Source organism: Prevotella dentasini JCM 15908 (genome assembly GCF_000614065.1).
GTDB lineage: Bacteria > Bacteroidota > Bacteroidia > Bacteroidales > Bacteroidaceae > Prevotella > Prevotella dentasini.
In genome coordinates, this window is record NZ_BAKG01000011.1 from 1 (window position 1) to 57,671 (window position 57,671).

The 57,671-nt window shown below is 48.6% G+C and carries 52 protein-coding genes and 10 pseudogenes (1 of these 62 running past the window's edge); 39 read left to right on the forward strand and 23 right to left on the reverse strand.

What is annotated here, in order from left to right; genetic code table 11:
* Positions 1-189: 189 nt before the first annotated feature.
* Positions 190-882, reverse strand: a complete 693-nt coding sequence (gene cmk / locus JCM15908_RS06625) for a (d)CMP kinase (protein ID WP_025002746.1) — start codon at positions 880-882, stop codon at positions 190-192.
* 87 nt (positions 883-969) lie between these two features.
* Positions 970-1,913, reverse strand: a pseudogene (gene porQ, locus JCM15908_RS12845) (type IX secretion system protein PorQ).
* Positions 1,914-2,153: 240 nt separating this feature from the next.
* Between porQ and JCM15908_RS06635 the strand changes: the two are divergent.
* The 6 genes and pseudogenes from JCM15908_RS06635 (at position 2,154) to JCM15908_RS06660 (ending at position 7,974) form a co-directional block, all read left to right on the forward strand.
* Positions 2,154-2,951: an energy transducer TonB gene (locus JCM15908_RS06635; protein WP_025002747.1), complete on the forward strand. Its 798-nt coding sequence runs from the start codon at positions 2,154-2,156 to the stop codon at positions 2,949-2,951.
* A gap of 58 nt (positions 2,952-3,009) precedes the next feature.
* A complete protein-coding gene (locus tag JCM15908_RS06640; protein ID WP_025002748.1) occupies positions 3,010-3,981 on the forward strand; it encodes a polyprenyl synthetase family protein in 972 nt (323 codons plus the stop codon).
* 61 nt (positions 3,982-4,042) lie between these two features.
* Complete coding sequence (locus tag JCM15908_RS06645; protein ID WP_025002749.1) at positions 4,043-4,741, forward strand: hypothetical protein; 699 nt, start codon at positions 4,043-4,045, stop codon at positions 4,739-4,741.
* A 35-nt stretch (positions 4,742-4,776) separates the two neighbouring features.
* Complete coding sequence (locus tag JCM15908_RS06650) at positions 4,777-5,577, forward strand: TatD family hydrolase (RefSeq protein ID WP_025002750.1); 801 nt, start codon at positions 4,777-4,779, stop codon at positions 5,575-5,577.
* A gap of 783 nt (positions 5,578-6,360) precedes the next feature.
* A pseudogene (locus tag JCM15908_RS12850) lies at positions 6,361-7,597 on the forward strand (site-specific integrase).
* 14 nt (positions 7,598-7,611) lie between these two features.
* Entirely contained in the window at positions 7,612-7,974 is a 363-nt protein-coding gene (locus tag JCM15908_RS06660) for a virulence RhuM family protein (protein WP_019189292.1), read from the forward strand.
* 49 nt (positions 7,975-8,023) lie between these two features.
* On the opposite strand, the gene JCM15908_RS06665 is transcribed toward JCM15908_RS06660, so the two are convergent.
* Together JCM15908_RS06665 and JCM15908_RS12855 are read right to left on the reverse strand one after the other, a co-directional pair.
* Entirely contained in the window at positions 8,024-8,326 is a 303-nt protein-coding gene (locus JCM15908_RS06665) for a helix-turn-helix domain-containing protein (protein ID WP_004366620.1), read from the reverse strand.
* Between the two features lie 37 nt (positions 8,327-8,363).
* Positions 8,364-8,640, reverse strand: a pseudogene (locus tag JCM15908_RS12855) (helix-turn-helix domain-containing protein).
* 221 nt (positions 8,641-8,861) lie between these two features.
* On the opposite strand from JCM15908_RS12855, the gene JCM15908_RS06675 reads away from it, so the two are divergent.
* From JCM15908_RS06675 to JCM15908_RS15130, 5 genes are all read left to right on the forward strand, one after another.
* Positions 8,862-9,215, forward strand: coding sequence for a helix-turn-helix domain-containing protein (locus JCM15908_RS06675; protein WP_025002751.1), 354 nt, complete (start codon positions 8,862-8,864; stop codon positions 9,213-9,215).
* A complete protein-coding gene (locus tag JCM15908_RS06680; RefSeq protein ID WP_012457232.1) occupies positions 9,199-9,519 on the forward strand; it encodes a helix-turn-helix domain-containing protein in 321 nt (106 codons plus the stop codon). The genes JCM15908_RS06675 and JCM15908_RS06680 overlap by 17 nt, the downstream gene beginning before the upstream one ends.
* A 152-nt stretch (positions 9,520-9,671) precedes the next feature.
* A complete protein-coding gene (sinR, locus tag JCM15908_RS06685; RefSeq protein WP_009347177.1) occupies positions 9,672-9,881 on the forward strand; it encodes a polysaccharide synthesis transcriptional regulator SinR in 210 nt (69 codons plus the stop codon).
* A 62-nt stretch (positions 9,882-9,943) separates the two neighbouring features.
* Positions 9,944-10,933, forward strand: coding sequence for an ATP-binding protein (locus tag JCM15908_RS15125; RefSeq protein WP_234396400.1), 990 nt, complete (start codon positions 9,944-9,946; stop codon positions 10,931-10,933).
* A 116-nt stretch (positions 10,934-11,049) separates the two neighbouring features.
* Positions 11,050-11,790 carry a hypothetical protein gene (locus tag JCM15908_RS15130; protein WP_025002753.1) on the forward strand — a complete coding sequence of 247 codons (741 nt, stop codon included), beginning with the start codon at positions 11,050-11,052 and terminating at the stop codon, positions 11,788-11,790.
* 56 nt (positions 11,791-11,846) lie between these two features.
* On the opposite strand, the pseudogene JCM15908_RS12865 reads toward JCM15908_RS15130, so the two are convergent.
* The 4 genes and pseudogenes from JCM15908_RS12865 to JCM15908_RS06715 all read right to left on the reverse strand — a co-directional run bounded on the left by JCM15908_RS12865 (position 11,847) and on the right by JCM15908_RS06715 (position 21,662).
* Positions 11,847-17,337, reverse strand: a pseudogene (locus tag JCM15908_RS12865) (helicase-like domain-containing protein).
* The gene (locus JCM15908_RS06705) at positions 17,324-17,755 is read right to left on the reverse strand and encodes a DUF1896 family protein (RefSeq protein ID WP_025002754.1); all 432 of its coding nucleotides are present in this window, start codon (positions 17,753-17,755) and stop codon (positions 17,324-17,326) included. Before JCM15908_RS06705 ends, JCM15908_RS12865 begins: the two are co-directional and overlap by 14 nt.
* Positions 17,756-18,031: 276 nt before the next feature.
* Positions 18,032-20,233, reverse strand: a complete 2,202-nt coding sequence (locus tag JCM15908_RS06710) for a type IA DNA topoisomerase (RefSeq protein WP_025002755.1) — start codon at positions 20,231-20,233, stop codon at positions 18,032-18,034.
* Between the two features lie 34 nt (positions 20,234-20,267).
* Entirely contained in the window at positions 20,268-21,662 is a 1,395-nt protein-coding gene (locus JCM15908_RS06715) for a DUF3945 domain-containing protein (protein ID WP_025002756.1), read from the reverse strand.
* Between the two features lie 282 nt (positions 21,663-21,944).
* Between JCM15908_RS06715 and JCM15908_RS06720 the strand changes: the two genes are divergently transcribed.
* The 3 genes from JCM15908_RS06720 to JCM15908_RS06735 all read left to right on the forward strand — a co-directional run bounded on the left by JCM15908_RS06720 (position 21,945) and on the right by JCM15908_RS06735 (position 24,861).
* A complete protein-coding gene (locus tag JCM15908_RS06720) occupies positions 21,945-22,793 on the forward strand; it encodes an AraC family transcriptional regulator (protein ID WP_025002757.1) in 849 nt (282 codons plus the stop codon).
* Between the two features lie 96 nt (positions 22,794-22,889).
* The gene (locus JCM15908_RS06725; RefSeq protein WP_025002758.1) at positions 22,890-24,248 is read left to right on the forward strand and encodes an MATE family efflux transporter; all 1,359 of its coding nucleotides are present in this window, start codon (positions 22,890-22,892) and stop codon (positions 24,246-24,248) included.
* 286 nt (positions 24,249-24,534) lie between these two features.
* The gene (locus JCM15908_RS06735) at positions 24,535-24,861 is read left to right on the forward strand and encodes an RteC domain-containing protein (protein WP_012457224.1); all 327 of its coding nucleotides are present in this window, start codon (positions 24,535-24,537) and stop codon (positions 24,859-24,861) included.
* 42 nt (positions 24,862-24,903) lie between these two features.
* Here the strand turns inward: JCM15908_RS06735 and JCM15908_RS06740 are convergent, their stop codons facing one another.
* The 5 genes from JCM15908_RS06740 to mobA form a co-directional block, all read right to left on the reverse strand.
* A complete protein-coding gene (locus JCM15908_RS06740) occupies positions 24,904-25,941 on the reverse strand; it encodes a PDDEXK nuclease domain-containing protein (protein WP_025002760.1) in 1,038 nt (345 codons plus the stop codon).
* Positions 25,942-25,970: 29 nt separating this feature from the next.
* On the reverse strand, positions 25,971-26,174 hold the full coding sequence (locus JCM15908_RS15135) for a permease of the drug/metabolite transporter (RefSeq protein WP_306303718.1): 204 nt from the start codon (positions 26,172-26,174) through the stop codon (positions 25,971-25,973).
* 304 nt (positions 26,175-26,478) lie between these two features.
* The gene (gene mobC, locus JCM15908_RS06750) at positions 26,479-28,488 is read right to left on the reverse strand and encodes a conjugal transfer protein MobC (RefSeq protein WP_025002762.1); all 2,010 of its coding nucleotides are present in this window, start codon (positions 28,486-28,488) and stop codon (positions 26,479-26,481) included.
* Positions 28,489-28,672: 184 nt separating this feature from the next.
* Entirely contained in the window at positions 28,673-29,905 is a 1,233-nt protein-coding gene (gene mobB, locus JCM15908_RS06755) for a conjugal transfer protein MobB (RefSeq protein WP_025002763.1), read from the reverse strand.
* Positions 29,890-30,303 (reverse strand): conjugal transfer protein MobA, encoded by a 414-nt coding sequence (gene mobA / locus JCM15908_RS06760; RefSeq protein ID WP_025002764.1) that lies wholly within the window; start codon positions 30,301-30,303, stop codon positions 29,890-29,892. Before mobA ends, mobB begins: the two co-directional genes overlap by 16 nt.
* A 367-nt stretch (positions 30,304-30,670) precedes the next feature.
* Here mobA and JCM15908_RS14810 point away from each other — a divergent pair, with 367 nt between their 5' ends.
* From JCM15908_RS14810 to JCM15908_RS06880, 22 genes and pseudogenes are all read left to right on the forward strand, one after another.
* Entirely contained in the window at positions 30,671-30,841 is a 171-nt protein-coding gene (locus tag JCM15908_RS14810; protein WP_159101317.1) for a hypothetical protein, read from the forward strand.
* A gap of 229 nt (positions 30,842-31,070) precedes the next feature.
* A pseudogene (locus JCM15908_RS12870) lies at positions 31,071-31,852 on the forward strand (ParA family protein).
* Complete coding sequence (locus JCM15908_RS06785; RefSeq protein ID WP_025002766.1) at positions 31,836-32,264, forward strand: DUF3408 domain-containing protein; 429 nt, start codon at positions 31,836-31,838, stop codon at positions 32,262-32,264. The pseudogene JCM15908_RS12870 and the gene JCM15908_RS06785 overlap by 17 nt, the downstream one beginning before the upstream one ends.
* 1 nt (position 32,265) lies before the next feature.
* Positions 32,266-32,640, forward strand: a complete 375-nt coding sequence (locus JCM15908_RS06790; RefSeq protein WP_025002767.1) for a DUF3408 domain-containing protein — start codon at positions 32,266-32,268, stop codon at positions 32,638-32,640.
* Positions 32,637-33,226, forward strand: a pseudogene (locus JCM15908_RS15490) (hypothetical protein). Before JCM15908_RS06790 ends, JCM15908_RS15490 begins: the two are co-directional and overlap by 4 nt.
* Before the next feature lie 29 nt (positions 33,227-33,255).
* Positions 33,256-33,995 (forward strand): annotated as a pseudogene (locus JCM15908_RS14900) (ParA family protein).
* Positions 33,983-34,573: a conjugal transfer protein gene (locus JCM15908_RS06805; protein WP_025002768.1), complete on the forward strand. Its 591-nt coding sequence runs from the start codon at positions 33,983-33,985 to the stop codon at positions 34,571-34,573. The pseudogene JCM15908_RS14900 and the gene JCM15908_RS06805 overlap by 13 nt, the downstream one beginning before the upstream one ends.
* 174 nt (positions 34,574-34,747) lie before the next feature.
* Positions 34,748-35,047: a DUF4134 domain-containing protein gene (locus JCM15908_RS06810; protein ID WP_004332848.1), complete on the forward strand. Its 300-nt coding sequence runs from the start codon at positions 34,748-34,750 to the stop codon at positions 35,045-35,047.
* A gap of 4 nt (positions 35,048-35,051) precedes the next feature.
* A complete protein-coding gene (locus JCM15908_RS06815; protein WP_025002769.1) occupies positions 35,052-35,429 on the forward strand; it encodes a DUF4133 domain-containing protein in 378 nt (125 codons plus the stop codon).
* On the forward strand, positions 35,426-37,912 hold the full coding sequence (locus JCM15908_RS06820) for a TraG family conjugative transposon ATPase (protein ID WP_025002770.1): 2,487 nt from the start codon (positions 35,426-35,428) through the stop codon (positions 37,910-37,912). Before JCM15908_RS06815 ends, JCM15908_RS06820 begins: the two co-directional genes overlap by 4 nt.
* A 32-nt stretch (positions 37,913-37,944) precedes the next feature.
* Entirely contained in the window at positions 37,945-38,574 is a 630-nt protein-coding gene (locus JCM15908_RS06825) for a DUF4141 domain-containing protein (protein ID WP_025002771.1), read from the forward strand.
* Between the two features lie 2 nt (positions 38,575-38,576).
* Positions 38,577-39,667, forward strand: a pseudogene (gene traJ, locus JCM15908_RS12885) (conjugative transposon protein TraJ).
* A 6-nt stretch (positions 39,668-39,673) separates the two neighbouring features.
* Positions 39,674-40,297 (forward strand): conjugative transposon protein TraK, encoded by a 624-nt coding sequence (gene traK / locus JCM15908_RS06835; protein WP_025002772.1) that lies wholly within the window; start codon positions 39,674-39,676, stop codon positions 40,295-40,297.
* Complete coding sequence (locus JCM15908_RS06840; protein WP_025002773.1) at positions 40,294-40,626, forward strand: TraL conjugative transposon family protein; 333 nt, start codon at positions 40,294-40,296, stop codon at positions 40,624-40,626. Before traK ends, JCM15908_RS06840 begins: the two co-directional genes overlap by 4 nt.
* Positions 40,577-41,940: pseudogene (gene traM, locus JCM15908_RS12890) on the forward strand (conjugative transposon protein TraM). Before JCM15908_RS06840 ends, traM begins: the two are co-directional and overlap by 50 nt.
* A 38-nt stretch (positions 41,941-41,978) precedes the next feature.
* Complete coding sequence (traN, locus tag JCM15908_RS06850) at positions 41,979-42,899, forward strand: conjugative transposon protein TraN (RefSeq protein WP_025002774.1); 921 nt, start codon at positions 41,979-41,981, stop codon at positions 42,897-42,899.
* Between the two features lies 1 nt (position 42,900).
* The gene (locus JCM15908_RS06855) at positions 42,901-43,485 is read left to right on the forward strand and encodes a conjugal transfer protein TraO (protein WP_025002775.1); all 585 of its coding nucleotides are present in this window, start codon (positions 42,901-42,903) and stop codon (positions 43,483-43,485) included.
* Positions 43,485-44,339 (forward strand): toprim domain-containing protein, encoded by an 855-nt coding sequence (locus tag JCM15908_RS06860; protein ID WP_025002776.1) that lies wholly within the window; start codon positions 43,485-43,487, stop codon positions 44,337-44,339. The genes JCM15908_RS06855 and JCM15908_RS06860 overlap by 1 nt, the downstream gene beginning before the upstream one ends.
* A 20-nt stretch (positions 44,340-44,359) precedes the next feature.
* Complete coding sequence (locus JCM15908_RS06865) at positions 44,360-44,821, forward strand: DUF3872 domain-containing protein (protein WP_025002777.1); 462 nt, start codon at positions 44,360-44,362, stop codon at positions 44,819-44,821.
* Positions 44,805-45,314, forward strand: coding sequence for a lysozyme (locus JCM15908_RS06870; protein WP_025002778.1), 510 nt, complete (start codon positions 44,805-44,807; stop codon positions 45,312-45,314). The genes JCM15908_RS06865 and JCM15908_RS06870 overlap by 17 nt, the downstream gene beginning before the upstream one ends.
* 119 nt (positions 45,315-45,433) lie before the next feature.
* Positions 45,434-46,732, forward strand: coding sequence for a hypothetical protein (locus JCM15908_RS06875; RefSeq protein WP_025002779.1), 1,299 nt, complete (start codon positions 45,434-45,436; stop codon positions 46,730-46,732).
* A 10-nt stretch (positions 46,733-46,742) separates the two neighbouring features.
* A complete protein-coding gene (locus JCM15908_RS06880) occupies positions 46,743-47,537 on the forward strand; it encodes a TIGR02391 family protein (protein ID WP_025002780.1) in 795 nt (264 codons plus the stop codon).
* 143 nt (positions 47,538-47,680) lie between these two features.
* On the opposite strand, the gene JCM15908_RS06885 is transcribed toward JCM15908_RS06880, so the two are convergent.
* The 9 genes from JCM15908_RS06885 to JCM15908_RS15495 are packed head-to-tail and all read right to left on the reverse strand — an operon-like array spanning position 47,681 to position 51,812.
* Positions 47,681-47,911, reverse strand: a complete 231-nt coding sequence (locus tag JCM15908_RS06885) for a hypothetical protein (protein ID WP_025002781.1) — start codon at positions 47,909-47,911, stop codon at positions 47,681-47,683.
* A gap of 4 nt (positions 47,912-47,915) precedes the next feature.
* Positions 47,916-48,170: a DUF8466 domain-containing protein gene (locus JCM15908_RS06890; RefSeq protein ID WP_025002782.1), complete on the reverse strand. Its 255-nt coding sequence runs from the start codon at positions 48,168-48,170 to the stop codon at positions 47,916-47,918.
* A 27-nt stretch (positions 48,171-48,197) separates the two neighbouring features.
* Positions 48,198-49,472 (reverse strand): PcfJ domain-containing protein, encoded by a 1,275-nt coding sequence (locus JCM15908_RS06895; RefSeq protein ID WP_025002783.1) that lies wholly within the window; start codon positions 49,470-49,472, stop codon positions 48,198-48,200.
* Positions 49,473-49,488: 16 nt separating this feature from the next.
* Positions 49,489-50,019, reverse strand: coding sequence for an antirestriction protein ArdA (locus tag JCM15908_RS06900; protein ID WP_025002784.1), 531 nt, complete (start codon positions 50,017-50,019; stop codon positions 49,489-49,491).
* Positions 50,020-50,041: 22 nt separating this feature from the next.
* Positions 50,042-50,458 carry a PcfK-like family protein gene (locus JCM15908_RS06905; protein WP_025002785.1) on the reverse strand — a complete coding sequence of 139 codons (417 nt, stop codon included), beginning with the start codon at positions 50,456-50,458 and terminating at the stop codon, positions 50,042-50,044.
* A 17-nt stretch (positions 50,459-50,475) separates the two neighbouring features.
* Positions 50,476-51,066 carry a hypothetical protein gene (locus tag JCM15908_RS06910; RefSeq protein WP_025002786.1) on the reverse strand — a complete coding sequence of 197 codons (591 nt, stop codon included), beginning with the start codon at positions 51,064-51,066 and terminating at the stop codon, positions 50,476-50,478.
* Between the two features lie 12 nt (positions 51,067-51,078).
* Positions 51,079-51,360, reverse strand: coding sequence for a hypothetical protein (locus JCM15908_RS06915; protein WP_025002787.1), 282 nt, complete (start codon positions 51,358-51,360; stop codon positions 51,079-51,081).
* Positions 51,361-51,371: 11 nt separating this feature from the next.
* Positions 51,372-51,590, reverse strand: coding sequence for a hypothetical protein (locus JCM15908_RS06920; protein WP_025002788.1), 219 nt, complete (start codon positions 51,588-51,590; stop codon positions 51,372-51,374).
* 12 nt (positions 51,591-51,602) lie between these two features.
* On the reverse strand, positions 51,603-51,812 hold the full coding sequence (locus JCM15908_RS15495) for a hypothetical protein (protein ID WP_025002789.1): 210 nt from the start codon (positions 51,810-51,812) through the stop codon (positions 51,603-51,605).
* 1,205 nt (positions 51,813-53,017) lie between these two features.
* Between JCM15908_RS15495 and JCM15908_RS12895 the strand changes: the two genes are divergently transcribed.
* From JCM15908_RS12895 to JCM15908_RS06940, 3 genes are all read left to right on the forward strand, one after another.
* A complete protein-coding gene (locus JCM15908_RS12895; protein WP_036892918.1) occupies positions 53,018-54,358 on the forward strand; it encodes an MATE family efflux transporter in 1,341 nt (446 codons plus the stop codon).
* 48 nt (positions 54,359-54,406) lie between these two features.
* Complete coding sequence (locus tag JCM15908_RS06935) at positions 54,407-54,970, forward strand: helix-turn-helix domain-containing protein (protein ID WP_025002811.1); 564 nt, start codon at positions 54,407-54,409, stop codon at positions 54,968-54,970.
* A gap of 261 nt (positions 54,971-55,231) precedes the next feature.
* On the forward strand, positions 55,232-56,179 hold the full coding sequence (locus JCM15908_RS06940; protein WP_025002790.1) for an aldose epimerase family protein: 948 nt from the start codon (positions 55,232-55,234) through the stop codon (positions 56,177-56,179).
* A gap of 376 nt (positions 56,180-56,555) precedes the next feature.
* Here JCM15908_RS06940 and uvrA read toward each other — a convergent pair.
* A pseudogene (gene uvrA / locus JCM15908_RS12900) lies at positions 56,556-57,671 on the reverse strand (excinuclease ABC subunit UvrA); it runs 1,751 nt beyond the window's last position.

A 57,671-nucleotide genomic window follows, 5' to 3' on the forward strand; every position in this document is an offset into this window, starting at 1 on the left:
TATAAATTTTCCGCTAACCGTATATAAATTTTCTGCTGACCGTATATAAATTCAAGGCATGCCGCAAGCGGGTTTTTCTCCCGTTGTCAGCGGCCTTTTTTCGGTTGCAGGTGTGCCTTCGGCAATAGGGTCTGTGAGGTTTGGCATCCCGTTGCCTGTCTCGGTCTGGGCGGAGGTGTCGTATCGGAATCAGGCCGTAACGGCTTTTCTGAATTGTTCCATGAGCCACTCTTTCTGCTCGGGTATGCTCATGTGGCTGTTGTCCAGCTCTATGGCGTCGGCAGCCTTGCGCAGGGGAGACACCTCGCGGTGAGAGTCTATATAGTCGCGTTCCTGCACGTTCTTGAGAATATCGTCGAAATTGGCCTCCATCCCTTTTCCTTTCAGCTCATCGAAGCGGCGTTGTGCACGTATTTCCGCCGATGCCGTAACGAATATCTTGAGCTCTGCATCCGGGAAGACCGCAGTGCCTATATCGCGTCCGTCCATGACGATTCCCTTCTGCTTTCCCATGTCTTGCTGTTGGGCCACAAGGGCTTGGCGCACGGCGGCAATGGCGGCAATGGGGCTGACGCGTGAAGAGACCTCCATGTTTCGGATAGACGTCTCTACATTCTCTCCGTTCAGGCAGGTGTCCGGCCGCCCGGTCTTTGGATTCAGCCGGAATGTAATCTGAATGTTGGGTATTTGCGCTTCGAGTTCCTGCTGCCGTACCGTTCCGTCGGCGTTGAAGAGCTTTTTGCGCAGGGCGTAAAGGGTTACTGCACGGTACATGGCACCGGTGTCTACATAGACGTAGCCAATCTCCCTTGCCAAATCCTTGGCCATGGTACTCTTTCCGCAGGATGAGTATCCGTCGATTGCAATTGTTATTTTCTTCATAGTGTATTGCGATAGTTGGGAAGTTGCAGGAAGTTGTTGTTGTCCGGGAAATCCGGGCATTGTGAACATCTTCCTTTCATGTTGTTGTCAGAACGAATAGGCGAGATTTACCAAGAGCGAGCTGCTTGAGGCATGGTATTTCCCGTAGGCTATATTGAGCTTGAAACGCTCCAGATTGACGCCGCCTCCAATGCTGAACCCTGCGCCATGCGAGCTTTCCTCGTCGCCCGTCCCCATCTTCATCTCTTCCGCGCGGCGGAAGTTGTAGCCTACTCCTGCCCAGATGCTCTCTGAAAGGAGGATGTCGGCACCCACGCAAAGATGGTTGGCAAAGCGGTAATTGTAGTGTGTCAGGTCGACCAGCGTCGCCGATATCCGCACGGGAAGGGCCGCAAAGGTCTTGCTCACGCCAATCTGCAGGTCGAAAGGCATCTTGCCGAAATCTTCCTCGTATGCCTTTACCTGACCGCCAAGGTTCTTTGCCACTACCGACAGCGACCATTCGCGCTCCGGCATATACCAGTTCAGCCCAAGGTCCACGCCCACGGCCATGCTGTTGTAATCCCCGATATAGGCCGAAACCAGCTTCGCCGTGATGCCGCCGACGAGGTTGCGCGCCAGTTCGTAGGCAAATATTCCTTCAACGGCTATTTCGCTTGCATTGAATGTCCCAGTCTGGACATTGTTTTCGTCCGTCTGCTTCATCTTGCCGTAATTCATATACCGGATGCCTGCACCCAATGTGGCTTTCTCCTTTATGGGCTTGCTGAACGATGCTCCTGCGAGGTTGGCCCCGCTCATATAGTTCATGTAGTTGAGTCCGACGGTCATGCCGCTCACCGAGGCTGCCAAGGCCGGATTGGAGAACATCAGGAGGGGTCGTCCTCTATGATGGTAATGTTCTCTCCTCCCAGTGCGGCAGCATGTGCGCTGACAGGCAGCCGCAGGAAATTGTATTCTGTTTGGCTTTCCTGCCCTTGTATCATTGTAGCTGTCAACAGGAAGAGGAGAGCGAAAGTCAACTTTTTCATTTAATCTACTTTAATTTATTGGCAAAGATACTGCTTTTTCCGAATATCTTATTACTTTTGCGTTGCAATTTGTCTATTTATCCATAGACAGCCGGAGAGGATTTTCTCCCAAAGGGAAGTCCTGACAGAAGGGGCGGCTGTGATAGGCTGACAGCTCCACGGCCTGCTGCACATCATCCGTGAGTTCCTTTTAGAATCCACAAAGTATCAACGCAGAACGTTCACATTTAGTGTTTGGCATTGGAAATAAAGAAATCAGATAAGGCAAATCTTGAAAATAAGCGATGGGTTGGCTTCGTGCTGGGACTCATTGTGGCCTTCTCGTTGTTTTTCGTTGCGATGGAATATTCCAATGAAGGAAATGCCGGGGACGACAGTCAGCGTACGGTGTCGGCAAAGAACCTGACCATTCACGACACGGAGATGCTGCCTGCCATAGACCAAAAGGATTTGGCAGAAAAGAAGGACGAGGAGAAACCTACCCTTGACGACCTCCTGAACCTGAAGCGGAGCAGCAATCCCGTTAAGGTTACGCCCCGCAATGCCGGCAATATCAATTCCAACGACAAGCAGACGGCAGCACCGAATATAAACGACGAGCTGATTGTATCCGAACAGGCTGACAAGCTCCCCGACCCTCCAAAGGTAAAGGAAGTGGCGGAGAAGGAAACCAACAAGATGACGGACGACCCCTCTCTGGAAGAGATAGAACGATACGACGACAAGGTAAGCAAGCGTATTCTTTCCGAGACTCCGACGCCGCCGGGCGGATGGGTGGAGTTTATGAAATGGCTGACGAAAAGCCTTACCTATCCCGCTGCTGCCAAAAAAATCAAAAAGCAAGGCTCGGTAAGTGTTGCTTTCATTATAGAGCCTGACGGCATGGTTAGTGATGTCAGGATAAAACAAGGCGGCTATGCTGCCTTTGAGCAGGAGGCTCTCCGGGTTCTCAAGACTATGGGAAGGTGGAAGCCCGGCATAGCAAAGGGTCGTCCGTGCCGCTCGTTGGTAGAGATTCCCATTGTCTTCAGTCTATAATGCTGCCGAAGCGCAGTTACAAGCAAATTTCCGATAATCCTAAAACAAAAGAGCAATTATGTATACATCTGACGAACTCTTGGACATTGTCAACAACTATCTTGACGAACTTCCCTATACACGCCAACCGCAAAGTCTGTACGAACCTATCAGGTATGCGCTCTCGCTGGGCGGAAAGCGCATACGTCCTATATTGATGCTTTTGAGCTACAATCTATATAAGGAGAATCCGGCGGATATTCTGCCGACGGCATGCGCCTTGGAGACCTACCACAACTACACGCTCCTGCACGACGACCTGATGGACAATGCGCCCATCCGCCGCGGAAAGCCTACGGTACACATCAAGTGGAATCCCAATCTTGCCATCCTTTCGGGCGACTCCATGCTCGTGCTGGCCTACGAGCGTCTGGCGCAGTCGCCTTATCGTCTGCACGAAATACTGCATCTCTTCACGGAAACGGCCCTCGAGATAGGAGAGGGGCAGCAATACGACATGGAGTTCGAGAGCAGGGAAGACGTAACCGAGGCGGAATACATCGAAATGATTCGTCTCAAGACCAGCGTCCTTCTGGCCTGCGCAACGAAGATGGGGGCCATTCTGGCCGATGCCCCGGAGGAGGATGCAGAGAATCTATACAAGTTCGGCGAGCAGATAGGACTGGCATTTCAGCTGCAGGACGACTATCTCGACGTCTACGGCGACCCGAAGGTCTTCGGGAAGAAGATAGGCGGAGACATTATCTCCAACAAAAAGACCTATATGCTCATCAATGCCTTCAACCGGGCAAACGAGACCCAGCTCAGGGAGCTGAAGGACTGGATTGGCAGGACGGAGTTCGATGCCGGGGAAAAGGTTGCCGCCGTTACGGCTCTCTACAATGACATGGGGATAGACCGGCTGGCGCAGGAGAAGATTGACTTCTTCTTTGAGCAGAGCCGGAAATACCTTGACGCCGTCAATCTTCCATCCGGGAGAAAGGCCGAGCTGACTGCATATTCCGCACGCATAATGAAGCGTCGGAAGTAACCGGTACACCTGTCCCCCTGCTTCCGGCCAAGCAAACGAAATAGTTATTTACCGCTCCGATATGCCCTACCGCAGACTTCCCAAGACCGACGCCGCGCGCCTTAAGGCCCTCAAGACGCTGCTGAGCAATAATGACCTTCATGCAGTCAGAGACCGCTTTCTTGACTGGAAGCTCATCAATCAGGCGCAGCCGCTGTATAACCGCCTGCTGACGGCCGTAGAGCAATACAGGATTTCGAAAAGCTCGCAGGTGCGCAATGCCCGCAAGACGGACACGCTGCAGCACCGCGCGACGATGTATATAAGCCATTTCGTGCAGGTTCTCCTGATGGCGGTAGAGCGTGGGGAAATAAAGCGGACGGTACTGGAACTTTACGGACTGCCGGAGGATGCGACGACCATCCCTAACCTGAAGACGGCAGACGGACTTCTGAAATGGGGAACGAAGATAACGGAAGGCGAGAAGGCCCGTATAGGGAAAGGAGGACGCCCCGTCTGCAATCCGTCCATAGGCATGGTGGCTGCCCATTTCGACCTCTTCAGGGAGGCATACGACAATCAGCGTCTCCTGCAACAGCGGACAGAGAAATCGGCCCGGATTATCTCAAGTCTCCGCCCGGACATAGATGCCCTGCTGCTGGAGGCATGGAACTGCATAGAGAGCCACTATGCGGAGCTTCCTCCCGAACAACGCTTTGATGCCTGCCGGAGGTTCGGGGTAGTCTACTACTACCGGCGAAACGAGGAGCATCTCTATTAGAACAATACAGAATGGACATAAAGAACAAGAAAACAATGATAATAGACACCCACGCCCATCTGGACGGCGAGGAGTTCAGGGACGACCTGCACGAGGTCATCCGGCGGTCGAAGGAGGCCGGCGTGGGAAAGGTTTTCCTGCCTGCCATTGACCTGTTTTCGACGGACAACATACTGAAGGTCTGCAAGGACTACGCCGGCTATTGCCATCCGATGACAGGCCTGCACCCGGAAGAGGTGAAGCCCGGCTACGGGGAAGTGCTGACCGAAATGCACCGGCGGCTGCTCGACAATCTGAGCGGCAGAACCCCGGAGCCGCGCTTCATAGCCGTCGGCGAGGTGGGGCTCGACTTTTATTGGTCGCGCGAGTTTCAGGAAGAGCAGCTCAAGGCCTTCGAGGAGCAGGTTCGGTGGAGCATAGAGACCCGCCTGCCGCTGATGATTCACTGCCGGAAGGCGCAGAACGAGCTGCTGCACATACTCAGCCAATACAAGGACGAGCTTCCCGGAGGAGTGTTCCACTGCTTTACGGGAAATCAGAAGGAGGCTCTGGCCTACCTTGAGTTCGGGAACTTCGTGCTTGGAATAGGCGGCGTGTCAACCTTCAAAAGCAGCCATCTGCGCGAAGACCTGCCTGCCTGCGTGCCGCTCGACCGCATCGTCTTGGAGACGGACAGCCCCTACATGGCCCCCGTTCCGCACAGGGGAGTCAGAAACGAAAGTGCATTTGTCGTGAACGTGCAGCAGACGCTTGCCGACTGCTACGGGGTGAGTGCCGAAGAGGTTGCCGTGCGGACCAATGCCAATGTCCTCAGAGTTTTCGGAATCTCCGTTTAGCCCCCGTGCGGATGCCCGGGCGACAGCCGTCTCTTAGGATGCTCCCGCAGTTCTTCAGCGTGATTCCGCCGGATTCATAGCGACGAAAGCCGTGTGCCAGTGCCCTTCCCGGGTACTGGCACACGGCTTTTTTGTCTGCCGGAATCCGCCTGATTCTGCAAGGGAAACAATCCGTTTCCCGGGAGAAGTCTGATAGGCTGGCATATAGGCTGTGTGCATTTTCGTGAAAAGGCATTATCCTTCCGGCTAATGGATACTGTCGTTTCCCTAAAAACATAATTGCTTTTTTAGAAGCAGTATGGTCGTTTTTTAGAAAAGGTATATACTTTTTCCCAAAATTATAATTATAGATTTCAAAATTGTAATTATAGAATTAAAAAACATAATTATGTTTTCTATAAAAGGTATATATGTTTTTTTAGAAAATCTATCCTCAAGGTTCAAGAAAAGGCAAAATAGCGTAAATGAATTGTGAGTCAGTCAGTTCTGATTTTTAAGCCATTTGTCCGAAAACCGTCAAAAGACAGGCTTATGCCTACTTCGGACAGAGCAGCGTTACCAAAACATTACCACCTCCTTTGCAAGTGAGGATTGGGAAAAGCGGTAACGAACAGTGTAAAATCCGACCTGAACTTCGGGGATTACCTCCTGCAAAGGTACGTCGATGAAAAGAAATAGGCAAATAAATTGCGGATTGTTTCTTTACCATTGAACGACAATGTTTTGCATAGCAACAAATAACCTGACAATGAATAGTTTTGTAAACCGTAAAAAGTCAGAGTTATGCGTAGTACGTTTAAGGTTCTGTTCTACCTCAAAAAGAACGCCCCCAAGAAGAACGGTTCCGTTCCCGTGATGTGTCGTATCACCATTGACGGTACGATAGCCCAGTTCAGTTGCAAATGCGACATCCATCCCGACTTGTGGGATATCAAAAGCAACCGAGCTTCGGGAAAAAGTACCGTGGCGTTGGAAACCAACCGTTTCTTGGACAAGATACGTGTCGGCATCAATGCCAAATACAAGGAGATAGCCGAGCGGGATAACTATGTCACTGCCGAGAAAGTGAAGAATGCTTTCTTGGGCTTGGAGATGCGGCACGAAACCCTGCTGAAAGTCTTTGCCCAGCACAATGATGACTTTTCCAAACAGGTCGATGCAGGCTTGCGATGCCCATCCACCTACCACAAGTACTGCACGGTCTATAAACATTTGGAGGAGTTTATCAAGACCCGCTACCGTGTCAGCGACATTGCTTTGAAAGAACTCACTCCGGCTTTCATTACCGACTTTGACATCTTCTTGCGCACCGAAAAGCAATGCTGTAACAACACGGTATGGATTTACATGATGCCTCTGCGCCGTATGATTACCATTGCCCAGAACCACGGATGGATAGTCCGTGACCCGTTCGTGGATTACAGCATATCCGCCGAGAGTACAGACAGGGACTATCTGACCAAGGATGAAATCCGCCGACTGTTGGATTTGAAGTTCAGGCGTAAATCAATAGAGCTGGTTCGGGATTTGTATGTCTTCTGCTGTTTTACAGGTTTGTCCTTTACCGATATGAAGAACCTGACCAAGGACAACCTTCAAACCTCCTTTGACGGTAAACTCTGGATTATGACCAAGCGGCAAAAGACGGGAGGTGGAGTCCAACATCATGCTTTTGGATATTCCGAAGCAGACTATAGAAAAGTACGATGGTATGGCGAATGACAACCTGCTCCTGCCCGTTCCGCAGTATATTACCGCCTGCAAGAACATCAAGAAAATCATCGGACTCTGCGGTATCGAAAAAGAGATTACGTGGCATACCAGCCGCCACACTATGGCGACGGAAATCTGTCTGACCAACGGCGTTCCCATCGAAACCCTTTCCAAGATGCTCGGACACACAAATATCCGCACCACGCAGATTTACGCCAAAATCACCCACGAAAAGGAAAGTCGGGACATGGCGGCACTCTCCGACAAACTGAGTAAGATAGAGCAGTTCAATGGTATCACTATATAAAAGGAGGACGAACGATGAAAAGAGAAATCATAACCATTGGAGAGAACGGAAAAATACATATCCCGACAATTACCGTTTGGATGTCGGCTTGCGAAATAGCCTCCTTGTTCGGCGTATTCTCCGGCAAGGTAAACAGCCACATCAAGTCTATCTTCAAAGAGGGCTTGCTCAGGGAAGATGAGGTAATGCAAACGCTATTGTTTAGGGATGGTTCGGTGGATTTATACAACCTTGAAATGATTACGATGCTGTCATTTCGCTTTGCTTCTCCACAGGCAAAGAGTTTCCGTCAATGGATAATCGGAAGACTGACCGAAAAGAAGAGAACAAGTCCTCCATTACTTGTGTGTTATGGCAAAGGAGGATGGTACAACTGAATATGAGAACAGGCAGTAAGAAAAATATTTCTTACTGCCTGTTTCTCCGTCAAGGCTTCTCAAACCGAGGACGGTAATTCTCCTGCAACAGCTTTTCCACATCTTCTTCCCGGTAGAGTACTTTTCCGCCTAACTTGACAAAGGAGATTCTTCCCATGTTGCGATAATCCTGTAACGTGCGCCGGTTGATATGCAACAGGCGGGACAGTTCATCGTCCGTCAGATAGCGATGCCCGTTAAGCAGAGGTCTGTTTTTTTTCCGCAGGACATCTATTCCCTTTATCATGCGGTCGCTCGCGTTGAGAAAGTGCGCAATCTCTTCGTTGTTCTTGGTCTTTACATCGTTGTCCATATTTTACATCGGATTTAGTGGTGATACTATTCATTGGTCATAAAGCGGAGGATTGTTCGAGCAGTTTCCCGACATCCTCCGGCTTGTAGAACATCTTATACCCTATTTGCGTATAGGGCAGCATCCGGTTGCTGCGGTAAGTTTGCAGGGTACGCAAACTGATGTTCAGGATTCGGCAGACATCCTGATTGTCCAGCCACCTGCATATGCTTTTCGTCACACTCCCGACACAGGGCATCGACTTTGGCGGTCAAAATGCGAAAACGTTCCATCATGGCTTCATACGTTTTCTTCTCGATTGTTATTACTTCCATATTCTTGTCCGTTTTAATGTTACACTTTGTGCAAATGTACTTACGGAGGAAGCATTCTAAACCAGCATTTCCTTTACTGCGTACTTGTGGCTTCAATATGGATGCTTTTGTCGTATGGCTTTTGGAATCAGACAGAAAAATCTCTATTCAGTACATATTTAGCATACAATCCGGACGGTTTTAACTCCCGAACTTTGCACCATAATCAAATTCAAAGAATTATGGATGTCATAACAATCGAAAGCAAAGCCTACCACGATCTGATGGGCAAAATAGAGAAGATTCTCCGGTATATAGAGAAGGAAGAAAAGGCAAAGGCGGAGTATGAGAACCGCCTCGTCACCAATGATGAGTTAGCCGAAATGCTCGGTATCAGCAAACGTACCCTCCAGCGTATGCGCAGTGCGGACAGAATCAACTACAAGATGATTTATGGGCGTTGCTACTACGACCTGCACGACATTGAGGAGGCGATACGTAACAGAAGCCTCTATTGTAACCCGAAAAATATGGAAGAGCTACGACACAATTTCAAACTCAAAAGCAGGAGGATTAAGGATGGAACTATTGGATAGAGAGACCTTTCTTGAATGGATGGAACGCATTATGACGCGTTTCGATGACTTGAAACAAACGACTGCCGACATACCCCAACGTCCGATGATAGATGGAGAACCTCTGCTGGATAACCAAGAGGTCTGCCTGATGCTCCAAATCAGCAAGCGTACCCTGCAACGTTATCGGGCATCGGGTACGCTTCCTTTCCACATCGTTTACCACAAGACGTGGTATTTGGAATCGGAAATCCTCACCTTTATGAAAGCCCATTTTACGGAGAATCTCAAACGAAAAAGGAAAAGACCTCCCAAAGACACGTAATTTCGGATTATACGCAACAGCAAAGCCCCCGTTTTGTCGTAATGACAAGTCGTTTTTGTATTAAAGAAGATTTTACTTCCAAAAATTAGGCACATCAGAAATAATTCGCTATTTTTGTAGCAGAATATACGATACTCGTGCTTTTTACGAAGATGAAATTGAATAGAATAAAAGACGTTCTTGGAGAAAAGGGAATATCTCAAAAATGGCTGGCAGAGAAGCTCAATAAAAGTTTCAGCACAGTGAATGCATATGTCTGCAATCGACAGCAGCCTTCTCTTGAGATGCTATATCGGATTTCCGCAGTGTTGCAAGTAAAGGCAAGAGACCTTTTAGTTGATAATGACTATAAACAGATATAATGCAGAAGAATTCGGAACACATATACCGTTCTCTTTTCGAGGATGATTACCTTGTCAGAACGTTGAACAGTAGTATTACCAGTCAAGCTGACATTGCATTGACAGAACTTGTTGCAAATGCTTGGGATGCAGGAGCGACAAAAGTAAGTGTCTTTATTCCTGACGAATATGGAGACCTCCTCGTAATAGAAGATAATGGCAATGGTCTAACAGCAGAAGAATTTCAAGAACGTTGGATGACATTGGGATATAACAAATTATTACGTCAAGGAAAACAGGTTTTATTTCCGGATAATAAGAAAAGAAGCCCTCGTATAGCTTATGGTCGCAATGGTATCGGAAGACATAGCCTCTTATGCTTTAATGACGAATATCATGTTATTACTTCAAAAAATGGGAAAGAACTTTCTCTTACTGTATCGACTAAAGTACAAGGACAAGCTATCTCTGTCACTAACCAAAATATTTCTCCATCTTCAAAGCATGGCACAAGGCTAGAAGTTCAAGTTGATAGAAATCTTCCCAATGTTGATAAAATCAGAGAAATAATCTCTTCTCGTTTCCTGCATGATCCCGAATTCATAATAGAGGTAAATAAAAAGCAACTCTCTTTAGACCAATTAGATGGTTTATTGGATACAACAGAATTGAAAACATCTGATGGATACAGCATTACCGCGAATTTTATAGATTCAAAGAAATCTTCTCGCAAAAGCATCTATCAAGGAATTGCTTTTTGGGAAAGTGGTCGTTTAATAGGTATTCCGTCATGGGGATTAGGAACGATTTTCTATTTAGACGGTCGAACAGCCCTTGCAAAAAGGTATACTATCGTTATACAGAGTAATGAATTAGCAGAATTAGTTAAAGAGGATTGGAGTGGCTTCAAAAATACAAAAGAAACAGAGAATTTATATCAAACTGTTTCGGAGTATGTGAATATAATGTTTGAACAAACGGCAAAAGCTAATTTAGAAGAAACAAAGGCTATTGTAAAACAGGAATTGGCAGCCAAATTGAAAGATGCCTCTCCATTAGCCAGTATGAGGTAGATGAGATTATAGAGAATATCTCGATAAATTCTCCGACAGCAACTAAAGAAACAATATCTATTGCCGTTGAAGCTGTATTAAATTTAGAATCATCGAAAAATGGACAGGAGCTTTTAATGAAGCTCTCTCAACTTACGGAAGAAGATATTACCGGTCTTAATACGATACTCAATAAGTGGTCTGTAAAGGATGCCCTCACCGTATTGAGTGAAATTGATAGACGCCTATCCATTATTGAAGCAATAAGAAAACTTTCTAAAGAAAAGGACACGGATGAATTACATGTTTTGCATCCTCTTGTAACCGAATCCCGATGGCTCTTCGGTCCCGAATATGACACCCCAGAATATACCTCTAACAGGCAACTTCAGACTGTAATGAGAAGCCTGTTCAAAATGGATGTTCAGAATGAAGTCGGGATAAAAACAAATAGAAGACCAGACCTTGTCGTTTTAGCTGATAGTACTTCTCTTTCCATGACAGGTGTAGAAGAGTTTGGTGATAATGAGCTAGCTACAATAACCAAAGTTCTGATAGTTGAACTAAAACGAGGAGGCTTTGAAATAACAAGTAAAGAAAGAAATCAAGCTACTGACTATGTAGACAGTTTGATTGCATTGGGAATTAATACTGCAAAAATAACAGCTTTTGTCGTAGGAGATAAAGTGGCAAAAGGGTTACAACGTCAGTATCGTGCAGGTTCTAAAGATGAAGGAAGCATCTTCTTGACAGACTTTGATCAACTTGTTGACACTGCTGAGAAACGAATGTTTGGACTTAGGAATAAATTAGCTGCAATGTATGATGATATTCCCGGAATGACTTTATATCAACAATCCAAATTGAAGTTGTTTTGAAATGGTATAAATTCTAAAAGGACGAATTACAACAATATGTAGTTCGTCCTTTTGTTTTATATTTTCGGTTTGACAACGAACACCTTTTCTGCCAGAGACGGCGGCAGTCCGTCCATAGAGGGCTGTGTAGCGGAGATACTCTGCCCGCTGCTTTCCAACGGTCTGTCGGTTTGAGCCGCAGAGGTGCTGACGGAGGGGGCGGCGACAGTCGGCTCAATCGGACGTGACCGTTCCAATTCTTCCGCCTTTCTTTCGCCATCCTGCATCATTTCCACTTCCTCTTGCGTACTCTCCGACTGCTCAATCGGTTTTAGAGAGAGCTGTATCTTGCGGTCAAGGGCAGCAAGTTCCGTTTTGAGGTCTTTGAGCTGCTCTTCCTTCTTCCAAGATCCGTTCACGACCTCTTGCAAAACAGGAATATCCTTGGCTATCTTTTCCGTGTCCGCCTTAAACTTCTCAATCAATCCGGGTATCTTCTCCAAGGCGTTCAGGAAATTCATACTGGCGAGTTGCGGGTCTGCCGCAATCCTGCCGTTGTTGTAGCTGTACTTCATTCCGCTTTCTCCCATCACGAAGAACTTGTTCTGTGAAAGGTCGAAAAGGTCTTTGGAGGAGGATTCCGTCTTGACCACGAGGTTAAATCCGTAGAGTGTTCCGATATTGAAATACTCTCCCCGTGTGCAGGCTTTCTCGTTGATTTCCGCGAGCTTGGCGGCAATACGTTTCGGGTCGCTTCCTTCTACCCCTTTGAGTGTTATCGAATTGAGGATATTGCCCTCCTTATCCTTCTGTACACGGCTTTGGTATAAGTCCCAGTCGCTTTGGAAACGGGCTATCAATTCCTTGTTTCCGTCCACCGTTCTCATAACTTCGTCCAATCGGCCTCGGGAGGATGACTTACTGCGAATGAACGCCTGCCGTTCACTGTCCAAACCGGCAATCTTCTTTTCCAACTTTGCCTTTTCCAGCAGGTCGGTATTTCCGGAGAGGATGGCGACATACTCGGAAAAATTCATTCCCGACTTCTCATCCATACTTCCCTCATCAATGGTACGGCTGCCCATACGGTTGTTTTTCAGTTGTTCGATGAAGAGTTGCTTATTATGCAACAGGTTGAATTTATAACTGTCAAGAGACTTCTCCACAGCATAGATAATGACATCCACTTTATTGTCCGCATGGAATTTGGCAACTTCATTGCCCTTGCGTACGGCTCGTCCGTCCCTCTGCTCCAAGTCGGAAGGACGCCACGGCGTGTCCAAATGATGGATGGCGACGGCACGTTTTTGGGCGTTCACACCCGTGCCGAGCATACTCGTAGAACCGAAAAGCACTCGAATTGAACCTTCATTCATTCCCGCGATGAGTGTCTTTCGAGCCTTGTCGGTCTTAGCTTCCTGAATAAAGCGTATCTCCTGAGCAGGAATGCCGTGATCTTCCACCAACTTTCGTTTGATTTCGCTGTAAGGATTCCATTCACCGGGCTTATAAGTGCCGAGGTCGCTGAACACAAACTGCGTTCCTTTCTGCTCATTGAACTTCCGGTAGTACTCCGCTATCTTGGCGGCACAGTGGGAAGCCTTGTTGTCCACATGATCTCCGTACCTGTTCGGGTCGATGAGCCTCAAATCCAAGCTCATCTTCCTCGCCATATCGGTGGCTATAAGCATCTTGGCTTTCTCTTCCCTTTTTGAGAGTTTGGGACGTCCCAGCAATTCTGCATTACCTGTCTTGGCAAACTCCACCAATTTGGCGATGAATTCCTCCTGTTCGGGTGTAGGCGGTATGTTGTGCATAATCTCATTCTTCTCCGGTCGGTCGATGCCGATGTCCTTTGCCGTTCGATAGTCCGTTATCTGGGCATAGAACGCCGCCAACTCCGGAACTTTGATGAAATAGCGGAAACGCTCCTTCTGCACGATTTCATTGGTAACAGAGAACTCATAGTCCACCGACTTCTTGGCGAAGATGGCAGCCCACGCGTCAAAGGTCTTGATGTTCTGTGCTTCGAGGGCTTGGGGACGCAAATACTTAAACAGCAGGTACAACTCCGTGAGTGAATTCGATATGGTCGTACCCGAAAGGAAGGTTGCCCCTAAGTCTTTTCCCGTCCTTTCCTGAATGGTTCGGATGGCAAAGAGCATATTTAAGGCTCTTTGGCTGCCCTCGCTGTTGCCAAGCCCTGCTACCCTGTCATGGCGCGTGTTGAACATCAAATTCTTGAATGTATGCGACTCGTCCACGAAAAGATGGTCGATGCCCATTGTCTTGAAATCTACCGCGTCGTCCTTTCGGCTCTCTATCTTGAACTTGATTTCATCCAGCTTCGCCTGCAAGTTCATCTGTCGCTTGACAAGTCCTTTCTCCATTGCACGGGAAATATTATGCCCTTGTCGGCGCAGAACTTCCAAGTTCTCTTCCACGCTGTCCAGCTCGTCCTGAAGGATTTTCTGCTGTATCTCGTCCGACTGCGGTATCATGCCGAACTGGTCGTGCGTGAGGACAATACAGTCCCAGTTGTTGTTCTTGATGTCGTGGAAAATCCGCTGCCGCTTGTCGGGGGTGAAATCGTTCTTGCCCGGATAGAGCAGCTTGGCATTCGGGTAAGCCGTTTGGAAAGTCTGTGCTATCTCCTGCACGTTGGCTTTGAGAGCGAGTATCATCGGCTTGTTTGCCAAGCCGAGCCGCTTCATCTCATAAGCAGCGGTGCACATGATAAGCGTCTTTCCGGCTCCCACCTGATGATCGCAAATTCCGCCTCCGTTGAGCTTCAACATCCACACGGCGTCTTTCTGGCTGTCGTACAGGCTTTCTATGCCCAAGCCTTTCAGATTGAGGTCGGGGAATGTCTGGTGAGAACCATCATACTGAGGACGCACAAAACAATTGAAAGTGTCATTGTAGAGTTTCTCCAACCGCTGCTTGAACTCATCGCTCTGCTCGTTCAGCCAATCGGTGAAGCCGTTTCGGATTTCGTCGATTTTGGCATTCGCCATCTGTATGGCTTCGGTGTCCCGTACCTTGACTTCCTTGTCCCCGACCATGATTTTCTTGGTGATGTCGGGCGTCGTATTCAGCAGGGCGTGTTTCATCAGGGCAATACCGTCGTAGCGACGATGCTGTCCCCGTACACAGAACCTGTCCCAGATATTGGCATTGTGCAGCCGTGCCTCTACGGAATACTCGTCCGCACTTGAATTGTAGCGTATCGTCACCTCCGTGTCGAAGAGGTGTGAGGCATAGTCGGAGTAAAGGTTTACGGGAATCCACCGTTCCCCGAAATTGAAATCCAAATCCACGAAAGGAATCGGTTCGGGGATGGCATCTTTCAGTGCCTGCAAGGAGCTTGCGCCCTTGTGTCTTCCGGATGCTCCAAGAGATAGAGTTCGATACGTTCTGATGCGGCAACCACATTGCCCGATACGAACTTCTCGGCAATTTCATACTCTCCCTCCAAGGGATTGTAGTAAATCCTGCCGTGCAATTCGGAGAGCATCTCTTCCTCGGAGGTGTCGGGGAGCAAAGAGAGCATATACTCGGTGTCCACCGCTCCGAACTTATTGAGTGACGCCGAGAGAGCCTCTTGGGCATTGCTCACCTCTGTCACTTCGTGCAGGCTGAAAGAAACGGGCTGACGGAAAATATCGGCTTTGAGCGTTTCTTTATCCACCTTCCGTTCCAAGAAAAGGATCTCCCTGCCACCGGCATCCATCAGGATCTGCTCGTGGTTCTTGCGGTCGTTCAAATGTCCGTACTGCCGCACGAAACGGTCGTACAGTTCATTGAGGTTCTGTCGCAAGGAGTCATTCGCCACCTTGCATTCCACTTCATAGTCATAGAGAGCGTGGTAGGCGTCACGCAGGTCTATGTAGAGCAATATCTTCTGCCGCTCTTGGGACGGGAGGTCTATGGGCTGGAACATTCGGTTGTCCTCCATATCACGGACAAGCATTCCGACTTGAAAGTCCGAAGCCAGCAAAGAACCCTCTCTGAGGTGTTCATGCCATAAACCCTCGTAGGGACGTTGCTGCATCCCTTTCTCCTTGTCCTGCTGCCACCACAGCTCTCCCGTGTCTTTCAGCCCCAGTGCCGTATCATTGCTTTGTGAAGTCTCGGAAAAGATGGAGGGTGATACGACAGATTTCGGTTTTGCGGCAGCTTTACGTTTGGGCTTTTCCTCCAGGATAACATTGCCGAAAAGGTCGAGCAGTTGTACTTGCGGTGTGACACTGCTTCGGTTTTGCTCCGTCGGCTGTTCCTCTTTCGGTTGCACCACCTCTCGGTGTGATTGCTCCTCTGTCGAAGCGGCAGGCGTAAGCGTTGGCTCTCCCTGCTTGACCTCGGGAGAAACAGAAACGGTAACTTTGGGCTGCTCCTGAATGGAGGTATGCTTTTGGTAGAATGCCTCGTCCAAGCGTTTGGCTAAATCTGCCCGCAGGATTTTGCCCATATCGTTGGCGATGCCTTCCGCTCCGCCCTCGTGATGGAACAGGATGGCGGGCTTGCCGTAAGGGTCGGTATCCTGCTTCCATTCGGTATGCACGATTTGCGACATACTTCGCAGATAGGTATTGAACAGTACTCCGCTGGGGCGTTTCTCGCTCTTGATGAAACGCTGCTCTTCTTCGGTCAGTTCCTTTTTCCCACTCTGCTTTTGCAGGACGATAAGGTCACTGCCCACTTCCGTCCCTGCATTTTCCGAGAAGAGATTGTTGGGCAGACGGACTGCCGAAACAAGGCGGGTATGGTTCATCAGCCACTCCCGTACCGGTTCGTTCGTCGGGGCGTTCATAACGCCTTGCGAGGTGATGAATGCCAACACACCGCCTTCACGGAGCATATCCACCCCCTTGACGAAGAAGTAATTGTGCAGGGACATGCGGGCGATCTTTCGGGCAGGTTCTGCCGTCTTGCTGAAAACAGGGTCGAAGACGGCCACATCTCCGAAAGGAATGTTGCTGCTGACCACATCGAAGAAACCGTTGAGCTTGGATTCGATTTCCTCGAAGCCTCGGATGCGTATCTTGTCTTCGGGATGCAGAGCGGAGAGCATCTGTCCCGTGAGAATATCTTTCTCAAAACCGAAGGTCGTATGCCCTTCGGCTGCAATGCCGTCAAAAGAGCGGATGAACTCGCCCATTCCCGCCGAAGGTCGAGGATGCGTTGGGGGACGATGCCTGCCTCCTGTAAGGAAGCGGCAATCTCCCGTACTACGGGTGCAGGAGTATAGAAAGCGGTCATCACGGAGTTCTTCAAGCTCTGCATGTAACTCTTGTATTGCGACTCGGAAGCAGTGTTGTCCCGAATGATGCTGTGCAGTTCCATCACCAAGGGGAAAAGCTCCAACTCCGACTTGTTCCATCGGGCGATGTCCTCCATCGTGTTTGCAGGAGAAAGAATACACTTCAATGCGCCGAAGCCCGTATAAGCCCGCAACACCTCCATTTCCTCCTCCGTTGCCGTGCGTTGTTCCCGATGCAGGGCAAAGATGGTCTTTATGGCTTCTATGTTCGCCCTTAGATGCTCCTTCTTGTTATAGTATGCCATCTTCTTCCAGTTTTAGTTGGACAAAACCCGTAATCTCCGTATAGAGGGAGTTGTATTCGGGCATATAGGCGAACTCGTCCGAAATAGGATACTTGGCGAAGATGCTTTCTAAGAGCGGGCGCAGGCGGATGGCGGTCTCCCTGACAGCTTCAAGCGGCACTTCAGCAGAGAACTCGTTCCAAAGAACGGAAGAGATGGTATCGTGGCGGGAAAAGTGCAGACCCGCATAGAGCGTATTGTTAGCGATGCCAATACATTCGGCTATGGGAAGTCCGGCATTGAAGGCTTCGGCATAGGCTTCGGAAGCGGCTGCCGCACGTTCCTTGATAAAAGGAATGTCATCGGCTTTCTCGGGATGGCTTTCCCGAAGAAAAGAGAGCAGGGATAGCTCGTAATATGAAAATCGAATGGCTGTCATATCTGTGATTTTAGTGAATGTTTTGAGTTGCCCTGAAAAGCACCTAAGTAATCGGATAAAAGCTTAGGAGTAATCGAGAGAAAGCTTATAAGCTTTTTGCCTTTTAGTCGTCCGGTTTGGTAAGAGAGTCTCTCCGATGTCTTTTAGGGCATGACGTTTTATAATGCAAAGGCACTCGACGTCCCCGCCGAGTGCCACCACTAAAATCCGCAGTAAAAACAAGATGATTGTTTATGACCGCATCATTCAGTGGCAAAATTAGCAATTTACGGGGATTTACCTTCGGGATTTGCCCGGTTTCTTACGTTCGGGGAAGACAAAGACCGTCTTGAACTCTCCGTCCAAGGAGAGCGAAGCCTCAAAGCTCTTACCCGCTTTGGAGGTGAAGCCTTTGATGATACCTGTCTCCCCGTTTACCGCCAATTGCGTCAATTGTTCGTCCGTGAGGTTCTTGCCAGCCACGCTGCGGAAAAGGGTCAGACCGCAATCGGCATCGGAACATTTGGCACATCGGGGATAGAAGACCAGTGTTCCTTTGCCGCATTTGGGACAGTGGATGTCGCTCTGTTTCTTGGGGAAGAGGATTTTGGACGAGAGCAATTCGTCCGTAATCTGTGTGGCATAGCTTTCGATGCCCTTGCGAAACTCTTGCTCTTTCAATTCTCCCCGTTCGATTTTCGCCAAGTCCGCTTCCCACTGTCCGGTCATCTCGGCATTACCGATTTTCATCTCCCTAACAATGGAATAGACGGCAAGTCCTTTCTCAGTAGGGACGAGCGACTTCTTTTGGCGCACCATGTACTCGCGTGCAAAGAGGGTTTCGATGATGGCGGCACGGGTAGCGGGCGTGCCGATACCGCAATCCTTGAGCTGCGCACGCAATTCTTCGTCCTCCAACTCCTTGCCCGCCGTTTGCGTCCCGCGAAATCCGGCTGTACTCGGCATACCCGAACAAGTTCGCGTCTGCTCTCGTTGGCACGGATTTTCCATAGCAGCCAACAGCGAACTTTCCGTGTGCAGAGGCTTGGGCTTGGTCGTTCCCTGTGCTAAGGAACAGGCGCAGAGTGGAAGTTGCTTACCTTCCTCCCATTGAGGAATGATGATGCCTTCTCCGTTTTCCCTGCTTTCCCGTTCTTCGGCTTCCTGCTGCTCCTTGTCTTTCTTCCTGCTGTTTTTGAGGACGGCACGCCAACCCTCTTCTTTGATGATTTCACCTTTGAGGATGAACTTCACGCCTTCACAAATGGCAGTAACCGTACTGACATCCTTCACGCAATGGGCGGAGAAGGCTTCGAGCATACGTCCGGCTATCATATCGTAAATGACCGCCTCCTCTCCAAACACGTCTATCGGCTTCTTGCCTGTGATGAGAAGGGCATGGTGGTCGGTCACTTTCTTGCCGTCCACCGAATGCGCATTAAATTCGGTTAGTCGGCGGGCATGGAGACCCCAAACGGAATGGTCGTACAAAAAGGCTATCAAGGCAGGTATTTCGGCAAACACATCTTCAGGGATATGACGGCTGCCTGTTCGTGGATAGGTGATGTATGCCTTTTCGTAGAGTCTCTGTGCCAAGGAAAGGGTCTGTTCCGCCGAATAGCCGAACCGGCTATTCGCTTCTTTCTGCAAGGTGGTCAAATCATACAGAAGCGGTGGCTCTTGTCTGGCCTCCTTGCGTACAATCGTTTCCACGGTGGCATAAGGAGCCTGTTTGAGTTTATCATACAAGGCGGTGGCTTCTGTCTTATCAAACCAGCGGTCGGCGGAGGAGAAACGGAAACTCTCATCACCTTCCTTTACAGTAAGGCTGAGTTGCCAGAATGGCTGCGGCTCGAACTTCTTATGCTCCAAGAAACGGGAACAGACCATACAGAGAGTCGGAGTCTGTACCCTGCCCAAGGAGTAAGTGCCTCTTCCTGCCGCAATGGATATGGCTTGGGTGGCATTGATACCCACTAACCAGTCGGCTTCGCTGCGGGCACGGGCGGCATAATAGAGATTGTCATACGCCGCTCCGTTTTGCAGATGGGCAAGTCCCTCTTTGATGGCTTTGTCCGTCAAGGAACTGATCCATAGGCGGTCGAAGGGTTTGGCGATGCCGAGATACTCATAGATGAACCTGAAGATCAACTCACCTTCCCTTCCGGCATCGGTGGCTACAATAATGCCTTCGCACGCTCGGAAGAGTTTTTCGATGACTTTCAATTGGGCGACTGCCGCAGCATCGGCTTTATAACCTTTGCCCTCCTTAATCTGATGGGGAATAAGGGTAAAGACGGGAGGAAGAATAGGCAGGTTCTCTTTATGGAAACCTTTGATGCCGTAAACTTCGGGCATGGCTGCCGTTATCAGGTGCCCCAATGCCCACGTGACGGCATAGCCGCCTCCTTCGATATAACCATTCTTCTTGTTGGTTGCCCGAACGACACGGGCAATTTCACGAGCTACGCTCGGTTTTTCTGCTATGATGACTTTCATTTGTTCTTACTTTTTGGATATTAGTGGTGGCGGATTACATTTTCATTCCCTTGGAACGCTTTTTCTCTTCTTGCTTTTGTTCCTGCCCCGTGGTAGGCTCTGTCTGCCCCTGCTTGAGTGGCTCCTTCACATGCTTGGTAGCTTCGTTGGTCTTGCCTTCGGAATTGACGGCGACCTGCGTGCGGGAAGCGTTGTCGGGAATGACCTCTTTGGCTTGGGACTTGTCGGGATTCCATTTGAGGAAATCGAACTTGTTCTGCTCGAAATTCGGACGTACATAGGCATTGAAAGACTCTCCCTTCTTGTCGATAAGCCCGGTCATATAGACCGTCTGACCTGATTTGAGCTTTGCCTGCTCTTCGGGAGAGATGTCGCGTCCCAGCATCTTCTTGGGGACACGCAATTCTTTCTGCTCTGCCTGTTCCTGTCCTTCGGGGGCTTGTCTTTGGCGTTGTTCCTGCTTGGGAGAGCCGAAACGAAATTCAATCGACCGCTTGTCGGCATTGAATTGAAGGTTGGCATTGAAATGCTTTCCCGTTTTGGAGGTCATACCCTCCACGTAGATGCTTTTGCCTTCCGAAAGTTCCTTTTTCTGCTCGTCGCTCAGCTTCACGCCCTTGATTTCATCGGGGATGCGTACCCGGTCGGCACCCAAGGCGATGATGTCGTTCGTCAGGCGGTCGATGCTTACGAAGCTGCGGGTCGGCTCATCTTTGCCGGGGAAGGTCAACTCCACGGTACGACCGAGGTTGCCCGTTTCCCTGAGGGCTTTCTTGTCCTCGTCGGTGAAGGTATGCCCGAAGAACTCACGCTCCAATTGAGGTTCCTTGCGGATGGCATGGACAACGGGGATAAATGTACCGTCTCCGGAGGCTTTCAGAGAAAGACGGGCATCGGTGTAAAGGGAGACTTCTCCGATTTTGATTGCGATGGGAATAAGCGGAGTCTTGCGGTATTGAAGCAGGTCATCAAGATGCTTGCCCTTTTCGAGACTCTCACGGCTTACGCCCATCTGCTCGAACTGCTCCCACTTCACCTTGTCGGGATCAATACCTTGAAACGGCTGTTTCTGCTCCCCTGCATAGTCTGAAGGATTGACACGGGCGGAATCCAGCATCTCTTTATTGGAGGGGACTTCCGGAGCTTTGAGCATCTCGGAGAGAACCCGTGCGCTGGCAACGGCACTCTCAAAGGGGACTTTGAAGAAGTTCAGCGGTGTGGGATGCTTGAACTGACGCATGAAGTTGGAGAGGAAGTTTTCCAGCGTATTGCTGTGCTTGTCGAACTTCAGGAAGCTCTGTTCATGCTCGGCGGTGGGCGGAACGGTTTTCAGTCCGCCTTTCTCGTCCATACCTGTGACGACTTTGAGATTCTCGTCTTTCTGATCCTTGACCAAAAGGACTTCTTGGTCTTTGATTTTTTCGTCCATATTATAATGTATTTAATGGCACCAACAGCGGTGCACGGACAAAAGTAAACCAAAGAAACCGTGTGCGTTATAGGTTATAAATAACTGCGTACTTGTGGCGTCGATATGGATAGAAGTGGCAAAAAAGAGGTATGGTTCTTGAGCCATACCTCCATATTATCAGTTCTCTTTCATCGTATTGATGTGTAGTTCGAGTTAAAAGATACTTTATAATTCGTTATTCTGCATTATTATGATTAACTTTGTAGGTCTGATAATCAAAAAACAATACCCGAAAGATATATGTCTCGGTTACCCATCCATAGAAGTTCACAACTCTCAGATTTCGGAGTCTATCTGAAGACCGTCATCTCTCGGACATCGGCATCTTCAGACAGATACGCCTTTTCTCATACCGACGATTATTATTTCTTTGGCTTCATAGAGGGTGGGCAATGCTGTCTGAATATTGATTTCGAGGAATACACTTTCGGGAAAGGAAGTCTGGCTATCATTCTACCCGGGCAGGTGCATCGTATCATCGACGCTTCCAATCTTTCTGCAAAATTTCTGGTTATCGACTCGGTATTGGTGGATAAGGAAGAAAAACGAACGCTTGAGAGATACGGTCGCCCTCAAATACAACTATCCGACATATCGGAACAGAAACTATTATTATCACTTCTTGACTGCAAACTGAGTGGCATGGAAAATCCATCTGCCAAAGCAGTCGTTCAGCGACTGACCACCGTCATTGTAGGGTTAGTCGTGGAGAACATTGTAAATGCAACGATAGCTCAATCCAAATTGCAGGGGACAGTGACCAGACACAAGGAAATAGTATGGGAATTTCGGGATTTGTTGGAAAGCAATATCCGAAGCAAACGTTCGCCATCATTCTATGCCGGGCGGCTGAACATTACCGTTGCCTACCTGAATGAAGCTGTAAATTCTGTTCTGGGGACAAGTGTGAGCCACCATATCCAAAACGAGATTATTTTGTTGGCTAAACGTCAATTGGTCTATACTACAGATTCCATCAAAGAGATTGCACATAGTTTAGGCTTTAACGATTACTCCTACTTCACACGGCTGTTTACCAAGGTTGCAGGCGTTTCTCCCACGCTCTTCAGAAGGGCTTACCACGAATAGTGCTATCATTACCGTTGTCCGTCTATTGTGACAGCTTGTATCCCACCGTACCTTTGCAGCGAACTTTATTCACTTAAAAAGATACGGATTATAAGGATGAACAACGCTGTGAATATTTTGCGAGAAGGAAGTATGATGAAAGCCCTGACAAAATTGGGGATACCTATTGTCATCGCAATGCTGATTATGGCAATATACAATGTGGTAGATACTTTTTGGGTTGCACGTCTTGGAACTCTTCCTGTCGCCGCTGTATCGGTTGTTTTCCCTATATCGTTGTTATTTCTTGGGATAGGACTGATGTTCGGTGTCGGAGGCGGAGTGTATATATCCCGTCTGTTGGGAGCGAAACAGGTTGTCAAAGCAAGTCAGGTCGCTTCCGTCTCAGTGATAACCTCTGTGATGTTGGCAGCTCTCATTGCCCTTGTGTGCAATGCGTTCCTGCCGGACATCCTACTTTTCATGGGAGCAAACGAGGAGATGATAAGTTTGGCAGAATCCTACGGCAGGCTTTTTATCATCAGTTGTGTCATAGGGACATTGAATGTGTCCATGTCCAATATCATTGTTTCACAAGGTGCGTCGAAGACATCTGCGTCGGCAATGATCATCGGCTCTATCGTTAATGTTGCACTAGACCCCTTGTTTATATACACTTTCAATTGGGGTGTGGAAGGTGCTGCATGGGCAACTATTCTTTCAAGAATCATCACGACAGCTATTTACATCCGTTTCCTTACGAAAGCAGAGGTAAAAGTATCTCTTGCCTTGTTCGCTCCCACGATAAGAATATACGCAGACATCATTAAGATTGGTATCTCTATGCTCTTTTTGCAACTACTCCAGACCCTTTCCATCAGTTTGTTGCAGAAAGCCGCTGTGAAATATGGGGCAGAGGCTGTTGCGGCTGTGGGTATCGTCCTGAAAATCGTCACATTGGGAACAAACGTGGTCTTCGGATTTGTAAAAGGACTCCAACCTATGGCAGGCTATAACTACGGGGCAGGCAATTGTCAAAGATTAAGGGAAGCGGTGTGCTGTTCTCTGATACTCACAACCTCGTTTTGTGTGCTCTGGAGTATTCTTATAGTCATTTTTACCTCTCCTATCATCAGTTGTTTCGGTAAAGACGAAACAATGCAGGAAATAGCAAGAATTGCGCTTAGAGTCAATACGATTATGTTCTTCACTTTCGGATTCCAATTTGTGTATTCCACACTATATATGGCAATCGGAAGAGCAAGGCAAAGTCTTCTGCTAAACATCGGACGGCAAGGTTTGTTTTTTATCCCTATAATATTGCTGCTTCCATCGTATTGGGAACTAAATGGAGTGCTTTATGCACAGCCTATTGCCGACGTCTTTGCAACTTTAATGACACTGTTCTTTGCTGTCCGAATTCATAAGGAGATAGGTCATAAATCACATCTCACAACAGAGAATCTGCAATGTTGAACCATAAAAGATATGATTATGCTAAGACTTATTCAAACGGAAGAATTTAAGACGATAATTTCGTCTTGCTCTACAAATGAACAAGAACAAAAAGCATCGGAGAACTTTATGAAGAGGATCATTGATCTATGTGATGCAGAAGACGACGCCATCTCTTTGTTTCGTATTCTCCGCTATACTCGTTTTCGTTTACAAACTTTGCAAGCGGTGTATTTGATGGACGGAAAGGGGAAAAAATGTGTCGGAGCTACTATGTGTCATTGATACGGAGTTAAAGTTATTAAAGATGCGGATGCAGGGGCTTCTTTCTACTTTGCCCGTCAAACCAACCGAGAAACTTCGTTGGACAGGTAAAGCAACCGACTTGGTGGAACTACTCTACGCACTTGATACCTGTGACTGTATCAACGATGGTGAAATCGGTATAGAAGAATTGGCAGATGCCTTTTCCGAAATCTTTGGTATAGAAATCAAGAACTGCTACAACGTCTATATGAACATGAAACGCCGCAAGGATGACAGCCGCACCTATTTTCTTGATGAACTCCGAGAGGAGCTGAACAAGCGTATGGTGGAGAGTGACCTGAAAGGCGGAAAGTTCAAGAAACGGTAAATCAAAAGGGAGATACTCTGATTCGGAGTATCTCCCTCTGTCTTATTCTTTGATAAGCAGTTCCAATTTCTTGGCTATATCCTCGGATGCCGGAAGCAGTTCCTTATAGGCTTCGGGCAGTTCGGGTGAAAGGCTGTATGTCGCCACACCGATGGGCATTGCCGAAGTCTTGAGGGCATATTCCACAATCGTCCTGCTTTTGGATTTGCAAATGATGATGCCGATGGCAGGGTTTTCATGCGGCAACTTAACCGTCTCATTCAGGACATTGAGATAAAACTCCATCTTCCCTTTGTACTCAGGCTTAAACTCACCGATTTTCAGCTCCACGGCTATCATTGCCTGCAAGCGACGGTTATATAGCAACAGGTCAATAAAATACTCCCTGCCATCCACTTCCAGTCGGTACTGATTTCCCATGAACGAAAAGTCCGTTCCGAACTCCATCAGAAAAGAGCGGATATTCTTGATGATAGCCTGTTCCAGCTCATATTCCGAATGCCCCTCGCCCAATCCGATAAAATCCAAAGTGTACTCGTCTTTTACGGCAAGGACGGCTTGATTACGAATGTTTTCGGGTAGCGTGGTATCAAAATTGCTTTGTCCGAGCAGGAAGTTCTCATACGTCTTCAATTCTATTTTGTGTATCAGCACGTCTTTCGTCCATCCGTATTTCTTGGTTGCCAAGATGTAGAACTGTCTCTGTTGTGTCTCCTTACACTTGGTCAGAATGACGATATGTTTTGTCCAACTGATTTCTGCGACCAATGGTTGCAGAATTTCATTTGATTGATATTCAGAGTAGAATCGTGCCATATCCCACATATTTCTCGCACTGAATCCTTGTATGCCCGGAAACTCCTTTTGAATATCTTGGGAAAGGTTTTCCACAACAGATTTTCCCCAGCCGAGCGCTGTCTGCTGTTCTGTAATACGCATGCCAATTTCCCAGTAAAGGGCTATCATCTCCTTATTGACGGCTTTCAACGCCTCGTATTGTGCGGAGCGAATGCGCTTGGTTATCTCGTCTCTGAAACTTTGGTATTCTGTCGAAGTGAGCGATATATTATGCATACTCATATTCTTTTCTTATAAGGTTTCCACAAGTTCTATCGAAAAGCCCTGATAACTCTATAGACAGCCCACAGGCAGGTGAAAGGAGCGGTGAAGACTCCTATGATGCCAAAGAGGAGGAGTTTGAAGATATAGTAAAATACCCACTGCCAGTTTGTTCCTGCAATCATTTTATAGGGAATGAACTTCTCGGCGAAGAGGTAGCCCGACCATATCGCCATCAGCACATATCCGGACATCCATCTCATATCCTCAAAACCTTTGGTCGCCAAGAAATTCCATCTGAAACCTATGACAAACAAGGTGATGAGAAATAACAGGCTGAAGATGCTTCGCCAAATCTCACTACGTTTTCTTTTCTGAAAACAAGGTGTACAGAGTATCGGCTGATACCTTTCCGCACATTCGGGACACAGCCCTTTTCCACAATCGGAACATTGGGCTACCGCCGGTTCTTGGGTATGATTAAAACAGTTCATAGTGTAATCATTTAGCGTTTTCAAAAATACAAAAATTCTGCCTTAGAGCCAAGAAAAACAACCGTTATTTCTTGGTATTGAGTAGTTTGGAGAGTTCCGGATCGTCGGAAATCCGTTGCAACTCCCGTTCCACGATGTCCCGCACATCCGTCTTTACCCGTTCGTAATTCGCCTTGATTTCCTGTTCCAACATATCCTCTCCGTTTTCATTCGTGAAGTCTGTCAGAATGGGTATCGGGCGGTAAGCAGCCGTTTCCTTTGCAACTTTCGCATTGTCCACTACAATCTCACAGTGGAATATCTTCTGCTCGATACGTTCGGAGAAGTTATCTGCGACCGCTCCCACGAACATTCCCTGTGTGAGCGTGGAAATCTTGCTCTGCGGAATCAGGCTGTCCATCTGTGTGGAGATGGAAGTGGTCTTATCGCTACGGGTGATGCTCATGCTCTGCCGTTTCTGAAGCACCTTGCCAAACCTCTCCGAGAGCGTCTTTGCCGTTTCGCCGACCACCTGACCGGAGAAAATGTTTCCGACAGTGTTCATCACCACGGCAGCTTCCTTGTCTCCATAATCCCGCTTTAACTGTGAGAAGTCCTGAAAGCCCAAGCATACCGCCACCTTGTTGCTTCGTGCGGTGGCTATCAAGTTGTCCAATCCCTTGAAATAGATGGTGGGCAGCTCGTCGATGAGCACGGAACTTTTCAGCATTCCTTTCTTATTGATGAGCTTGACGATACGCGAATTGTATAACCCCAATGCCGCTCCGTAGATGTTCTGCCTATCGGGATTGTTCCCCACACAAAGGATTTTAGGCTCTTTGGGATTATTGATGTCGAGTGTAAAATCATCACCCGTCATAATCCAATAAAGTTGCGGGCTAATCATCCTTGACAAGGGAATCTTGGCGGAAGCTATCTGTCCTTGCAATTGGTCAGCCGCCCCTCCGAGCCAAGCGTCCATGAAAGGAGAAAGGTAATTCTCCAATTCGGGATAAGAGGTAAGAATGGGAAATATATCCTCGTATTTGCGGCAGAGAAACTCAATGGCGTGCGGAAAAGTACAATACTTACCCCCCTCAAAGATGCGAAGATACCAAATAATGGCGGCAAAGAGTACGATGGGCGATTCCACGAAGAAATCACCCTGCTTCTGTACCCACGTCTTGTTAAGGTTGAGCATGATGGTGTACGCCGACTCGTAGGCATCTGAAATGTCGCTCATGAAATCGGGGTGTATCGGATTGCAGCGGTGCGACCGACGAGGGTCGTCGAAGTTGATCACGTAAAACTTCGGTTTGACCTTATATCCTTCCGAGTGATGCAGCAGATGGTTGTAAACAATCGTGGAGAGGTCGGGATACTTGAAGTCGTAGCAGTAGATGGCAAAACCTTTTTCGATTTGCTGCTTGATAAAATTATTGATGATGGCATAGGACTTACCACTGCCCGGCGTTCCCAAGACGGAGACCGCACGGAAAGGATTGACCACGTTTATCCAGCCCCTGTTCCATGTCTTGCGGTAATAGAATCGGGTCGGCAGATTGACCGAGTACTCGTTTTCCAAAAGCCTTGTCTCCTGCATAAAGGATTCGTTCTCCTGATTGAAGACATCCTCCATCAGGTTGTTCTTCAAGAGGCGGCTCATGTAGAGTCCCGCCATCAGCAGACATACATACCCTATGGTTATCGTAAAGGTGTAGAGCGCTGCATTGGCTTCAATGGGTAGCGGCAAGGCAAGTATCCACCAATTGAGGAAGAAAAAGACAAAGCCAATGCCCATAAATACCCATATTTTCGACCACGTGATATGCTCCTCTTTAACGCCCTTCGTGCCCAGACAGGAAAGCCCCATCAGTACCAATGCAAAGAGTTTGGTGTAAAGCATATTACCAAATAGTCCCGCTGTGCGGTGGAAGTTCATCAGAATCCTATCCACCACACCGATGTTCAGCTCCCATAGTTTGATGGCTTCATAGCAATACCAATAGAGATGGGCAACCACCAGTATGATACTTACGGCACGCAGAAAATCCATGATTTTTGCCAGTGCCCTCAAATCGTCTTCTTGTTGCATAGTGTTTCGTTTAATTTCGTTCTTACTTTTATGATTGTTGAAATTGTCTTATAAGACTTTTCAAATTGTCTTATAGGACAATTTTAATTCCCTTATAAGAGAATTTGACACCTCTGATAATTTCTGATAATTAGCATTTTACAATCTTCTTTTTTTACTGCATTTTAGAGATAGAAAACACGGTTTATAACCGAGGCTTCTTCTGTTTCTTCTTTCTCTGCATCCGCTTTCGGAACTGCTCCTCTTCCCAGTCTGTCCCGCTTGTTTCCACAGGGAAATCGAGAAGACCTCCCAAGAAGGAATTATCCTCTGTCGAAAATGTCTGGGAAGCAGACTGATTTTCTGCTTGAGGGGTAGTAACAGATAGTTCGGGATGCGGGCAGTCGAACCACTCGGCAACGGCGTTTGCCGAAAGTTCCTTGCCCAATCTCGAGCCATTGACGACACAGCCGTTGTTATGGTCTATGAAGGTGATGCCATAGAGCCGTCCCTGTTCGTTCTCACGGAAGAGTACATCAATACCCTTGTGATGGAGATTCGTTCGAAAATCCTCTTTGGTAGCAGAACGCTTCAATGCTCCGGCTACGACCGCTTTGGTCTTGGGGGCAAGATGCTTTTCTTTCAGTTTCTCCTTTGAAGCCTTGAAGCTTTTTTGCAGGGCTTCATATCCGACAGCCTTCCCGAAAAGGGAAGCCTTGAAAGGATTACCCACCTTCTTACCTTTATCATCGGTAGCAAAATAGACCAATCCGTTATAGGGCTTTCCATACATTTCCCCCTTGACCTCTTCCACACATATATTATAGGTGGAAAGCAAGGCGCGGTATTCCTTAAAGCTCGGACAGTGATAAAATTTGACCGCCGGTTTGATGACTGAAGCCAGTTGCTTTTTAAGGTTTCCTTCTTCTATACGGACTTTCTGCAAGCGAAATGCTTCCTTGAATTGCTTCTTGTCGGCAGGATGCAATCCATACCTTTGCTCCATCTCCCGTGTGATATGCTTACTCTTGTAGAAGTTGTTGCCATCGTTAATCTTCTTCCCTTGTTCATCGACGGCTAAGGTGACAATATGCAAATGATGCCTGTCTATATCCTCGTGTTTATACACGACAAAGGGCTGGTTGCCGTAGCCCATCTTTTCGATATACTCCTGTGCGATGGCAGAGAACTGCTCATCGGTGATTTTATCATCGGGATGCGGGTTCAGGGAAATATGAATAACGGGCTTCTTCGTGCGAACTTGGCTCGGCATATATGCCAGAAAGTCCTGCAAACAAGCAGCAATATCGTGTGTGCCATCGGCAGAACAAAATACCTTGTTGGTCTCCAAAATCTTTGCAACACCCTCGTTTACCTTCTCTCCATTGTACGCCAACGCCCCGAAAAGGGAACTCCCATAACTTATCTTTGCGACCATTTCTCCTGAAATTCACGGGTGAGCTGTACGATTTCGCCTCCGATAGCCGCCAATTCGAGTGTCAGTTTCTCCAGTTGGGCAAGTATGGCGTAGGCTTTTTTCTCGGTGAAATTGCTCTTTAAGGCGACCACTACTTGGTTGTAATTGACCCCTACGCTCCGAAACTGCCCGTACAAAGTCGTCAATTTTTGATAGTAGTCAAGCAACGAGCGGTCTACTTTTATAACACGGAAAGTCTTGTCAAAGACCCTTGCCTTGATGAAAGCCGACTGACTTTGTACGCCCGCCGTCTCTTTCATGGAGAGAAACTCGGCAAATTCCATCGCCGTAAAATTGACCGAGACCCGTTTCTCGGTCTTCACTTTGGAGCTTATGCCCCGCATTTTCTTTTGTTTCATTTTCTACTTTGGATTTTAGTGTTTCACGGCATCACCGGCATTCGAGACAAGGCATTCTCCCTTCCAAGAAAAAACGACTTCGGAGTTTTTTCAGCCCTCTGCAAGAGCAAGGGTTTTATGCTGCAAAAACGGAGTCGTGCTGCATAAAACATACCTTGCTATTTGCTCCGGCGCAAATAAATCCGTCCGCAAAGGACGGAAGTCGAGTTTCTCAAAAAAGAACGCTTCATGCCTCGAAAACTTCGGCTTACCGCTTGGGTGCAAAGTTACTAAGCGTTGTGCCTAAATCACTTACCTCTCACGAAGCCACAAATACGCAAATCAGAGCCACAAGTACGCAGTTAGCAAAAAGGGTGAGAAAAGAGCTTTGAAGGCATCTATATTTGCCCCGTCGAAGAGCAAATCGAAGATGTCCGCCATCGCAAAAGTCCCTGATTGGGATGCGTTCCTTTTCGAGAGTATGTACAGCGAATACGTATGGAACTTCGACAATGCAATCGAAGGGATGTATCTGCGAACGACGGTACAATTGTCCTGACGCAGGCAGAGGGAAATCCGCGATGGGATTCCTGAATGAAGGGATGGACAACTCCACTTTTTATGCAGGCGAGGACAGCCGTCATCATCGGCATATATTCCTCTGCACAAACGGAGTTCCCCGAACGTCGGGACATCCGAACAGATGAGGAAGCCGGTATTGGAATGAATCAACTGACACGGGCAGATTCCCGTGATGAAGCATATGTAGAACAAAACTCTAAAAGACAATGAAAAAGAAACCTGTTTTTATCGCCTTCTCCACCCAGAAGGGAGGCGTCGGCAAAACGACCTTTACGGTCCTGACGGCAAGCTGTCTGCACTATGTCTGCGGATACAATGTCCTTGTGGTGGATTGCGACTACCCGCAGTTCAGCATCAACGAGATGAGAAAACGAGATGCCAAAGGCTTGGAAACGAACAGCTCGCTACAGGAATTGGCGGTCGCTCAATTCTCCCGGCTTCAAAAGCTACCTACAACATCCTTTGTACGACCTCGGACGAAGCCATAGGCGTCGTACAGGATTATCTGGAACACAATGAATCGGAAACAGATTTCGTGTTTTTCGATTTGCCAGGCACCATCAACACGAGAGGTGTCATCGACACGCTTGCTGGTATGGACTATATCTTCACACCTATCTCTTCCGACCGAATCTCCTTGGAAAGCACGCTGAGTTTCTCTGCCGTTATCAAGCAGGCGGTCACGGACAATGCGGACACGGACAACAAGGGGATTTACCTTTTCTGGAACATGGTGGACGGCAGAGAGAAAACACCCCTCTATGCGATGTATGAGAAAGTCATTGCCGAGTTGGGACTTCCCATCCTAAAGACGTCAGTCCCCAACACGACCCGCTACAAAAAGGAGATCATGGATGAGGGTACGACCCTCTTCCGTTCAACTATCTTCCCCGCATCCCGCACGCTGCTCAGAGGCAGCCGCCTGAAAGAACTTGTGGAAGAAATCCTGTCCATTGTAAAACCTGAAGCGTATGGCAGAGAAGCATAAAGAAAAAATAAATCCTGATGCTATCAGGGAGCTGATCTCGCAAGGCATTCCCATGAGACGAAAAGATAGTTCTCCCTCTGCTTCTTGCGAGGAAAAGGAGTCTGTCGAGGAAACTCAGGAGGAAGAGAGAGAACTTTCCGAGGAGGTGAAACGGCCTCTTTCCCGTACACGTCGCAGAATACCGAAGGGGGACTATGAATCCTTGTTCATCTACCGCAACGACCTGAAAGACCGTAAGACCATCTATGTCGCCAGAGAATTGCAGGAAAAGCTGGCAGAGATAGTCATGTCGATGAAAAACAGGGAGATGACCATCGGAATCTATGTCGAGAACATCATCCTCCACCACTTTGAAGTCTATAAGGACGAAATAAACAGATTAAATGAACTCAAATTCAAAAAACTATTGTAAGATGAAAAAGCAAAACGTAAGACAGAATGCAGGGCAGACAGCCCGCATGGAAAACAAGAGTGTATCCTCCAAGGTGACTATCCGTAATTCCACCATGCTGATAGAGCGTTCGGAGACAGGAAAGGAAAAGCAGAAACCGGAACCGAGCGATTACGAGGAGACCTTCCTGAAACGGCATATCATGGAAAAGGGAGTGTCCGTCTATGTTTCCCAACAGATCAAAGATGAGATAGCCTGCATCGTGGGCACAATCACTGGCAACAGCCTGCCTCTCTCCGCCTACATCGACAACATCATCCGTCATCATCTTGACACCCATCGCGATGAGATAGACGCCTTGTTCGAGCAACAGTTCCGTAAACGTTTCGAGCGATGAAGCAGGTCATCTTTATTCTGCTGTCGGTAGGCTTAGCCTATCTTGGCAGCGTGCAGGTCGCCCGTTTCCTGTACGGACGCTATCGGAGTGCCGTGAGACTCTACCGTGACTTGCAACTCTTTTTCAGGGAACGGGGCAAGGGGAAAGTCGTAATCACCATCCGCATCCCCCAAAAGGAATCCTCCAAGAGGAGAATGTCCTTTTAGACGAATTGCCCATTGAAGAAGAGCAACAACAAGAACAGAGTTTTGAAACAGAAGTATCCGAAGCGACCTCTCCAACTATTCCCGAAGAAGAGGAATATGTACTGGTGGAAGTCCAAGGTGAAAGCCACTCCCTCTCGGAAAGCATCACAGCGGAAGAGCTGCAACAAATGGGCAGTGTCCTCTCCTGTAAGAATGCCCCGATAGAGGAAGCCGCAAAAGCTGCTGAAACTATCTGTAAGATACACGACTCCCCGATGTTCCAAGCGATTAAGAAAGCGGCTGGAGAACGTGTCCGCGAACTGCTGGAGCGCGTTGCCAAAGAAACTCCGAAAGAGGTTCAGTCAGGCAACTTCGATTACAAACGATTTATCACTACGTAGAATTCATCCACTCAAAGAAAAGAGAAAATATGAGTAACCCCCTTTATCTCGCCATCGCTTCCCCGAAGGAGGTGTCGGCAAAACTTCGCTTACGGTACTTGCCGCAAGCATTCTGCATTACCACAGAGGATACGATGTCGTCGTCGTGGATTACAACCATCCCGTCCATACAATCGCCCGTCTGCGTCAGCAAGAGTCGGAAGAACTAAATCATCAAAGCCTGATGCATCTGAAACATCGGACACCCTGCACCCCTTATCCGATTATCTGCGCTTCGGTGCGGGAAGCCCTGAACCGGGTGGAGCGACACTGTGCGGACAATCCTCCTCGCTGCATTCTCTTCGACCTCCCTCCATTGATGCGTACCGAAGGAACAGTAGAGCTGCTTTCAGCAATGGACGCCGTCGTCTTTCCCGTTACGGGGAGTCCGATGGACATGGAAGCTGTCCGACATTTCATCGACATCTTGGGAGAGCAGATACTGACTATGGGCAAGGGCAATATCCGTGAGCTTTACCTGCTCCGCAATATGGTACAGGCTTGGGAACGCGAGGATGCCGACGAATGCTGTCGCACCCTTGCCGATGAAACAGGAGCTTTGCTGATGCAGACTTCATTGAGCCACTCCCGTTTGTATCGTCCTTTCCTTTCCGAGCGCAGAAGAGGGGTATGCACCCTCTTCCCTCCTCACGGAGGAAAGTTGAGTCAGCTATGCAAGCAATTAGGCGATGAACTTCATGAAATCCTGCAACGCCTATGTACCGAATAGTCCTTGTTCTGCTCTTGCTCTACCTTTTGTGGCTGCTGCTTTTTCTCTCGTATGAACGAAGAAAAAGAAAGAACAGGGCAATTGAGAAAAAGCCTTGCCAAACGGTCAGTGACGCTGAAATCATCGGTAAAAGTCGCTTCAAGCTCAGCCACTCGGCGCCACAAGTACGCAGTTATCCAAAAGGCGAGGCTGAAGCAAAAAAGGCTTCTACATTTGCTGCCGAAAACGGACAAGAGCCATCGGAGGAGCCGGATAATCTGCCCGACATAGATGAGATTCCTTTAACGTATGAGTCCTCCGATTCTCCATCATTTGAAGAGGAGGACGAGGAACTTCCCATACAGGGAGAAAGCGAATATGCCACGGGAATTGATTTTGAACGGGTGCTGGAAGCCTTGTCGGTCATTCACCGCCACGCCCATACCGAAGCAGAGCGACAGAGGACCGGCGATACGCTGAGCGAGTTGGAAGGAACCCATCTGATGGAAACGCTCCGAAGCGACGCGAAACGCTCGGCCACGATCGATGAAATCGTCCGTGCCCGTTTCGAGGAACTTTACAGTGGGGAAAAGGCGTAACGCCTCTTCCGAATGGTCTTGACCCAATAGTATGAACCCTTTAATGCAACAGAAGCAATGAAAGAAAAAGAGTACGGCTGACCCTAAGAGAGTCACCACTAACATCCGAAAGTAACAACAGTATTCACCCGTCGGGAGGACATATCCAATCCACTCGGCACAAAACAAAGATTTATGACCAAAAGACATTTTCTAATCGCAGCCGTCCTGCTGCTTTCCATTTCCTCTGCCTTTGCCCAAGGCAACGGCTTGTCGGGCATCAACCAAGCCACCAACATGGTGACGAGTTATTTCGACCCTGCCACGAAACTCATCTACGCCATCGGTGCGGTCGTCGGTCTCATCGGAGGGGTAAAGGTCTACTCCAAGTTCTCGTCCGGCGATCCGGACACCTCGAAGACCGCCGCAAGCTGGTTTGGGGCGTGTATTTTCCTCATTGTGGCAGCCACCATTTTAAGAAGTTTCTTCCTCTAAGCCTATGGAGACCTATCCCATCAACAAGGGAATCGGTCGCTCGGTAGAGTTTCAGGGACTCAAAAGTCAGTATCTGTTCATTTTCGCCGGAGGGCTGCTTGCCCTTTTCGTGCTGTTTGTCATCCTCTATATGGCGGGTGTCAATCAATGGATCTGTATCGGCTTCGGAGGGACCGCCGCATCCATTCTGGTTTGGCAGACCTTCTCCCTAAACAGAAAGTACGGGGAACACGGGCTGATGAAGCGTTCCGCGCTGCACAGCCATCCCCGCTACCTCATCAACCGACGACGCATCCCCCGTCTCTTCCGCCATCGAGAGCGGAAAAGAGCGGTAACCCGACCGATGAAGAATCTGCAAAACAGAAAGGAGGAAAAGCAATGAGAAACCTATTGAAAGCCACCACGCTGGAAAACCGCTTCCCGCTGCTTGCCGTCGAAGAGGGGTGCATCCTCTCAAAGGATGCCGATATCACGGTCGCCTTTCGGGTCGAGCTTCCCGAACTCTATACGGTGACGAGCGCAGAGTATGCCGTCATCCATTCGGCTTGGGTGAAGGCTATCAAGGTCTTGCCGACCTACAGTGTCGTACACAAGCAGGACTGGTTTGTCAAGGAGGGCTATCGTCCGGACTTGCAGAAGGAGGAGATGAGCTTCCTCTCCCGCAGCTTCGAGCGGCACTTCAACGAGCGTCCGTTTCTGAACCACGCCTGCTATCTGTTCCTGACCAAGACAACCAAGAACCGAAGCCGACAACAGAGTAACTTTTCCACGCTCTGCCGAGGACATATCATTCCCAAGGAAGTACGCGACAAGGATACCGCCCGCAAGTTCATCGAAGCCACCGAGCAGTTCGAGCGGATTATGAACGAGTGCGGTTTTATCCGCCTGACTCGATTGAGCGACGAAGAGATCGTCGGCACGGAGGAGAAACCGGGACTGATAGAAAAGTATTTCTCGCTTTCCCTCTCCGACACGACGGTATTGGAAGACATCGACCTGAGAGCAGACCGGATGCGTATCGGCAACAAGCGACTCTGCCTGCATACCCTCTCCGATACGGAAGACCTGCCCGGACTGGTAGGTACGGATATGCGTTACGAACGTCTCTCCACCGACCGCAGCGACTGCCGCCTTTCCTTTGCCGCTCCCGTAGGGCTGTTGCTGCCGTGCAGCCATATCTACAACCAGTATGTGCTGATTGACGACAGTGCGGAGCACCTGCAACGCTTCGAGAAGAACGCACGGAACATGCACTCGCTATCCCGTTACAGTCGCTCCAATCAAATCAACAAGCAATGGATCGACGAGTACCTGAACGAGGCGCACAGCTTCGGGCTTACCTCTGTCCGCTGCCATTGCAACGTCTTGGCGTGGAGTGAGGACGAGGAGGAACTCCGCCGTATCCGCAACGACGTGGGCAGCCAGCTCGCACTGATGGAGTGCAAGCCACGGCATAACACCGTGGATGTGCCGACGCTCTTCTGGGCAGGCATTCCCGGCAATGAAGCCGACTTCCCCGCAGAAGAGAGTTTCTACACGTTCATCGAGCAGGCGGTCTGTTTCTTCAATGAGGAGACCAACTACCGTGATTCACTCTCGCCGTTCGGTATCAAGATGGCAGACCGCAGCGGCAAGCCGATTCATCTCGACATCTCCGACCTGCCGATGAAAAAAGGAATCATCACGAACCGCAACAAGTTCATCTTGGGTCCTTCAGGTTCAGGCAAGTCGTTCTTCACCAATCACCTTTTGAGGCAGTATTGGGAACAGAACACCCATATCGTCTTGGTGGACACGGGAAACAGCTATCAGGGCTTGTGTGAGATGATACGCCACAAGACGCAGGGCGAGGACGGAGTCTATTTCACCTACTCCGATGAGAGTCCCATCAGCTTCAATCCCTTCTACACGACGGACAAGGTGTTCGATGTGGAGAAGCGGGAGAGCATCAAGACACTGCTGCTTACGCTGTGGAAAAAGGACAACGAGCCCGCTACTCGTTCGGAAGAGGTTGCCCTCTCCAATGCCGTGTCGCTCTTTATCGAGCGTATCAAGACGGACGATGGTATTGTACCCTCGTTCAACAGCTTTTACGAGTATCTCACCACCGATTACTCGGCATTGCTCCGTGAGAAAAAGGTCAGGGAAAAGGATTTTGACTTGGCCAACTTTCTCAACGTGCTGGAACCGTACTACAAAGGGGGTGAATATGACTACCTGCTGAACTCGGACAAGCAGCTCGACCTCTTGAATGCACGCTTTATCGTCTTCGAAATCGACTCGATAAAAGATCATCCCATCCTTTTCCCCATCACGACTATCATCATTATGGAACTGTTCATCAGCAAGATGCGACGGCTGAAAGGAGTGCGGAAAGTCATCCTCATCGAGGAGGCTTGGAAGGCTATTGCGTCTGCGAATATGGCAGGGTATATAAAATACCTCTACAAGACGGTAAGAAAGTTCTTCGGCGAGGCGGTCGTGGTGACGCAGGAGGTGGATGACATCATCTCCTCAGATATTGTCAAGGAGTCCATCATCAACAACTCTGACTGCAAAATACTGCTTGACCAGCGCAAGTATATGAACAAGTTCGACCAGATACAGGCTCTCTTGGGACTGACGGACAAGGAACGGGGGCAGATACTCTCCATCAACCAGAGCAACGATGCCACACGGTCGTACAAGGAGGTGTGGATCGGACTGGGCGGCGTGCAGTCCGCCGTCTATGCCACCGAAGTGTCGAAAGCCGAATACCTCACCTACACGACGGAGGAGACCGAGAAGATGCGGGTGCTCGCCCGTGCCGAGCAACTCGGCGGAAACATGGAGCTTGCCGTCAGGCAACTCGCCGAAGAAGAATAGTAAATAACAATCACACTAAAATCCAACGTAAAATGAGAAAGAAAGTTTTAATGCTTATCACGTGCGGTTGCCTCCTTGTAGGCAGCGCACATGCCCAGTGGGTAGTCACGGATCCCACCAACCTTGCACAGAGCATCATCAACACGACCAAGGAAATCGTGCAGACCTCCAAGACGGTCAAGAACACGCTCGACAATTTCAAGGAAGTGGAGAAACTCTACAACGAGAGCAAGAAATACTACGATGCCCTGAAAAAGGTGAACGACCTCGTGCGGGATGCCCAAAGGGTGAAGGAAACCATCCTGATGGTAGGGGAAATCTCCGACATCTATGTCGTAAATTACAAGAAGATGCTTTCCGACCCGAACTTCCGACCGGAAGAGCTGATTGCCATCGCCAACGGCTATACCAAGCTGCTCGGAGAGAGCAACAACCTGCTCAAGGAACTGAAGCAGGTGGTGAACATTACCACGCTGAAGATGACCGACAAGGAGCGCATGGACGTGGTGGATCGCTGCTACAAGGAGGTGCGGGACTACCGTAACCTCGTGCGTTACTATACGAACAAGAACATCTCCGTGAGCTATCTCAGAGCCAAGAAGCAGCAGGACACCGACCGGGTGCTCTCGCTCTATGGAACGGACAACGAAAGGTATTGGTAGGTATGGGAGCGGAATTTGACAACCTGCATCAGGTGCTCCGTTCGCTTTATACGGAGATGATGCCCATGTGCGGTGACATGATTGGCGTCGCCAAAGGCATTGCGGGCTTGGGCGCGCTCTTCTATGTGGCACTCCGGGTATGGCAGACCTTGGCTCGTGCCGAACCCATCGACGTCTATCCGTTGCTCCGTCCGTTTGCGCTCGGTCTCTGCATCCTCTTTTTCCCGATGGTACTGGAAACTATCAACGGCGTGCTTAGTCCCGTCGTGCAGGTACGCACAAGATGCTCGAAAAGCAGACCTTCAGCATGGATGAATACCGCAAGTTGCGGGACAAAATGGAGTACGAGGCGATGGTGAAGAACCCCGAAACAGCCTATCTGGTCAGCAACGAGGAGTTCGACAGGAAACTGGATGAACTCGGTATCGCTCCCTCGGATATGGCGACGATGGCGGGAATGTACGTGGAACGCAGTATGTACAATTTCAAAAAATGGTTCCGCAATATGGTGCGGGAATTCTTGGAACTGCTCTTTGCTGCCGCCGCCCTGCTCATCGACACGCTCCGGACATTCTTCCTGATAGTCCTCTCCATCTTGGGACCGATAGCCTTCGCCATCTCCGTGTGGGACGGTTTTCAGAGTACCCTCACGCAATGGTTCACGAGGTATATCTCCATCTATCTGTGGCTGCCCGTGGCGGACTTGTTCAGTTCGATGCTGGCAAAGATTCAGGAACTGATGCTCAAGCATGACATCACACAGTTGCAGAACGACCCGACCTATACGATAGACGCCTCGAACGGAGTGTACCTTGTCTTTATGATTATCGGCATCATCGGCTACTTCACCATTCCGACGGTTGCGGGCTGGGTGATACAGGCAGGTGGAGCGGGTAATTTCGGCAAGAACGTGAACTATGCAGCAGGAAAGGGTGCCGGCATTGCAGGTGCCTTGGGTGGAGCCGCCGGTGGCTTTGCCGTGGGACACGGACGAAACATGATGAATCATGCGGGAAGCAAAGCCAAAGAGATTGCCGGAAAATTATTTCATCGGGGAGGAAACCAATCATCCGAACCATCGGAACAAAATTAAAAAGCTATGGAATTTAAGTCATTAAAGAATATCGAAACAAGTTTCAGACAGATACGCCTCTTTACGTTAGTCGTCGTTTGCCTGTGTGCCTCCCTTGCGGGTTATTCGGTATGGAGTGCCTACTCCTTTGCCGAAGCCCAGAGGCAGAAAATCTATGTGCTGGATGGAGGTAAGTCGCTGATGCTCGCCTTGTCGCAGGATCTGTCGCAGAACAGACCCGCAGAAGCCAAGGAGCATGTGCGCCGCTTCCACGAACTGTTCTTCACCCTTTCGCCCGACAAGAGTGCCATCGAGGGGAATATCTCCCGTGCACTGCTCTTGGCGGACAAGAGTGCCTACAACTACTATCGGGATTTCTCCGAGAAAGGGTACTACAACCGTATCGTGGCAGGAAACATCAATCAGGTCGTGCAGGTGGACAGCGTGCTTTGCGACTTCGATCGCTATCCCTATGCGGTACGGACGTATGCCCGGCAGATGATTATCCGTGCCACCAACGTGACCGAGCGCAGTCTCGTCACCATCTGCCGCCTGCTCAATACGAGCCGTAGCGACGATAACCCGAACGGATTCAACATCGAGGGATTCGAGATTGTGGAAAACAAGGACATCAGTACCCGTAAGCGATGAAAAAGAAAAGTCTGTTACGAATGATGCAGGAGGGAGCAGAGACAAGACTCCGCCGCCTGTGCGGGCGCATCCCCACTCACCTGAGGCTGTATGTCGTCCTGACGATGCTTCTCTTTTTCGCCTTCCTTGCCAACTATGTTTTCTTCAACGGTTTGTACCGTATTTTCTCAGACGGAGACTCCGAAGAGGAAACGCTACCGGCAATCAAGCATATAGAAGCCCCTGAAGTAAGGCGGCTCTATCCCAACGACAGTATCAACCTATTAAAGTATTACGATTATGTACCCATTCAAAAGAAAGACAGCCTCCGACACGAGCACCTCGCCTGAGCTGACGGAGGAAGAGAGACAAAGACGAAAGAAGTTTATCATTTATCCCCTGATGTTCCTGCTTTTTGCAGGCTCCATATGGCTCATCTTCGCTCCATCGGAGAAAGAAGAAGAGAAACAGGCAAAGGGCTTCAATACGGAAGTACCCGCCCCGATGGCAGCCGAACTGATCGGCGACAAGAAGAAAGCCTACGAGAAGGAGATGATGGAACAGAAGGAGCAGGAACGAAGTCAGGCGATGCAAAGCCTCAGTTCCATGTTCGGGGAAATGACAGGAGGACAACTACCGGTGCAGAGTTCCGAAGAGTTGGCTTTGAAGACGGACGCATCGGAAAGAGATAACGGCTTCGGCTCTCGTGCCACTGCTCCGCAAGACGGCTTTCACGCCTCTGCATCAGCCTACCAAGACATCAACCGCACGCTCGGCAGTTTCTATGAAGCACCGAGGGAAGACCCCGAAAAGGAGGAACTGCGTGCCCGATTGGCAGAGTTGGAAAACCGTATGAGCAGCGAACAGCAGTCGCCTGCCATAACCGTGAACGACCAGATGGCATTGCTTGAAAAGTCCTATCAGTTGGCGGCAAAGTATATGCCGTCGGGCAGTGGACAGCCCTCTTCCAGTATGACATCGGCATCGGACGGGGAAACGGCTTCTGAAAGGAAAGCGGTCGCAACCACCCGAAACGGTAAGGCGACAGCCTTTCCCGTTGCCCCTGTGAGCGAGCAAGAGGTGTCGGCTCTGGCGCAGCCGATGAGCGACTCGACTTTCCGCTCCGAATATGTCAAGGAGAGAAACTATATGTTCCATACCGCCATCGGAACAGCCCCGCTGACGGAGAAGAATACCATCTCTGCCTGTGTGCATGACAATCAGAAGGTAATGGATGGTCAGACAGTGCGTTTCCGTCTCTTGGAGCCGATACAGGTGTCAAACAGGGAGATACCGAGCAATGCCCTCGTCGTGGGAACGGCAAAGGTACAGGGCGAACGTCTGAACGTACTCATTACCTCACTGGAATATCGCGGGAACATCCTACCCGTAGAGCTGTCGGTCTATGACACGGACGGACAGGCGGGGATATTCATTCCCGGCTCGATGGAGCGCAGTGCCGCCAAGGAGATTGCCGCAAACATGGGAACGTCCGTAGGCAGCAGCGTGAACATCTCCACCGATGCGGGAGCACAGCTTGCCTCCGATCTCGGCAAGGGCTGATACAAGGTACTTCGCAGTATTTCGCCAAGAAAATGCGTACCGTCAAGGTGCATTTGAAGGCAGGCTATAAGGTATTGCTCTATCAGCCGGAAAACAAGTAATTCATATTTATTATTCACCACTTTAATCCAAAGTAAAAATGAAAAGAACAGTTTTAGCCATCGCCCTGATGCTGGGCGCAGTCTGTGCCAACGCACAGGAAACGACTTCAAGCGGAGACCTCTATCAGGGGCTGACTCGCAAAATAGCCTTTGAGCGGATGATACCGCCCCACGGCTTGGAAATCACCTACGACAAGACGGTGCACATCATCTTTCCATCTGCCGTGCGCTATGTCGATTTGGGTTCGCCCAATCTCATTGCGGGAAAGGCGGACGGAGCGGAAAACGTTATCCGTGTGAAAGCGACGGTCAAGGACTTCCGTGAGGAGACAAACATGAGCGTCATCACCGAAGACGGGGCATTTTACACCTTCAATGTCAAGTATGCCAACGAGCCGCTATTGCTCAATGTGGAGATGGCGGACTTCATCCACGATGGGGAGAGCGTAAACCGTCCGAACAACGCAATGGAGGTCTATCTCAAGGAGCTTGGCAGCGAGAGTCCGATGCTGGTACGGCTCATCATGAAGTCCATTCACAAGGAGGACAAGCGGACGGTGAAGCATATCGGCAGCAAGTCCTTCGGTATTCAGTACCTGCTCAGAGGGTTGTACTCGCACAACGGATTGCTGTACTTCCATACGGAACTGCGCAACAAGTCCAACGTGCCGTTCGACATCGACTTCATTACGTTCAAAATTGTGGACAAGAAAGTTGCCAAACAGACGGCCATGCAGGAGCAGGTGCTGCTTCCGCTGCGTGCCTACAACTACACCACCTGCGTGGCGGGGCAGAAGAGCGAACGCACGGTATTCACCCTGCAAAAGTTCACCATCCCCGATGACAAGCAGCTCATTGTGGAGATGCACGAGAAGAACGGCGGAAGACACCAATCCTTTGTCGTGGAGAACGAAGACCTTGTGCGTGCGAGGGAAATCAACGAACTCAAAGTGAAGTAGTATGAGAAAGTCTCTGTTTTTCCTGTTTGTCGTGTCGCTTGCCCTCTTTGCAGGGCAGGCGCACGCCCAGCGTTGTCTGCCCAAGATGAAAGGTATACGCCTGACCGCAGGCATGGCGGACGGTTTTTATTCTCCCTCTTCCAAGAATGAAACGGGCTATTCGTTCGGGGCTTCGCTTGCCACCTACACGAAAGGCGGACACCAATGGGTGCTTGGTGCGGAGTATCTTCGTAGATACCATCCCTATCGTGAGAGCCGTATCCCTGTGGAACAGTTCACGGGCGAGGGAGGTTTCTTCTTTGGTGTGCTTTCGGACGGAAGCAAGACCTTCTTCCTCTCTGCCGGTATTTCCGCCTTGGCAGGCTATGAGACGGTCAATGGTGGAAAGAAACTGCTCTTTGACGGCTCAACGCTACGCAATAAGGACGGCTTTCTCTACGGTGGGGCTATCACTCTACAGTCAGAGACCTATCTGACGGACAGATTCGTGTTACTGCTCTATGGCAGGGAGCGTTGCCTGTGGGGAGGCTCTACGGGACGTTTCCATACGCAGTACGGTGTCGGACTGAAAATCATGCTGGACTGATGGACGCACGACAGATGAGAGAGATTCCCATTGCGGACTTCCTGAACGCGATGGGGATTCATCCGACCAAACAGAAAGGAAATTCCTTGTGGTATTCCGCCCCTTACCGCACGGAACGGACACCCTCGTTCAAGGTCGATACAGCCAAGAATGTTTGGTTCGATTTCGGGACGGGCAAAGGCGGCGACATCTTCGACTTGGCGGGAGAGTTTATCGGAAGCGGTGATTTTCTCCTGCGGGCGGCTTTCATCGCCAAGAGCGGAACGTGTCCGCTGCCTGCTTTGGAACAACCGCAAAGAAGCGAAAAGAAAGAACCCGTCTTTGAGGATATTTGGGTGCGACCGTTGCAGGACGCCAAACTGCTGGGCTACTTAAAAGAACGGGGCATCAATACCCACGTTGCCATACCCAACTGCGAGGAGGTTCGATACCGGGTGTATGGCAAACGGTACTATACCATCGGCTTTCGCAACGATGCCGGAGGATTGGAATTGCGCAACCGCTTCTTCAAGGGATGCATACCGCCGAAGGATATTTCCCTGAAGCGTAACGGCTCGGACGTGTGTTCCGTCTTTGAGGGATTTATGGATTGCCTCTCCGCTATGCTATTAGGTATCATTGCTTCGGACTGGCTTGTCCTTAATTCCGTTTCAAACGTGGAGAAGGCGGTGAAAGCCTTGCTGGGCTATGAAAGGATAGAATGCTTCCTCGACAATGACGAGGCGGGGCGAAGGACTTTTCAAAGGCTGCATGAGTGCTTCGGGGATAAGGTCATCGACCGTTCCTCCCTGTATGCCGCCCACAAGGATTTGAATGAGTTTCTGCTTTCCAAGAATGCAGGGAACAATGTATAACTATAAAACGATAACGAACAATGAAGAAGAAAATATTGAATACGATTTGGGTAATGGGAGTGCTTGCCCTTGCGGGGTTTTGTCTATCTGCTTGTAATCACGAGTTGGATATTCAGCAGGCGTACCCGTTCACGGTAGAGACGATGCCGGTGCAGAAGCGTATTGCCAAAGGGCAGACAGCGGAGATACGCTGCACGCTCAAACGGCAGGGACGGTTTGAAGACGCACGCTATACCATCCGTTATTTCCAACCCGACGGCAAGGGGGAATTGAAAATGGATAACGATACGGTCTTTAAGCCCAATGACCGTTACCCGCTCACGAAAGAGGAGTTCAGGCTATACTACACCTCCGCTTCCGCCGACCAGCAGGCGATAGACGTGTATGTGGAGGACAATTTCGGACAGACGGCAAAACTCTCGTTTGAGTTCAACAGCCAGAAGGACGAGGAAAAGGAGAAGAAGGATGAGGGTAAGAAGTAAACTTTTCGTCTTGTGCCTTTTCTGCATTTCCTGCTTACGGCTTTCTGCTCAGGACGGAAGAAATCTACTTCTATCGCTTCCTCCATTCGAGCGTGCCATTGTCTGCATCAAGCACTTCGAGGGCTTGCATACTTGGAAAGACTACCCGTATGTAGGCTATGGACACAGGCTTCTGCCCGAAGAACGGTTCACGGCGGCGATGACGGAACGGCAGGCAGACTCCCTGCTTCGGACTGACCTGATGAAGCGGCTGATGATATTCAAGGACTATGGGAAGGATGCCTTGCTTCTTGCCGTCCTGTCCTATAATGTCGGAGTGGGCAGATTGCTGGGATATGGGAAGTATGCCAAGAGTAGATTGCTACGAAAGATAGAATTGGGCGACAGGAATTTCTACCGCGAATTTATATCTTTCTGCCGATACAAAGGCAAAGTCCTGCGCGGTCTTGTTAAACGACGAAAAGTGGAGTTTGCTCTGTTTTATGTACCCTGATTATCAAATACGCCTCTTGCGACATTTTTATGCTCCGCAAGGGGCGTTCTCTTTCCATTTTATTCGAATTTCTCGTTATGAATGAGTAACTTTGCGGAAAATTTAAAAAAATAATTAGCATGGAAACATTAATCCTACCCTCAAGATTTGAGAATATAGAGAAAGTGGATAGTTTATCAAAAGATTGGGACTTAGTTAAGCTTGCGATAAGACCTGATTGTAGAGATGAAAAAAGTATTGAGAAAGCACAAAAAGCTATAGAAGTAGGCTTAAATGATGCTGCTATAAATTATATTTGGAATTTGGCGATTTATGATTTGTATCGTAAAATTATTTCCTATGGGATTGAATATTTCTCAAGTGCGATTAATTGGGAGGGTAAGAAATTAAACACCATTGAAGACTTAAGAGAAGTAAAAGATTATCAAATTATCTCTGGCACTTTTTCTCTCGGCATCATTCCACATGAGGCCCATTTCTTTCTTGAACAGTGTCGAGAAATACGGAATAATTTCTCAACAGCTCATTTCCCTATGGGTGAATTAGATAAGATAGAGACTTTTAATTTCATCAAGAATTGCATAAAGTATGTTCTTACATACGATCTACCAGCTCCAGGATTGCAAATTAAAGAACTCATAGAAAATTTGTCATCAGAAAAACTTGAGAAAGGTGAGGAGATATGTGCTATTATAGAAAATCAGTCGTCAAAAATTCATGGTCCTATTTTACATAATTTGTTTTCAAATTATATCAAACCTGATTGTAATGCAATTCTAAAATACAATGTAAAATTGATAGCTCCTTCATTATGGAATATTGTTTCCGAAGATGTAAAAAGTAGTATAGCTGTTAAGTTTGCATCTCTGCGAGAAGTTAAAGGGAAAGATGGAGCTAATGAAGCACTAAGTTTTTTAAAACTAGTTAATGGTGTTTCTTATATACCAGAATCTTATAAAGAAGTTATTTTTAAGAAACACGCTCAGTTTCTCATAGATGCTCATTATGAATGGAACAATTTTTATAATGAACCAAATTTTGCCAAAGAACTTGATGCCTTAGGATATGAAATTCCAATTGCATCCTTAAACACCTATTTAAAAGCTGTTTTATTATCTTATTTAGGAAATTGTTACGGAGTTTCTAAAGATGCCCAAGAATATAATGAAAAGATGCTTTTAAATTTAACCCAAACAGGAATAAGAGGATTGTTTAGATTAATTGACCAAAATGTAGATATCGTAAGAATTTTATCAAGTCCAGGTCCTGTTAATAGGATCAAATCCCTTATGGATTTAATAAAAGAAAAAACAATGCTCCCTGAACAACAAAAAATATTTGACTTTATTACTAAGTCTTCAAGTCGTGATATTCAAAAATACTTTGAAGAGAAATACTGGAAACTTGCAAAATTATAGGAGTTGAAATATGATAAAAACTTTTGATGATATAACCTTACGAAATCTATCAGATGCCATAGCTGGTATACTGACCCATAGCAAAATAACGGAGTATTTTGCAAACTCAAACATACAAGAACGTGGAGGTTCGAATAAAACAGATAGGGTTTATTACGCTTTCAGGTTCGTTCAGCAACAAGATAGGTGTGGGAACAATGTCTTGGCATTTGTTCAGAAACTACTTACTCCCAAGCGATATAAAGACGAGAAAGATTTTGAAAATGATAGAAGCACTATAAATGAAATTTTGTCTTATGAAGGGATAGCAATCAACGAAAGAGGAGAGATTCTCTCAGTAAAAAGGGCTAAAACAATTTCTGAAGCCCAAGAACGCTCTTCGAGATTAAAGCGAAAAGCTCAAGGCATAACGATTCATTCAGACATACTTCCTTTCTGTGAAGAAGAATGGTTAAAAGAAGATTATTTCCATGCAATTTTGGAGATAACAAAAAGTGTTGCAGATAAAATGCGACAAAAAAGTGGGTTATTCTTAGATGGTTCGGAGTTGGTTGATGCATGTTTTGGCTTAGGAAAAGAAAAGAGACCTATTATGGCTTTTAATACATTGAGAACTCCTTCAGAGGAAAGTGAACATAAAGGGTTTAGCAATTTTATGAAAGGTTTTTTTAGTATGTATCGTAATCCTAAAGCTCATACTCCGAGAATGACAGAGGATACACAATTATCAGCTATGATAGAGGTTTTAGTCGTTGCTTCTATAATTCACAACAAATTAGATATAACATATAAGACAGGATATTAGTTATTTGGCTTTTTGTTACTTTTGAGCCGTCTCAACTCACTGTCAAAAGTAACGAGGTTTTTTCATCGGGGTTTCTTTGCTCCTTTCTTTGTCCGCCCGAAGCTCACGAAAGAAAGGAGCGGTCGGCAAATCTGCCGACCGCTTTACTCTGTCCGTTCTTCTTGAACGGTTATCCGTCCCGTCCTTACTTCGGGGTGCGTGGAGAAAGTCCAATTGATTTCCTCATCGGGAAGGGTGCTGTGAACATTTCCGCCCATCACCAATCCGCAATCCTGAATGACCTTTTGCCGTGCATCCTCTCTGCTCTCGGCAACCACTTCAAACACTCCCTCGAAAATGTACCGCGTCCGTACTCTGTAAACTCTCTTCTTCATATTCTCAAAATTCAGCAATTAGTAATCTGTGTTCCTTCGGCTCTCCATTGGATAACCTGCGGTGGGTAAGCCAAAAATGGTGTGTGCCATAGCCGTATGCAAAGAACTTGTCAAGTTCCGTTTCTTCGGCTATCCGATTGACGGCTGCCCTCAATTCCTTCTCGTTGGTGGATAGGGTAATGGCATTGATTATCCTTATAAGGATATGGGGTATCTCGTCTGCCCAATTGCATACGATGCTTTCTATTTCTGCTTTCATATTCTGTGATGTTTTGGTAATTGTTTCTTATGCTGTCGCTCTCATTCTCTGCCTTATCAGTTTGCGGTTGGCATTGACAAGATTGATAATTTGGTCGTGATACTCTGTGTTTTGATTGCACACTCCTCGACTTTGCACCACTTTGAGCGTGTCCAAATTAACCTCAATCGTTTCTATCCGTTTGCCCTCAATGGTAGCCGAAAGGATAAGTGAGTTCTCTTTGAGATAGTAGGCATTGTCGAATACACAATGGTGCATTGCCACTCCTTCCTCCAAATGTTCCTGCACACTCTCCAAAACGTGGACTTGTATTGTGCCGTCCGTAAAACGGATACCAAAGAATTTGGATTTGAGTTCGTGGAAACGCTTTTCGTCCTCCATTGCTTTTTTGCGCCTCTTCTCCTTTTCTTCCTTTTCCCGTTGTTTGCGGAATTCGTTTTGTCTTAGGTCGTGTTCCCTATGTAGGTCGGTGGGGCAAACATACTTCGGGCTGTGTATGTCTTTATTCAATCTGCGGAGCATATCCACATAGTCGCACCATATCGAAATGTCCTCTATGTCATAGCCGTTGCGAGTGGCTACTTTATAGGATTGCCAACAAGCGTCAAATGCCCTCGAATTGTCAAGAAAGTATTTCAGATGCTCGGTTCTGCCTGCTTTCATCAATGTTTCCGCACGGCTGTCGGACAATAGGGCTGGAATAAGAATGGTTGGTACAATGCCGTGAAAATCATTCTTAAATCCATTCCTGCGGAGTGTGTCCGTAGCCTTGAATTTGGGATATATCTGGGAGTACGATATATGGCGGTAGGCTTCGTTATCGTTTCTCACTGCCATAGGCGAGCAATAGGAAAAGGTGTCGATGTATTTGCCCAATACTCTCTGAACGGCAACAATCGTTTTTCTTCCTTGTGCGTTCCACCAATATTGACCAATTTCAACAACGCAGGACGTTGCTTTGCATCCTTTCTCCATTTCTGCGGAGAGGAGGAACATTCTTAGTACTTGGTATTCTCCACAAGTGGTAAGTATCGTAAAGTATTGTTTCTGCCTTATCTTGCGTTCAAAGGTTTCCCTGACCTGCAACCTTGCCCTGCAATGAGGGCAGGTGCAAGTGTCCTTCGGCTTTTCCATTGTCCAACTATGCCCACAATCCATACACGTTGTGCGCCCTTTGGGCAAGCGGTAGGCGAAATGGTCTATACACTCTCTAAATGCCCACTTACATTGTGTCTTGGTTATTTGGCGTAGGTTCTTGCTCTCTGCAAGTACTGCTTTCTCAAACTTGTTTCTCGGTTTCATAATCTGTCCTCCTTAATCAGTTGTTACGAAATACAAAGCCGTCCTTATACCAAAAGTCCGTGTCGAAAAGGTCATCGGCATATTTGGAGAAGTCGAAGTAACTCAATGCAAAATCGGATAATTCATTCTCCATTTTCGCAAGTTCCTCCGCAAAATCTTCCTTGCTTGCATAATTTCCGATGTAGTCGGATTGGAAAGATTTCACAAGGCTGTAAGCGTCTTGTGTGAGTTGGGCGTTGTTGCCGTCTGCCCACACCCAAAAGGCTTCTTTCTCCGTGTCGTTCAGTCTGTCCAACTCGTCCCGAAGTTCAAAGAAGGTTTCCTCCAAATGGCTCTCGGCTATCAGACCATCGGGGATTTCCTCCCACGCTTGGAACATATATTCAGGTTCTTCCTCGTCCTCGTGTATCTCGGCACAACGCTCCATAAAGCCGTCCAAATCGTAGAAGTCCGAAAGTTCCACCCATTCGCCCTGCAATGAGCTGTTGTTGTACTTGGCATAAGTGCCTACATAGATACGTGCTTCGTTCAAATCCTTTGTGTCCATTTTTCTTTCGTTGTTTAGAGGGTTAAAACTCGAATAATGAAGGTTGGGTTATCTGCTGTTCCACCTGCTTCTCCGCTTTTGGTTTCTTGGCGGTAAGTTTGCGGTATTCCTCCGCTTGGTATCGCTCGATAGCCTTTTTCCGTGCGTCTGCTTTTTCCTCCTCTGTAAGTTCGATAGTATGGTTTACCACGACTTGGCAGTTGATGGACTTGCCCACCTCGATGTTATCCTCATCGTAATAGTGAACGGCAAGGGAATATACCTCCTCATCGGACAGACCTGCACACTCCATTCTTTGAACTTCCGTCAAGATGTAGGTAATGCACTCGTCTATATTCTTGCTCTCCTTGCGGAAACTTTCTGCAAAGAGTTCATCGTATGATGCTCTCGTTTCCAAATAGTTTTGGATAACATCCTTGAAATGTTCTGTACCTTTCATTGTCTTTGTTGTTTTTATCAGTTGAATAATGTTCCGTTGGATAGAAATTCGTAGTTGTTTGCTTCGCAACTCTCGGCAAAGGCTTCTTCGCTGAGTTGATATTCCATATCGTCCCTGCAAGCCTTGAAAAAGCCATTCAAACATCTGTCCATAAGTTCGTATAATGTGGTTTGGTCGGGAGATTTCAAAAAATCATATATAGGCTGTAATATCTCATAGTCCATATAGTAGCCCGTCAGCACACAATCGTCCGTAACAAATACACGACTCTTGCGTTTTGTCTTGTAATTGTGTCCCCAAATGGTCTTAGGTAGATACAAGTCGTTCCAATAGTTATTGACAAGGTATTTCAGAAGTCTTGTTCCTTTCAGATTGTCTTCCTCCTCGCTGTAATGAGAAGTGAAGCGATACCAATAGGTGCAACTATCGTATGACCATCTATCCACCTTGATATTGAATGTCTGTTCAAAGGCTTGCAATGTCTTTCGGTTTTCTTCGTCCCAACCATAGTTGAAATGTTCCGCCCAATGGCTGTGTGCTTTCGCTTGTGCCTCTCTTGTCAGTTCGTGGAGGTTATATACCTCGTATGTTCTTGTTTCCGTTCTCATATTCGTTTGATGCTATCGGGTTGTATTATTGATGATGTCTTCTCCATTGTCCGCAAAGACCTCGATAGTAGGTTTCCCTCCGTTTTCCTCTACGGATAGGTGTTCGGAGGTTTCATATAATGTTTCTCCGTCCGTAATGATGACTTTCTCGTTGTCCTCAAAGCAGAGTACGTCCTCACCTTGCCACGACTTGACAAGGGCAACGGCTTCCTCGTAATTCTCGGCTGTTACTTCAAATCGGGTGCGTTCCCAGCAAGTAACCTTTCGGTCTTGGTAAAAACTGAATGTTTCCATAATTCCTATATTTAGATGGTTGCTAAAATGATTTCTTGGATATGAATAGGTTCAACTTCTGAAAAGAGATAGAATATAAATTCCTTTCTGTCTTTCCGATTGAGTTCCTTGTATAGTTCCCCAAAGGCGGATATGTTTCCGTTGAGGTAAACCAATACCATATACTCGAAGATGTTGTCCACCTCGTAGTATCTGCATTGCTGTGCGATTGTTTTGCTTCTTCTTTTCATATATCTGTCTGTTTAAGAAATGAGTAACCAAAGTATTGTCCCAATGGTGAGGGCATAAGCCAAGATGTATGCTGCGATTGCCAAAACGATGGTAAGGAGTAGCCGAATAAGGAATTTCCCTGCACATATCCCTGCCAGCCAAAGCCAGACGCTTCCGCCCCAAAGGAGAGACCCTGCGAGTGCAAGTGCCACCCAAATTGATATTTTGTATCTCAGTTTCATCTTGTCTGATTTTTTTGATTTTATGCGGATTCCAGAGGTGAGGGAGTTGAGTTTCCATTTTTCATTTTCTCTGTCCTCGTGTTTCCGACATTTTTTTTATGCGTTTTTCCGTCGGGTCGGTCGTTTTCGTTTCAGTGGCGTAAAAAGGTAGGGCTTAGGACAAACAAGGTTTATGGCGAGAATACTACCTGCAATGAAATGGAAGTGTGGAGATTGTCGCCATAACGGCTTGCCGCTTCGACCTTTTTTGTCCGTGAAAGCCCGGAACTACCTTTGCCGCTGACAACGAACAACCGATCCCGATGCGAATACATAGAATGGAACGTGGAGAGGAACACCGCAGAGGACAGAGCGAAAAAATGAATGGCAGCCTTCACAAGAAAGACTGCCATAATCGTGAGGAATAAGACGAAAAGAATGAAAGCCGTTGTCTGAACAGACAACTATTAGAAAAGAAAAACGGAGAAAGTTTCGTCTTTCTCCGTAGATAATATTACCTTTGCAATAGGTTATTCGAGTTATGCAAAGCGTTGTGTGTCATTGCAGAAGATAGGTCGCTAAATCATTACCTGCTGAAAATCATAACTCAAAAGGCTGTTCATAGCCAATTACTTAGACCTAAATGATAGATTTTTCATAGAAAAGTACGTACGTTTTCACCTAAAAGTACGTACGTTTTCACCTAAAAGTACGTACGTTTTCACCTAAAGGTACGTACTTTTTCCATAAAAAGTATATACCTTTTTCTAAAGTTATAATTATAGATTTCAAAAACATAATTATGCTTTCTATAAAAGGTATAGATGTTTCTCCAAAAACGTAATTATGTTTTTTCTAAATTGTACGGTCGTTTCAATGAAAATGTGCTGTCGTTGTTCTGAAAATGTGCGGTCTTTCCTGCTAAAAGCCAGTGTCAGGCTCACATTCGCGCAGGGACTTGTCGCCCGTTTCTGCCCGGAAGCAGGACTGGGACATATACCGGGCAGGGATGTGCGGGCGTACTGGAAGACATGGGACTGACCGTGCCATAAGCGGGCAGCAGGCGTGTGGGGACAAGCCGCAGCAGTTGGCCGGTTCCCCGCAGCCGCCCCTGTATGGGACTCCGGCGGCAACAATTTTCGGCGATTGGGGAATTTACACCCCCGAACCCACGTTATTTACTACCTTATTTAGTACCTTTGCGATGGAATTAGGATAATGATGCTATGCACGGACATACGGACAACTATACGTTCCTGACGCAGGGACCGGTACACCGCGTCATCCTGACGATGGCGGTACCGACCATCATCTCGATGCTCGTAACGAGCCTTTACAACATTGCCGACACGTTCTTTGTCGGCCAGATAGACACGCAGTCTACCGCAGCGGTGGGCATCGTCTTCTCACTGATGTTCTTCGTTCAGGCTACGGGATTCTTCTTCGGGCACGGGTCGGGCAACTACATCTCCCGGGAGCTGGGTGCGCGTCGGCACGACAACGCCGTGCGCATGGCCTCCGCGGGCTTTTTCCTCTCGTTCGTCTTCGGTATGGCGATATTGCTGCTGGGCGAGCTTTTCCTCACGCCGCTTTCACTTTTCCTCGGGAGCACGCCCACCATCCGCCCCTATACCGAGGACTATATGGGCATCATCCTGCTCGGGGCACCGCTGCTGACCTCCTCGCTGACGCTGAACAACCAGATGCGCCTGCAGGGCAATGCCGGCTATGCCATGTACGGCATCGTGGTGGGAGCCGTGCTCAATGTCGCGCTCGACCCCGTCTTCATCTTCGGCCTCGGGATGGGGGTGCGCGGAGCGGCCTTGGCTACCGTTGCGGGGCAGCTGGTTTCGTTCGTCGTTCTCCTGTATATGTCCCGCCGGGGCGAGAACATATCCGTCAGTCTTCGCCGTTTCAGCCTGTCGTGGCCGCTGCTGAAGGAGATTTTCTATGGCGGAAGCCCGTCGCTGATGCGGCAGGGGCTTGCCTGCGTGGCTACGATGACGCTTAATGTCGCTGCCGGAGCATACGGCGACTCTGCCATCGCCGCCATGAGCATCGTCAACCGGATAGCGATGCTCGTCTTCGCTGCCGTAATCGGGTTGGGTCAGGGCTTCCAGCCCGTCTGCGGATTCTGCTACGGTGCAGGGCTTTTCGCGCGGCTGAAGTCGGCCTACCGTTTCACGGTCATGGTCGGCACGCTCTTTCTTGTGGTCTGTGCCGTGGCCGGGTGGCTCTTCAGCGGTTCGCTGATAGGCATATTCCGCAACGACCCCGATGTGATAGCCGTCGGGGTGGTGGCCCTCCGCTTTCAGCTCTCCACCTTTCCGCTGAATGCGTTTATCCTTGCGAGCAACATGATGGCGCAGACGTGCAGGATGCCATGGCGTGCCAATTTCCTTGCCGCTGCCCGGCAGGGACTGTTCTTCATTCCGCTTATCGTGCTGCTTCCTCTCCGTTTCGGACTCTTGGGCGTGGAGATGTGTCAGGCCGTCAGCGACTTCCTCTCTTTCGTGGTAACGGTGCCCATCATGGTCTGCATCTTCCGCGAAATGAAGTCGGAGTGAAGCTCCCTCCACGATATTCCTCACCATCTAACCGTCAATATCCGCACAATGACAACACTGCATATAAAGAATATGGTCTGCGACCGCTGCAAGATGGCAGTCGGTATGGTTCTTACCGCTGCCGGGCTTCATCCGCTCAGCATAGAGCTGGGCGAGGTCTCGGTGGAGGAGGACGTCTCTCCCGACCGCCTCGGGCTGCTCCGCGAGTCGCTCGGCAGGCTCGGGTTTGAGCTTCTCGGCGACAGGCGGCAGCAGATTGTCGATGCCGTGAAAAGCGCGCTCATCCGCCTCGTGCGCTATGGCGACAATCGCTCACGGCAGACCGTCAGCAGCTACCTTTCGTCGGAGCTGCATCAGGACTACAGTGCCCTGTCCAGACTCTTTTCGGAAGAAGAGGGAAAAACCATCGAGCGGTATTACATCGAACTCCGCATAGAGCGCGTGAAGGAACTCATCGGGTATGGCGAGCTGACGCTGACGCAGATAGCCCTGCAAATGAACTATTCGTCGACGGCCTACCTGTCCAGCCAGTTCAAGAGCGTAACCGGCATGACCCCCTCGCAGTTCAGGGCGGCGAAAGGCAGTGTCCGCAAGAGTCTTGACAAGGTGTAGCGGTGGTATGGCGATAGGCTGATGGCCTGCTAAGTCCGGCAGCTTTGTTCGTCCGTTGCGGGGGGCAGGAATGGCATTTGTGTCTGAATATAGCGGCCGCGGTGTGGAATATCCTTCAAGGGAGAAGACCATTTCAATGTTTTCGGCTTAACTTTTCCGCCGAACCGGCACCTTTATCGGAAAAAATGTGTAAGTTTGCAGTGGAATAGGGATGCTGCCCGATGCGGACAGCCTTGCCCCGATAACTAAAGACAATATACAATGAAGCACTTTCTTACTATATGGATGGCCTGCCTGACAGCACTGGCTGCCCATGCCCAGACTCCCCGGACATTCCGGCTGACCAACGGAAACGGCATGGAGGCTGTGGTAAGCAACTATGGCGCGCGCCTGATGTCGCTGACAGCGCATAACTGGAACGGACGACTGGAACCCGTCGTAAAGGGTTTCGACAGCGTAGACGACTACCGCCAGCTGCCTACGCTCGGGGCAACGCTCCTGAATTTCACTTCGACGACTGCCGACGCACTGGCGGACAATACATGGGATGTAATCAGTTCGGATAACCAGTCGGTCGCCATGCGCTGCACAGCCGATTGTGGCGAACCGGGCAGCGGAGGTAAGGCTAACATTTCCGTAACCTATACGCTGACCGACCAAAACGCCCTTGACATAGACTACCGCGTAACTTCTACCGTGCCTGTCCCGTTGCGCCTGACCAACGGCATAGTCTTCAATCTCTCGGGCGACGGTCATCGGTCCATCCTCAGGCAACATCTATGGTTGGACGCTGCCAAGCATAACCTGCTGGACGACAGGCGGCAGCCCTCGGGCACGCTGCAGCCTGTCCGCAATACGCCCCTGAACTTCCTCCGCCCACGCGAGATAGGCGACCGCATCGGGCTGCTGGGCGAGGGCTATTGCCATGCTTTCCAACTGCGCCATCCCGACAATATGCAGAAGCCGGCAGCTATCCTGTTCGATGCCCAGAGCGGCAGGTCGATGACGGTGTACGTTGCCGAGCCAACCTTGAAGGTGAATACGTATGGCAGCCAGAGCAACGGCATTTCGTTTCAGCCTCTGCACAGCGGATTCAACGGCAGTGGGGAGGCCATCGACAACATCCTCCGCCCCGGGCAGGTATTCCATACCGCCACGGTATTCCTTTTCGCTACAGACCCTCCTCTGATAATGAAGACTGCGAAATGACGCCTTGCATGTCTCGGCCTGCATGACAGGCAGTGGGAGGAGGCGGGCATCTCCGAATGGCAGAATATCCGAACCGTATTTTTAGAACGGCACTTTGGCATTGTCAGAGTGCCGTTTTCGGGGTGCGAAAGTGCCGTTTTCAGCTCGCGAAAGTGGCACTCTCCAAAGTGTCCTTCCAAAAGCTTTAAATCTTTTATGCGAAAGTTGGCTAAGTGTTCTCCAAAAAACTCCCAAGCAAGGGCGATACTCTTGCTTGGGAGCTTATAATAGTCCGGTTTGTAACGACTCAAATTTCCTTTCTGTAAAAGAGCGGATGCGGCAGGCTTGCTCCAAGACGGAAAAGGCGGCGGAATTGGTTGCCCTTGGCAACATGAGGCTATAGGGCTGGGGCAGAAGGCGTCTGAAGTTTCTCTGAAAGATACTTTCCCGTGAGGCTCCTGCCGCAGGCGGCAACATCTTCCGGCGTACCTGCTGCAACGAGGCGGCCTCCCTTGTCGCCCCCTTCGGGGCCAATGTCCAACAAATAGTCTGCACATTTAATGACATCCATGTTGTGCTCAATGACCAGAACGGTGTGCCCCTTGCTGATGAGCGCATTGAAGGCTGCAAGAAGCCGTCGTATGTCGTGGTAGTGCAGCCCCGTGGTAGGCTCGTCGAAGATGAACAGCGTAGGCTCCTGACGTTCCTGCCCGATAAAGTAGGCGAGTTTTACGCGCTGGTTTTCGCCACCGGAGAGAGTGGAGGAGTTTTGCCCGAGCTTTATATAGCCGAGTCCGACGTCTTCGAGCGGTTGCAGCTTGCCTGCTATGCCTTTCTTTTTGTATTTGCCGAAGAACTCTATCGCCTCCGAAACCGTCATGTCAAGCACGTCGCTGATATTCTTGCCGTTAAAGCTCACGTCGAGAATCTCACGCTTGAACCGCTTGCCATGACATTCTTCGCACTCGAGTGTCAGGTCTGCCATGAACTGCATCTCAATGGTTATCACCCCTGCTCCCTTACATTCTTCGCATCGCCCTCCCTCGGTATTGAAGGAGAAGTATTGCGGCGTGAACCCCATCTGTTTGGAAAGCGGCTGTTCGGCATAGAGCTTTCGTATCTCATCGTAGGCCTTCACGTAGGTGGCAGGGTTGGAACGGGTACTTTTGCCGATAGGGTTCTGGTCTACGAACTCTACATGCCTGATTTGGTCAATATCTCCTGACAGGGAAGAATATTCCCCGGGAATTTCTGCAACTTCGTCTAACCGCCGTTTCAGGGCCGGATAGAGTATGCCCCTGACCAGCGACGACTTGCCGCTGCCGCTGACACCCGTAACTACGGTGAACGCGTTGAGAGGTATCTTTACGTCTATTCCCTTGAGGTTGTTCATCCGGCAGCCTTTTAGCTCAATGGCCATGTTCCATGGTCTTCTTGAGAGCGGGATGCTTATTTTCTCTGTCCCCGTCAGATACTTGATGGTGTAGGAGCGTGGGTATTTTTCAAGAAGTTC

Coding starts and splice junctions, on each gene's coding strand:
- cmk (WP_025002746.1), bottom strand. CDS start 882: ATGAAGAAAATAACAATTGCAATCGACGGATACTCATCCTGCGGAAAG.
- JCM15908_RS06640 (WP_025002748.1), top strand. CDS start 3,010: ATGTATACATCTGACGAACTCTTGGACATTGTCAACAACTATCTTGAC.
- JCM15908_RS06645 (WP_025002749.1), top strand. CDS start 4,043: ATGCCCTACCGCAGACTTCCCAAGACCGACGCCGCGCGCCTTAAGGCC.
- JCM15908_RS06650 (WP_025002750.1), top strand. CDS start 4,777: ATGATAATAGACACCCACGCCCATCTGGACGGCGAGGAGTTCAGGGAC.
- JCM15908_RS06660 (WP_019189292.1), top strand. CDS start 7,612: ATGAAAAGAGAAATCATAACCATTGGAGAGAACGGAAAAATACATATC.
- JCM15908_RS06665 (WP_004366620.1), bottom strand. CDS start 8,326: ATGGACAACGATGTAAAGACCAAGAACAACGAAGAGATTGCGCACTTT.
- JCM15908_RS06675 (WP_025002751.1), top strand. CDS start 8,862: ATGGATGTCATAACAATCGAAAGCAAAGCCTACCACGATCTGATGGGC.
- JCM15908_RS06680 (WP_012457232.1), top strand. CDS start 9,199: ATGGAACTATTGGATAGAGAGACCTTTCTTGAATGGATGGAACGCATT.
- sinR (WP_009347177.1), top strand. CDS start 9,672: ATGAAATTGAATAGAATAAAAGACGTTCTTGGAGAAAAGGGAATATCT.
- JCM15908_RS15130 (WP_025002753.1), top strand. CDS start 11,050: ATGAAGCTCTCTCAACTTACGGAAGAAGATATTACCGGTCTTAATACG.
- JCM15908_RS06705 (WP_025002754.1), bottom strand. CDS start 17,755: ATGACAGCCATTCGATTTTCATATTACGAGCTATCCCTGCTCTCTTTT.
- JCM15908_RS06710 (WP_025002755.1), bottom strand. CDS start 20,233: ATGAAAGTCATCATAGCAGAAAAACCGAGCGTAGCTCGTGAAATTGCC.
- JCM15908_RS06715 (WP_025002756.1), bottom strand. CDS start 21,662: ATGGACGAAAAAATCAAAGACCAAGAAGTCCTTTTGGTCAAGGATCAG.
- JCM15908_RS06720 (WP_025002757.1), top strand. CDS start 21,945: ATGTCTCGGTTACCCATCCATAGAAGTTCACAACTCTCAGATTTCGGA.
- JCM15908_RS06725 (WP_025002758.1), top strand. CDS start 22,890: ATGAACAACGCTGTGAATATTTTGCGAGAAGGAAGTATGATGAAAGCC.
- JCM15908_RS06735 (WP_012457224.1), top strand. CDS start 24,535: ATGCGGATGCAGGGGCTTCTTTCTACTTTGCCCGTCAAACCAACCGAG.
- JCM15908_RS06740 (WP_025002760.1), bottom strand. CDS start 25,941: ATGAGTATGCATAATATATCGCTCACTTCGACAGAATACCAAAGTTTC.
- JCM15908_RS15135 (WP_306303718.1), bottom strand. CDS start 26,174: ATGTCCGGATATGTGCTGATGGCGATATGGTCGGGCTACCTCTTCGCC.
- mobC (WP_025002762.1), bottom strand. CDS start 28,488: ATGCAACAAGAAGACGATTTGAGGGCACTGGCAAAAATCATGGATTTT.
- mobB (WP_025002763.1), bottom strand. CDS start 29,905: ATGGTCGCAAAGATAAGTTATGGGAGTTCCCTTTTCGGGGCGTTGGCG.
- mobA (WP_025002764.1), bottom strand. CDS start 30,303: ATGAAACAAAAGAAAATGCGGGGCATAAGCTCCAAAGTGAAGACCGAG.
- JCM15908_RS06785 (WP_025002766.1), top strand. CDS start 31,836: ATGGCAGAGAAGCATAAAGAAAAAATAAATCCTGATGCTATCAGGGAG.
- JCM15908_RS06790 (WP_025002767.1), top strand. CDS start 32,266: ATGAAAAAGCAAAACGTAAGACAGAATGCAGGGCAGACAGCCCGCATG.
- JCM15908_RS06805 (WP_025002768.1), top strand. CDS start 33,983: ATGTACCGAATAGTCCTTGTTCTGCTCTTGCTCTACCTTTTGTGGCTG.
- JCM15908_RS06810 (WP_004332848.1), top strand. CDS start 34,748: ATGACCAAAAGACATTTTCTAATCGCAGCCGTCCTGCTGCTTTCCATT.
- JCM15908_RS06815 (WP_025002769.1), top strand. CDS start 35,052: ATGGAGACCTATCCCATCAACAAGGGAATCGGTCGCTCGGTAGAGTTT.
- JCM15908_RS06820 (WP_025002770.1), top strand. CDS start 35,426: ATGAGAAACCTATTGAAAGCCACCACGCTGGAAAACCGCTTCCCGCTG.
- JCM15908_RS06825 (WP_025002771.1), top strand. CDS start 37,945: ATGAGAAAGAAAGTTTTAATGCTTATCACGTGCGGTTGCCTCCTTGTA.
- traK (WP_025002772.1), top strand. CDS start 39,674: ATGGAATTTAAGTCATTAAAGAATATCGAAACAAGTTTCAGACAGATA.
- JCM15908_RS06840 (WP_025002773.1), top strand. CDS start 40,294: ATGAAAAAGAAAAGTCTGTTACGAATGATGCAGGAGGGAGCAGAGACA.
- traN (WP_025002774.1), top strand. CDS start 41,979: ATGAAAAGAACAGTTTTAGCCATCGCCCTGATGCTGGGCGCAGTCTGT.
- JCM15908_RS06855 (WP_025002775.1), top strand. CDS start 42,901: ATGAGAAAGTCTCTGTTTTTCCTGTTTGTCGTGTCGCTTGCCCTCTTT.
- JCM15908_RS06860 (WP_025002776.1), top strand. CDS start 43,485: ATGGACGCACGACAGATGAGAGAGATTCCCATTGCGGACTTCCTGAAC.
- JCM15908_RS06865 (WP_025002777.1), top strand. CDS start 44,360: ATGAAGAAGAAAATATTGAATACGATTTGGGTAATGGGAGTGCTTGCC.
- JCM15908_RS06870 (WP_025002778.1), top strand. CDS start 44,805: ATGAGGGTAAGAAGTAAACTTTTCGTCTTGTGCCTTTTCTGCATTTCC.
- JCM15908_RS06875 (WP_025002779.1), top strand. CDS start 45,434: ATGGAAACATTAATCCTACCCTCAAGATTTGAGAATATAGAGAAAGTG.
- JCM15908_RS06880 (WP_025002780.1), top strand. CDS start 46,743: ATGATAAAAACTTTTGATGATATAACCTTACGAAATCTATCAGATGCC.
- JCM15908_RS06885 (WP_025002781.1), bottom strand. CDS start 47,911: ATGAAGAAGAGAGTTTACAGAGTACGGACGCGGTACATTTTCGAGGGA.
- JCM15908_RS06890 (WP_025002782.1), bottom strand. CDS start 48,170: ATGAAAGCAGAAATAGAAAGCATCGTATGCAATTGGGCAGACGAGATA.
- JCM15908_RS06895 (WP_025002783.1), bottom strand. CDS start 49,472: ATGAAACCGAGAAACAAGTTTGAGAAAGCAGTACTTGCAGAGAGCAAG.
- JCM15908_RS06900 (WP_025002784.1), bottom strand. CDS start 50,019: ATGGACACAAAGGATTTGAACGAAGCACGTATCTATGTAGGCACTTAT.
- JCM15908_RS06905 (WP_025002785.1), bottom strand. CDS start 50,458: ATGAAAGGTACAGAACATTTCAAGGATGTTATCCAAAACTATTTGGAA.
- JCM15908_RS06910 (WP_025002786.1), bottom strand. CDS start 51,066: ATGAGAACGGAAACAAGAACATACGAGGTATATAACCTCCACGAACTG.
- JCM15908_RS06915 (WP_025002787.1), bottom strand. CDS start 51,360: ATGGAAACATTCAGTTTTTACCAAGACCGAAAGGTTACTTGCTGGGAA.
- JCM15908_RS06920 (WP_025002788.1), bottom strand. CDS start 51,590: ATGAAAAGAAGAAGCAAAACAATCGCACAGCAATGCAGATACTACGAG.
- JCM15908_RS15495 (WP_025002789.1), bottom strand. CDS start 51,812: ATGAAACTGAGATACAAAATATCAATTTGGGTGGCACTTGCACTCGCA.
- JCM15908_RS12895 (WP_036892918.1), top strand. CDS start 53,018: ATGCACGGACATACGGACAACTATACGTTCCTGACGCAGGGACCGGTA.
- JCM15908_RS06935 (WP_025002811.1), top strand. CDS start 54,407: ATGACAACACTGCATATAAAGAATATGGTCTGCGACCGCTGCAAGATG.
- JCM15908_RS06940 (WP_025002790.1), top strand. CDS start 55,232: ATGAAGCACTTTCTTACTATATGGATGGCCTGCCTGACAGCACTGGCT.